This is a genomic window from Streptomyces sp. MS191, from assembly GCF_008042125.1.
Classification (GTDB): Bacteria; Actinomycetota; Actinomycetes; order Streptomycetales; family Streptomycetaceae; genus Streptomyces.
Window position 1 is genome coordinate 1 of sequence record NZ_RDBI01000031.1, and the last position, 50019, is coordinate 50019.

The 50019-nt window shown below is 70.2% G+C and carries 43 protein-coding genes and 1 pseudogene; 26 read left to right on the forward strand and 18 right to left on the reverse strand.

What is annotated here, in order from left to right; translation table 11 throughout:
- From EAO71_RS03485 to EAO71_RS03495, 3 genes and pseudogenes are all read left to right on the forward strand, one after another.
- Nucleotides 1–284 (forward strand): annotated as a pseudogene (locus tag EAO71_RS03485) (LLM class flavin-dependent oxidoreductase); the annotation flags it as partial.
- A complete protein-coding gene (locus EAO71_RS03490) occupies nt 281–1003 on the forward strand; it encodes an alpha/beta hydrolase (protein WP_147976283.1) in 723 nt (240 codons plus the stop codon). The pseudogene EAO71_RS03485 and the gene EAO71_RS03490, both read left to right, overlap by 4 nt.
- A gap of 4 nt (nt 1004–1007) precedes the next feature.
- A complete protein-coding gene (locus EAO71_RS03495) occupies nt 1008–1682 on the forward strand; it encodes a winged helix-turn-helix transcriptional regulator (protein ID WP_147976284.1) in 675 nt (224 codons plus the stop codon).
- A gap of 157 nt (nt 1683–1839) precedes the next feature.
- Here the strand turns inward: EAO71_RS03495 and EAO71_RS03500 are convergent, their stop codons facing one another.
- The 4 genes from EAO71_RS03500 to EAO71_RS03515 form a co-directional block, all read right to left on the reverse strand.
- Nucleotides 1840–2139: a hypothetical protein gene (locus tag EAO71_RS03500; RefSeq protein ID WP_147976285.1), complete on the reverse strand. Its 300-nt coding sequence runs from the start codon at nt 2137–2139 to the stop codon at nt 1840–1842.
- A 222-nt stretch (nt 2140–2361) separates the two neighbouring features.
- Nucleotides 2362–3756: a DUF5685 family protein gene (locus EAO71_RS03505; protein ID WP_147976286.1), complete on the reverse strand. Its 1395-nt coding sequence runs from the start codon at nt 3754–3756 to the stop codon at nt 2362–2364.
- Nucleotides 3757–4121: 365 nt separating this feature from the next.
- The gene (locus EAO71_RS03510) at nt 4122–5621 is read right to left on the reverse strand and encodes a DHA2 family efflux MFS transporter permease subunit (protein WP_147976287.1); all 1500 of its coding nucleotides are present in this window, start codon (nt 5619–5621) and stop codon (nt 4122–4124) included.
- A 140-nt stretch (nt 5622–5761) separates the two neighbouring features.
- The gene (locus EAO71_RS03515) at nt 5762–6481 is read right to left on the reverse strand and encodes a hypothetical protein (protein ID WP_147976288.1); all 720 of its coding nucleotides are present in this window, start codon (nt 6479–6481) and stop codon (nt 5762–5764) included.
- A 254-nt stretch (nt 6482–6735) separates the two neighbouring features.
- On the opposite strand from EAO71_RS03515, the gene EAO71_RS03520 reads away from it, so the two are divergent.
- Together EAO71_RS03520 and EAO71_RS03525 are read left to right on the forward strand one after the other, a co-directional pair.
- The gene (locus EAO71_RS03520) at nt 6736–7038 is read left to right on the forward strand and encodes a WhiB family transcriptional regulator (RefSeq protein ID WP_147976289.1); all 303 of its coding nucleotides are present in this window, start codon (nt 6736–6738) and stop codon (nt 7036–7038) included.
- A gap of 156 nt (nt 7039–7194) precedes the next feature.
- Nucleotides 7195–7821, forward strand: coding sequence for a class I SAM-dependent methyltransferase (locus tag EAO71_RS03525; RefSeq protein ID WP_410093947.1), 627 nt, complete (start codon nt 7195–7197; stop codon nt 7819–7821).
- 51 nt (nt 7822–7872) lie between these two features.
- Here EAO71_RS03525 and EAO71_RS03530 read toward each other — a convergent pair whose 3' ends face one another.
- Nucleotides 7873–8985 carry a hypothetical protein gene (locus tag EAO71_RS03530; RefSeq protein ID WP_147976291.1) on the reverse strand — a complete coding sequence of 371 codons (1113 nt, stop codon included), beginning with the start codon at nt 8983–8985 and terminating at the stop codon, nt 7873–7875.
- Nucleotides 8986–9353: 368 nt separating this feature from the next.
- Between EAO71_RS03530 and EAO71_RS03535 the strand changes: the two genes are divergently transcribed.
- A complete protein-coding gene (locus tag EAO71_RS03535; protein WP_147976292.1) occupies nt 9354–10163 on the forward strand; it encodes a hypothetical protein in 810 nt (269 codons plus the stop codon).
- Between the two features lie 314 nt (nt 10164–10477).
- Here the strand turns inward: EAO71_RS03535 and EAO71_RS03545 are convergent, their stop codons facing one another.
- Nucleotides 10478–11746: an ATP-binding protein gene (locus tag EAO71_RS03545; RefSeq protein ID WP_147976294.1), complete on the reverse strand. Its 1269-nt coding sequence runs from the start codon at nt 11744–11746 to the stop codon at nt 10478–10480.
- A 284-nt stretch (nt 11747–12030) separates the two neighbouring features.
- On the opposite strand from EAO71_RS03545, the gene EAO71_RS03550 reads away from it, so the two are divergent.
- Nucleotides 12031–12633, forward strand: a complete 603-nt coding sequence (locus EAO71_RS03550; RefSeq protein WP_147976329.1) for a hypothetical protein — start codon at nt 12031–12033, stop codon at nt 12631–12633.
- A gap of 152 nt (nt 12634–12785) precedes the next feature.
- On the opposite strand, the gene EAO71_RS03555 is transcribed toward EAO71_RS03550, so the two are convergent.
- Nucleotides 12786–13295 carry an allene oxide cyclase barrel-like domain-containing protein gene (locus EAO71_RS03555; RefSeq protein WP_261991974.1) on the reverse strand — a complete coding sequence of 170 codons (510 nt, stop codon included), beginning with the start codon at nt 13293–13295 and terminating at the stop codon, nt 12786–12788.
- A gap of 602 nt (nt 13296–13897) precedes the next feature.
- Here EAO71_RS03555 and EAO71_RS03560 point away from each other — a divergent pair.
- Together EAO71_RS03560 and EAO71_RS03565 are read left to right on the forward strand one after the other, a co-directional pair.
- The gene (locus EAO71_RS03560) at nt 13898–14257 is read left to right on the forward strand and encodes a hypothetical protein (RefSeq protein WP_315986585.1); all 360 of its coding nucleotides are present in this window, start codon (nt 13898–13900) and stop codon (nt 14255–14257) included.
- 434 nt (nt 14258–14691) lie between these two features.
- Nucleotides 14692–16056, forward strand: a complete 1365-nt coding sequence (locus EAO71_RS03565; protein ID WP_147976297.1) for a glutamate decarboxylase — start codon at nt 14692–14694, stop codon at nt 16054–16056.
- A 261-nt stretch (nt 16057–16317) separates the two neighbouring features.
- On the opposite strand, the gene EAO71_RS03570 is transcribed toward EAO71_RS03565, so the two are convergent.
- The 3 genes from EAO71_RS03570 to EAO71_RS03580 are packed head-to-tail and all read right to left on the reverse strand — an operon-like array spanning nt 16318 to nt 18765.
- On the reverse strand, nt 16318–17220 hold the full coding sequence (locus tag EAO71_RS03570; RefSeq protein WP_147976298.1) for a sucrase ferredoxin: 903 nt from the start codon (nt 17218–17220) through the stop codon (nt 16318–16320).
- A gap of 10 nt (nt 17221–17230) precedes the next feature.
- Nucleotides 17231–18421 (reverse strand): cupin domain-containing protein, encoded by a 1191-nt coding sequence (locus EAO71_RS03575; protein WP_147976299.1) that lies wholly within the window; start codon nt 18419–18421, stop codon nt 17231–17233.
- A gap of 11 nt (nt 18422–18432) precedes the next feature.
- Nucleotides 18433–18765: a BatC protein gene (locus tag EAO71_RS03580; protein ID WP_147976300.1), complete on the reverse strand. Its 333-nt coding sequence runs from the start codon at nt 18763–18765 to the stop codon at nt 18433–18435.
- A 575-nt stretch (nt 18766–19340) separates the two neighbouring features.
- Between EAO71_RS03580 and EAO71_RS03585 the strand changes: the two genes are divergently transcribed.
- A complete protein-coding gene (locus tag EAO71_RS03585; protein WP_187282552.1) occupies nt 19341–20117 on the forward strand; it encodes a VOC family protein in 777 nt (258 codons plus the stop codon).
- A 337-nt stretch (nt 20118–20454) separates the two neighbouring features.
- On the opposite strand, the gene EAO71_RS03590 is transcribed toward EAO71_RS03585, so the two are convergent.
- Entirely contained in the window at nt 20455–21063 is a 609-nt protein-coding gene (locus EAO71_RS03590; RefSeq protein WP_147976301.1) for a DUF4352 domain-containing protein, read from the reverse strand.
- 736 nt (nt 21064–21799) lie between these two features.
- On the opposite strand from EAO71_RS03590, the gene EAO71_RS03595 reads away from it, so the two are divergent.
- The 3 genes from EAO71_RS03595 to EAO71_RS03605 all read left to right on the forward strand — a co-directional run bounded on the left by EAO71_RS03595 (nt 21800) and on the right by EAO71_RS03605 (nt 27377).
- On the forward strand, nt 21800–22828 hold the full coding sequence (locus EAO71_RS03595; RefSeq protein WP_147976302.1) for an AraC family transcriptional regulator: 1029 nt from the start codon (nt 21800–21802) through the stop codon (nt 22826–22828).
- A gap of 487 nt (nt 22829–23315) precedes the next feature.
- Nucleotides 23316–25703, forward strand: coding sequence for a phosphoketolase family protein (locus EAO71_RS03600; protein WP_147976303.1), 2388 nt, complete (start codon nt 23316–23318; stop codon nt 25701–25703).
- A gap of 276 nt (nt 25704–25979) precedes the next feature.
- Nucleotides 25980–27377 (forward strand): aspartate ammonia-lyase, encoded by a 1398-nt coding sequence (locus EAO71_RS03605; protein WP_147976304.1) that lies wholly within the window; start codon nt 25980–25982, stop codon nt 27375–27377.
- 106 nt (nt 27378–27483) lie between these two features.
- Here the strand turns inward: EAO71_RS03605 and EAO71_RS03610 are convergent, their stop codons facing one another.
- Nucleotides 27484–28917, reverse strand: a complete 1434-nt coding sequence (locus EAO71_RS03610; protein ID WP_261991975.1) for a pre-peptidase C-terminal domain-containing protein — start codon at nt 28915–28917, stop codon at nt 27484–27486.
- 346 nt (nt 28918–29263) lie between these two features.
- Here EAO71_RS03610 and EAO71_RS03615 point away from each other — a divergent pair, with 346 nt between their 5' ends.
- From EAO71_RS03615 to EAO71_RS03640, 6 genes are all read left to right on the forward strand, one after another.
- Nucleotides 29264–30211, forward strand: a complete 948-nt coding sequence (locus tag EAO71_RS03615; RefSeq protein ID WP_187282546.1) for an ABC transporter substrate-binding protein — start codon at nt 29264–29266, stop codon at nt 30209–30211.
- A gap of 2 nt (nt 30212–30213) precedes the next feature.
- Nucleotides 30214–31176 carry an amino acid ABC transporter permease gene (locus EAO71_RS03620; protein ID WP_147976305.1) on the forward strand — a complete coding sequence of 321 codons (963 nt, stop codon included), beginning with the start codon at nt 30214–30216 and terminating at the stop codon, nt 31174–31176.
- Nucleotides 31177–31184: 8 nt separating this feature from the next.
- Nucleotides 31185–31937, forward strand: a complete 753-nt coding sequence (locus tag EAO71_RS03625) for an amino acid ABC transporter ATP-binding protein (protein ID WP_147976333.1) — start codon at nt 31185–31187, stop codon at nt 31935–31937.
- Nucleotides 31934–33148 carry a M20 family metallopeptidase gene (locus EAO71_RS03630; RefSeq protein ID WP_147976306.1) on the forward strand — a complete coding sequence of 405 codons (1215 nt, stop codon included), beginning with the start codon at nt 31934–31936 and terminating at the stop codon, nt 33146–33148. The genes EAO71_RS03625 and EAO71_RS03630 overlap by 4 nt, the downstream gene beginning before the upstream one ends.
- A 154-nt stretch (nt 33149–33302) precedes the next feature.
- The gene (locus tag EAO71_RS03635) at nt 33303–34595 is read left to right on the forward strand and encodes a cyanophycinase (protein WP_147976307.1); all 1293 of its coding nucleotides are present in this window, start codon (nt 33303–33305) and stop codon (nt 34593–34595) included.
- A 230-nt stretch (nt 34596–34825) separates the two neighbouring features.
- Nucleotides 34826–35782 (forward strand): ABC transporter substrate-binding protein, encoded by a 957-nt coding sequence (locus EAO71_RS03640; RefSeq protein WP_147976308.1) that lies wholly within the window; start codon nt 34826–34828, stop codon nt 35780–35782.
- A 64-nt stretch (nt 35783–35846) separates the two neighbouring features.
- Here the strand turns inward: EAO71_RS03640 and EAO71_RS03645 are convergent, their stop codons facing one another.
- Nucleotides 35847–36782, reverse strand: coding sequence for a MurR/RpiR family transcriptional regulator (locus tag EAO71_RS03645; protein ID WP_261991976.1), 936 nt, complete (start codon nt 36780–36782; stop codon nt 35847–35849).
- A 351-nt stretch (nt 36783–37133) separates the two neighbouring features.
- On the opposite strand from EAO71_RS03645, the gene EAO71_RS03650 reads away from it, so the two are divergent.
- Nucleotides 37134–38051, forward strand: coding sequence for an NADP-dependent oxidoreductase (locus EAO71_RS03650; protein WP_147976335.1), 918 nt, complete (start codon nt 37134–37136; stop codon nt 38049–38051).
- A 33-nt stretch (nt 38052–38084) separates the two neighbouring features.
- On the opposite strand, the gene EAO71_RS03655 is transcribed toward EAO71_RS03650, so the two are convergent.
- The 3 genes from EAO71_RS03655 to EAO71_RS03665 form a co-directional block, all read right to left on the reverse strand.
- Entirely contained in the window at nt 38085–38903 is an 819-nt protein-coding gene (locus EAO71_RS03655) for a maleylpyruvate isomerase N-terminal domain-containing protein (protein ID WP_261991977.1), read from the reverse strand.
- 152 nt (nt 38904–39055) lie between these two features.
- Nucleotides 39056–39697: a hypothetical protein gene (locus EAO71_RS03660; RefSeq protein WP_147976309.1), complete on the reverse strand. Its 642-nt coding sequence runs from the start codon at nt 39695–39697 to the stop codon at nt 39056–39058.
- Nucleotides 39694–40434: a tyrosine-protein phosphatase gene (locus EAO71_RS03665; protein ID WP_147976310.1), complete on the reverse strand. Its 741-nt coding sequence runs from the start codon at nt 40432–40434 to the stop codon at nt 39694–39696. Before EAO71_RS03665 ends, EAO71_RS03660 begins: the two co-directional genes overlap by 4 nt.
- Nucleotides 40435–40574: 140 nt before the next feature.
- Between EAO71_RS03665 and EAO71_RS03670 the strand changes: the two genes are divergently transcribed.
- The 4 genes from EAO71_RS03670 (at nt 40575) to EAO71_RS38505 (ending at nt 45962) form a co-directional block, all read left to right on the forward strand.
- A complete protein-coding gene (locus EAO71_RS03670; RefSeq protein WP_187282547.1) occupies nt 40575–42635 on the forward strand; it encodes a galactose-binding domain-containing protein in 2061 nt (686 codons plus the stop codon).
- A 194-nt stretch (nt 42636–42829) separates the two neighbouring features.
- The gene (locus tag EAO71_RS03675) at nt 42830–43462 is read left to right on the forward strand and encodes a TetR/AcrR family transcriptional regulator (RefSeq protein WP_147976311.1); all 633 of its coding nucleotides are present in this window, start codon (nt 42830–42832) and stop codon (nt 43460–43462) included.
- Nucleotides 43463–43587: 125 nt separating this feature from the next.
- Nucleotides 43588–43998 (forward strand): cupin domain-containing protein, encoded by a 411-nt coding sequence (locus EAO71_RS03680; protein WP_147976312.1) that lies wholly within the window; start codon nt 43588–43590, stop codon nt 43996–43998.
- Nucleotides 43999–44339: 341 nt separating this feature from the next.
- On the forward strand, nt 44340–45962 hold the full coding sequence (locus EAO71_RS38505; protein ID WP_187282548.1) for a hypothetical protein: 1623 nt from the start codon (nt 44340–44342) through the stop codon (nt 45960–45962).
- A gap of 148 nt (nt 45963–46110) precedes the next feature.
- Here EAO71_RS38505 and EAO71_RS03690 read toward each other — a convergent pair whose 3' ends face one another.
- Nucleotides 46111–46371, reverse strand: a complete 261-nt coding sequence (locus EAO71_RS03690; RefSeq protein ID WP_187282549.1) for a LapA family protein — start codon at nt 46369–46371, stop codon at nt 46111–46113.
- Nucleotides 46372–46534: 163 nt separating this feature from the next.
- Here EAO71_RS03690 and EAO71_RS03695 point away from each other — a divergent pair, with 163 nt between their 5' ends.
- Together EAO71_RS03695 and EAO71_RS03700 are read left to right on the forward strand one after the other, a co-directional pair.
- Nucleotides 46535–47746 (forward strand): alginate lyase family protein, encoded by a 1212-nt coding sequence (locus tag EAO71_RS03695; protein WP_147976313.1) that lies wholly within the window; start codon nt 46535–46537, stop codon nt 47744–47746.
- A 152-nt stretch (nt 47747–47898) separates the two neighbouring features.
- Nucleotides 47899–48765: a hypothetical protein gene (locus EAO71_RS03700; RefSeq protein WP_147976314.1), complete on the forward strand. Its 867-nt coding sequence runs from the start codon at nt 47899–47901 to the stop codon at nt 48763–48765.
- Here EAO71_RS03700 and EAO71_RS03705 read toward each other — a convergent pair.
- Nucleotides 48740–50005 carry an arginine deiminase gene (locus EAO71_RS03705; protein WP_147976315.1) on the reverse strand — a complete coding sequence of 422 codons (1266 nt, stop codon included), beginning with the start codon at nt 50003–50005 and terminating at the stop codon, nt 48740–48742. The genes EAO71_RS03700 and EAO71_RS03705 overlap by 26 nt on opposite strands.
- Between the last annotated feature and the right edge of the window lie 14 nt (nt 50006–50019).

Here is a 50019-nt window from a genome sequence, read left to right on the forward strand (position 1 = left end):
TTCCCGCCCTGTACATGACGCTCTGTCTGGACCAGGACCAGGAAAGGGCTCACCACCGCATGCGGAGCAGCGTCGAGCGCTACTACGACGCCCCGCTCGAACGCGTCGCCGCCGTGCAGTGCCTCTTCGCCGGCACCGTCCGCCAGGCCGCCGACCACCTCGCCGGCTATGTGCAGGCCGGCGCCCGGCACCTGGTGATCCGCCTGGCGACCGACGACCACGAGGCCGGCTTGGAGGAGCTCGCCGACCAACTGCTGCCCCTGCTGCGCCGGGAGACCCGATGACCACCACCTACGTACTCGTCCACGGCGCCTGGCACGGCCCCTGGGCCTGGGACCGCGTCGTCCCCCTGCTGCACGCCGCCGGGGCCCGCACCACCACCCCGGACCTCGGCACGCCGGGCGACCGCGGGCTGCACGATCACGCCCGGACCGTCGGCGCCGCCCTCGACGCGGTCCCGGACGACGACGAACTCGTCCTGGTCGGCCACAGCTACGCGGGCCTGGTCGTCCGGGAAGCAGCGGACGCGGCGCGCCGGACCGTCGACCACATCGTGCTCGTGGACGGCTGGGCAGGACCCGACGGAGCCGGTCTGTTCGCTCTGGCCCCCCAGGCCTTCGCCGACGCGATGCGCGCCGCCGCCGCGGCATCGCCCGACGGACACCTGGTGCCGGCGCCACCCCCGGCCGCCTACGGCATCGTCGAACCCGACGACGCGGCCTGGCTGGCCGCACGACTCGTCCCTCAGCCTCTGCGTACGTTCACCGAGGCCAGCCGGCTGACCGGGCGCGTCGACGCGATACCCGGCACGGCCGTCCACTGCCGCCCCTCGACCTTTCCGTTCGACCGCTTCGGCGCGGCCCTCGGCTACCGGACCCGCGCGCTCGACGGCCCGCACGACATCATGCTGACCGATCCGGAGCCGCTCGCCCGGCTGCTGCTGGACGTCCGCGGACCCGGAAAGCCGGCGATTCAGAAACAAGAAGCGCGAAGTCTAGAATGAGGACGTGGAGCAGCGAACGTACAACCAGTACTGCGCGACCGCGCGCACCCTCGACCTCGTCGGCGAACGCTGGACCCTGCTGCTGATCCGCGAACTGCTCACCGGGCCCAAACGCTACGGCGACCTCCAGACCAGCCTGCGCGGCCTCGGCACCGGATTGCTCGCGGCCCGGCTCAAGCACCTCGAACGCGAGGGTCTCGTCCACAAGATCACGCTCCCGCCGCCCGCCCGCACTCCTGCCTACGCCCTCACCGAGGCCGGACAGGAACTCGGCCCCGCCGTCCTGTCCCTGGCCCGCTGGGGCATGAAGTGGGCCATGGGCGAACGGCGGGAGACCGAGACCTTCCACCCCGGCTGGGCGGTCCTCGGCCTCCGTGCCTGCTTCGAGGCGAAGGCCGCGGCCGGACTCCGCGCCGTCTACGAGTTCCGGGTCGGCGACGAGGTCTTCCACGCCCGGATCGACGACGGGACGATCGAGGCGCTGCACGGCCCCGCCCAGCACCCGGACGCGACGGTCGCCATGAGCGAAGAGGTGTTCCTCGGGGTGACTGCCCAGGGGCAGACCCTCGCCGAGGCGATCGCGGCAGGGGCCGCCACGGCGAGCGGCGACACCGAGGCCCTGCGCCGACTGAACGGACTCTTCCGGCTCCCCTCTCCCCGCTCCCGTTCGGCGGGTTGAGCCGGCCGCCGTGTTCGGCGACCTCATCCAGGGCGCAACGGGCGTCGCTCTCGGCGTGCCTGCCGGCCGCGACAGCGGCCCGCGGGCAGGCCAGGACGACGTCAAGGGCGACGTCCGCGGTGCGCAGCATGCGGAGGTAAAAACGGTTGAGTGGGCGTCACTTGCTGCTGCGCCAGTTGTCGGACAGGTGACCCCAGTCGGCGCGGACCTGGCGGAAGCCGATCGAGCCGAGGAGGTCGTATGCCTCGCGACCGTCCAATCGCGCCTTCGCGCCGGTCACTTTCTCGATCAGGTCGGGGCCGTAGTAGAGGCCGGTGCCGATCATGACGAAGAGTTCGCGTTGCGTGAGGTCCTGGGCGTGGGTCGGGGGTATCTCCGAGGCGGCTGTGATGACGGCCTGGCGGTCGATGGTGTACTCGGTGCCGCCGATGCTGCGGGTGAAACTCTCAGCGCGCATGGGACCCCTCCCAGGTCAACATCCAGCACGTGTCCGGCGATCGTACCCGGAGGCGGGGTGCGGGAGTGGAGCTGTCCAGGGAAGGGCCCCGTCCCTGGACGCAGGTCCCACCAGGAGCCCTGGTGGGCCCGCGTTCCAGGCGCCCCGGGCCGGTGTGGAGAAGCTCCAGCGCCGGTTCCCCTCGGGGCTCGCATGGTTCGTTCGTCGTTCGTCGTTCGTCGTTCAGTCGCAACAGTCGCAGCAGCACTTGCACGGGTTGCAGCAGCCCCCGCCACAGCCGTCACCAGAGCCCCCGCCGGAACCACCAGAGCCGCCGAACCCGTGGCCTCCGCCCGAACCCCCCGAGGAGCCGGACGAGTTGCCGCCACCATGCCCGCCGAACCAGCCGTCACCCCCGGAACCGTCCCTGCCGGAACCGCCCCTGCCGGAGGCATCCCGGCTCGAGCCGCCGCCGCTGTTGCCGTCGCCGAACTGCCAGGGCTCCCCGTCACCCGGATCCGCGTCGTCGTCGCAGCGGCAGCAGTTGTAGCACAGCCTGCAGTCGCCACACAGCCGACGCTGCTCGCGACACCGCCGGCACTCTCCCTCCGGCGGCCTCCCGGATGCCGTCGGCGCACCCTCTGGGGCCGCACCCGCGAGCACGCCGACACCGCAAGCCGTGCCGGTGCCGGTCTCCGAGGGCTCCTGGGTCGCCGTACGGCGCCCCAGCCAAGGCAGCATGCGCAGGCTCGGCGTCCGGCGGTCGTGCTGATGGTGGCGATGCCGGGGGTCGAAGACGCGATCGACAGCGCGCTCCAACTCGCCACCCAGGAGAGCCTGTACCAGGCGCCCGTCGACGAACACGGCATCGGACAGGGAGAGCCGGATTCCGTGAACGGCGTCGTCGCAGAGTCTGCGCACCTCCGCGCGGTCCGCGCCGGTCGCGGCGATCGGGTTCCACGCGCCCGACACCTCGTCCGCGTCCAGGTCCTCCACCGCATCCAGCAGATGCGCCAGTCGGCCGAACAGACGACCCGCTTCGGCAAGCGGTTCCGCGTTGTCCGGTCGGTCCGTGAGCACGGCGGTGTAGGCGAAGGCGGCGGCGGTTGCCGTTTCCGTGGGTTCCGTGACCGTCAGCAGCGAGCCACCTCGGCCGGTCGACCGCTCGATCCCGGGCTGGCGCTCGACCGCGCCGAGCAGCACCGAGGTGTCGAAGCCCAGCCGTTCGCCGCCTGCGGCACCCGCGCGGTCCCAGCCGTCGGCGATACGGCGTGCTGCCATCGCCACCGGGCGGCGTCCCAACAGGCCGTCGCGGTCGGCCACGTGGTCACGTATCTTCGCGGCGGCGAGCACCAGCGACACCGTCGCCGCCAGCCGTGCGCCCTCGCCCTGCGCCACGTCCGCCGACCGCATTCCGCGCAGCGGGCACGGGCCGGCCCCTCGCCGCCAGTCGCCGGTTCGCTCCGACTGCGCTTCGGTCAGTACCGAGACGATCAGACCGTCATAGTTGGTGGCCACCCGGGCGAACTGCCCGTACTCTCCGCGCAACGCCAGGCACAGCCCACACAAGTGCGCCATCCACTCGGTACGCAAGCCCTCGCCCAGCCGATGACGGCACGGCCTGATGATTCCGAACACCGCGAATCTCCCCCGTAGAACAGCTTCCCGGACGCATCCGGTCGGACGTCTCAGCTACGGAAGACCGCTCACCTGGCAGGACCTCGCGTGACGTCAACCGCATGCGCCACCAACGCGCGGTCGTCATCCTAGATGGCCCTGCCGAGAGGCGCCCACAGAGGTGGGAAGCGGCCCTGGACCTGCGACGACCGCGGACGACGAGCACCGGTCCGGCTCAAGCCCCGGCATGGCCGCGCCGAGGGCGAAGTACGCCCGTCACCGGCCGGGGATCACCTGGTCGGTGACGGGCGTAGCGCTCGGATCCGCGGACTCGGATCGGGGTCACCGTCGGCACCCCGGCCGCACGGCGTTCCCCCGGACACGACCTAGGCGGGCTCAGCGGCGGTCTTGGTCGTCGTGGTGCCGTCTTCGTCCTTGGCCTCCGGCGCATCAGGCTGTTGCGGAACGGGCGGGGTGCGGACCAGCAGTGCGACCAGCACCGCCAGCCCACCGAGCGCGGCGCCGATGCCGAATCCCCATTGGATGCCCGTGGCCAGGGCGTCCGTGGGGTCGGCGCCATCGGCTGCTGCGGTGGCGGCGCGTCCCGACATGACACTGATGACGAGGGCGGTGCCGGCGGCGGCCGCGACCTGCTGGAGCGAGCCCAGGATGGCGGATCCGTGCGGGTACAGGTGCGGCGGAAGTACGGACAGGCCGGAGGTGAAGACGGGAGTGAAGACGAACGCCATGCCGGCGCTCAGCGCCACGTGAAGGGCGAGCACCAGCCACGGCGAGGTCTGTTCGCCCGTGAAGGCGAACAGCGTGAGGCAGAGCGCGGTGAGTGCGGCTCCGGGGACGACCAGCCGTGGTGCGCCGAGCCGGTCGTAGAGCTTTCCGACCTGTGGTCCGAGCAGGCCCATGGTCAGGCCGCCGGGGATGAGGAGCAGCCCGGTCTGCAGTGAGGTCAGGCCGCACACCTCCTGCAGGTAGATCGGCAGCAGGATGAACGCGCCCATGAGTGCCATGAAGGACAGGCACATCAGGCCGAGTGCCACGGAGAAGTGGCGAAACGTCAGGGCCCTCAGGTCCAGCAGCGGTGCGGACGAGCGCTGCAGTGCCAGCTGCCGCCAGGTGAACAGGCCGACCAGCACGGCACCGACCAGGGTCGTGGCCTCCGGGGGCACGACCGCGGTGGCTTCGTCCCCGGCGCCGAGACCGCTCAGGCCGTAGACCAGGGCGCCGAAGCCCGCAGCCGCCAGAGGGACGGACGGCCAGTCGATCGGGACGGCCTGCGGTTCGCCGATGTTGACGAGTTGGCGCCGACCGACGATCGCCATGGCTCCGGCGATGGGCAGTACGGCCAGGAACAGCAGGCGCCACGTTCCCAGCTGCAGCAGGACGCCGGAGGCCGCGGGGCCGAGGGCGGGTGCGACGGAGATGACGAGGGTGATGTTGCCCATGACACGGCCGCGGTCGTGCGGAGGCACGAGGGTCATCAGCGTCGTCATGAGCAGCGGCATCATGACGGCGGTGCCACTGGCCTGGATGACGCGGGCGATCAGGAGCACGGGGAAGGCGGGTGCGGCCGCTGCCAGCGCCGTGCCGGCGATGAACAGCGTCATGGCCAGGCCGAAGGCGGTCCGGGTCGTCACACGCTGGAGGAACCACCCGGTCACCGGGATGACGACGGCCATGGTGAGCATGAAGGCCGTGGACAGCCACCCCGCGGCCGCCGCGGTGACCTCGAACTCGCGCATGAGCCGCGGGATCGCGTTGACCATGATCGTCTCGTTGAGGAGAACGACGAACGTGGACAGCACGAGAATCCGCAACACGGCGGTGACACGGTCGGGCGGGAGCGTGGGTGTGGCGTGTGGTGCGAGCATGGCGCCTTCCGTCAGGTGAGTGTTCTCCGCACGTACAGGTCACACCGACAGACCGCAGCGCCGGGAAGAACTCATCGGTGTTCCCCGATCCTGTCGGCGCCGCCGCCGCGCACTCAAGCGATTTTTCCGACCCGGCTCCCTCAGGCCCCGGCCGGGACCACCTCGGCGGAACCGGAGTCCTTCGCCTCGGTGGCGGGAACAGCTGCGGGCCACGTGTAGAGGACCAGGCCCTGGCGGTTGTCCTTCTCCAGCTTTCCTTGCGCCACCAGCTTGGTCAGTGCGTTGCGCACGACCTGCTCCGATGTCGCACGCTCGGGGTGCGACGTCTCCAGTTCGGCGCGGATCTCGCTGACCTTCTTCGGCTCACCGGGCTGCTGCTGGAGGAGATCGGTGAGGAGTTCGCCGAGTGTGGGGTGTTGCGAGTTGACGGACTTCCTGGCCGCAGCCTTGGCGGGTTCCGTCTTTTTCGCGGGCGCGGTCTTCCTCACCGCCGTCTTCTTCGCCGGAGCGGACCTGGCCTGCGCCTTGCTCGCGGTGCGCTTCGATGCGGTGCCCTTCTTCGCCGGGGCGGCGCCGCTCGCGGTCTTCTCCGCCCGCGGCTGCGGCACGGCCGCCTCGTCCCGCCCTCCCGGAGTCGGGGCGACGGTGGTCGCCGGCTGGTCGGCGGCCGGCGATGACGCCTCGACGTTCTCCGCCACCGGCATGGAATCAAGGGTGCCGGCCAGCCACTTCTCCTCCTGGCGCAGCTGGTTCAGGCGCGCGGTGAGGGTGGCCTGCTCGGCTTGGTTGGCTGCCAGATCGGCGGCAAGCTGCTCGGCGTACTTGGTCTGGATCGGGGGATGGACCTGCTCGTCGGCCACAGCGGCCACGCTCCTTGTGCGGGATGGGTGTTGGGGCCGGATGCTACTTGCTGCACCTGTGCGGGTGTCGCCTTGTCGGGACACATCACCCTCACGAGCAACGTCGCCCCGTAGCGTCGCCCGGGAGCACGTGCGCTCAGCCGGGGGAACGGTCCTGGGCCACCGAGCGGTTGACGTCGTTCAGGTGGCGCCCCTGGAACGGCATAGGCTCATGACCCGGGAGCGGCACGGCCCCCGACGGGGAGGACGGAACGTTGGAGAAGGACGACCATTGGTCCGATGAGGCGAACTGCCGGACAGCCGACCCGGAAGGCTTGTTCGGCCCGAGCTCGGACCAGAAGCGCGCAAAGAGTGTGTGCACCGACTGCCGCGTGCGTCTCGCCTGCTTGGCGGAAGCGCTCGACAACCGGATCGAGTTCGGCGTCTGGGGCGGCATGACGGAACGCGAACGCCGGACACTCCTGCGCCGCAGGCCGCACGTCGGCTCCTGGCTCCACGTCCTCCGGAAGGCGGACCCCCTTCAGGATCGACCGCGCGCGAGGTCGGAGTACAGGTGACGAGCGCGCCCCTGACCGGGGCTGCCACGCCCTGACCGCGTCCGCGTCTTGGCGACGTTCCGGCCCGGCTGCCACGCCCTGACCGCGCTCCGGTGCGGGGACCGGCCGGGGCCGGAGAGCGTGCGAACGCGCGCGACTGCTAGCTTCCCTCCCGTGATGGGGCACCAGGAGGAGACCAGAGCGGCCTACGACGGGGTCGTGGAGCTGTACGCGTCGATGTTCGCCGATCGGTTGGAGACACAGCCGTTCGCGCGCAACATGATCGCCACCTTCGCCGAGCTGGTGCGCGGCACGGGGAACCGACGGGCAGCCGACGTCGGATGCGGACCTGGACACCTGACGGCCATGCTGCACGACCTGGGGCTGGACGCCTTCGGGCTCGACCTCTCCCCGGGCATGGTCGACCATGCCCGGCGTGCCCATCCGACGCTCCGGTTCGACGAGGCACGGATGGAGGCCCTGCCACTCGAGGACGGCACCCTCGGCGGCGTCCTGGCCCACTATTCGATGATCCATACCCCGCCCGGGGAATTGCCCGCGCTGCTCGCCGAGCAGGTACGGGTTCTGGCGCCAGGAGGTCTGCTCCTGGTCTCGTTCTTCGGAACCGAGGGGCCCGAGCCCATCCGCTTCGACCACAAGGTGGCGCCGGCCTACAGCTGGCCCGCGGACCGGCTCGCGGAGATGCTGGCCGCGGCCGGACTGGACATCGTCGCCCGGCTGCTCCACGATCCGGCCTCCGAACGAGGCTTCCTCGACGCCCACTTGCTCGCTCGCGTCCCCTAGGGGTGTCTTGTCGATCTTGCCGGGCTCCCGGCGTGATCGACAAGACGCCCCCTAGCGACCTATTCCGTAAGCCTGCGGTGTCGGGGAGGGACGGGTACGGGACAACTTCGCGGCCGTGCCGCGAGCCACTTCGAAGGCCATCGCCGGATTCCCGTCCTCGCGCCAGGGATGGGCGCCGCACCACGGTCCGATCAGGCGGAACTGCTCCAGGGCGGGCCCGTACATCATCGAACGGAGCAGGTAGTGCGCCAGCAGGTGGCGCAGGACCGGCAGGCGTTCGTCGTCGGGCGTGACCTGGTCGAAGGAGGTGGCCACCTGCTTCAGCAGGTTCCTTCTCATGGGCGTGACGGGCAGCGCGGCCGGCGTGGGCCGGTCGGTGAGCTCGTTCAGCGCGTGCAGGTAGATTCCGGCGAGCGGGCTGCCGGGCGGGGCCTTGCGAACCGCCTGGCCGGCGAACCGCAACATCCGCCGGTCGCTGCCGAACCACTTGGCGCACCAGTACTGGAGGGCCTGCCAGTGCCCCTCGTAGTGGTGGGGTGCGCGGGCGACGAGCCCTGCCCAGAGCGGCTTGAACTGCCCGCGGCTGTACTGGGCTCCGCGCGCTGCCGTGACCATCACGACCCAGGGGCCAGGGTTCGCGGGGTCCAGAGCGGCGGCCTCCCGGGCCTCCTCGATCGCGGCCGGGAGCATGGCGCGGAAGCGGTTCATGTCCGAGGTCATGACCTCGTGGGCGAAGCCGCTGCCTCTGATCTCCCAGGCGCGGTGCACCATCATGCTCGCGTGGAGGGTGGCCGCGTCGCAGTTCCCGGGCTCCGCGACGCGCCAGGCGTCGAGCCAGGCGTCGTCCTCCCGGGCGACCTGCTGCAGGAGCTCCAGCCGGGCCCAACGCTCGTCCCAGTCCTCGCCTGCGGCCAGGACATACCGCTCGGCGGGCTTCCAGTCTCCCGCCCATGCGGCTTCGGCCACGGCCTGTCGCTCCTCCGCCCGGTGGGCCGGCGGTGGCGGGCCGGGGCGCCGCGAGTCGAGCTGCTCACGGGGCGGAAGGCCGTAGGCGGACGCCACGAAATCCTCGCGGACCCAGCCGGCGGTACGGCGGGGGGTGACGAAGAGGCGGTAGAGCACGATGAGGAACACGCCGAATACGGCGGCCAAGAAGACGGTCACGACGGGGAATCATTCCCGAGGTGATCACTCTCCGCAATAGTCCAGGCCAATGAAACATCGAGGTCAGAGCCGGGCGCCGGTTCGCAACCCCGAGTCGGCTCGGGACCGGTGACCCTCGGCGAGCGAACCCGGAGCGCGATGTCAGGACCGGAGGCCGGGAAGGGGGCAGCGAACGGTGCGAGGTCGCGTGCACGGCGGTGACCGCGACGGTCCCGCCGGGGCGGGATGCGCGGTGGCGACCTCACCGTTCCCCAGGGGTACGCCACTTCAAGGTTCCGATGGTCGTGCGAGTACACGGCCACCCGGGCAGCGCAGCGATCATCCCCACGCCGTACAGTCTCGCTGTTCAAAGGGGAGGGAACCCAGCAGTGAAGCACCACACCACCGGTCGCCGCGCCGCCGCGACCGCGCTTCTGATCACCACCGCCATGATCACCGGCACCGCCTGCGGTCCGAGCACCACCGACACCGGTGCGCAGCCGACCCGGAGCGGCAGTCCGAGCCCGACGAAGCCCAAGGACGCCTTCGACGGCCTGAGCGGCGAGCAGATCAGTGACAAGGCCAGGACCGCGCTCGGAAACGCGAGGTCGCTGCGCTTCACCGGCAGCGGCCCGGACGGCCAGGGCCACATCTACACCATGGACATCTCCATGGACCGGACCGGATCCTGCCGGGGCAAGATCACCCAGCCGGACGGGAGTGCCCTGAAGCTCATCAAGAAGACCAGCTCGGTCTACCTCAACGGCGACGAGAAGTTCTGGCGGGCCTCATTGGCCTCGTCGAAGAAGGCGACTGCCCGCCAGGTCGACACGATCGTCGAGGCCATCAAGGGGCGCTGGATCAAGGTCGACAAGAAGACGGCCAAGGCGATGACCCGYCAGRACTTCTGCGAACTCTCCACGCTGGTCGAGAAGATCGAAGGCGACTCGGGCGCCATGGAGCGCGGGGCTGACATCGAGCGGGCCGGCAGGCCGGTCGCCGTCGTCTACAGCCGTGAGGGCACCGAGGTCACCACGGTCCACGTGGCGAAGACCGGCGAGCCCTACCCCGTCGAGATCAGCACGACCGGCGGCGGCGAACTTCCCTCCTCCATCGTGCTCAGCGAGTTCGACGAGCCCGTGGACGCCAGCCCGCCGGCGGCCGACCAGCTCCTCGACATGAACAAGCTCCGCCGCTGAGCCGACCGACGGCCGGACCGGCAGCCGGTCGGATACGGGCAGCGATGACCCACGCGGGCCGTTCCGACGCACGGCCCGCGTGGGAGCCACGGGCGACCGCGGGAGATCCGTGGCGATCTCGGGGTGCGGCGGGTCCGTACGTCGTCGTCGCCGGCTGCCGCCTGCACCTACCCGGCGGGCGGAGGACTGATCACCGTCGACCCGGAACCCGGCGGCACCTCCGCGAAGGTCGCCCTCGAGGGCGAGGGAGTACGGAGCATGGAGGCAGCGGAGGAGGGTTGGTCACGGGCCCGGCCCGGTCCTCGAACCGCGTCCTAGATCCGGGCGAACGCCTCGGTCTGGTGAGCGAACTCCTGAGCCATGGCCGCGCTGACCGTGGGCATGGTCTCGCCGATCGTGCGCAGGTAGTCCTCGGTGGTGGGTCGGGCCCGGGTACCGGTGTCGAAGGTGAGCTCGAACTGGGCCTGGGAAACGGTGCGCGCCACATGCGCGATGTCGGCAGGGGTGAACCCCTCGCTGGCGGACGCCAGCACCGCGCTGTCGGCCTCCGCGGCCGCTCGGGTCAGATAGCTCTCCCACAGGGCGGTCCTCGCGCGGTCGTCGGGCGGGCCGATCGGCAGCACGTAGTCGAAACGGCCGTGCCGCAGGAACGCGGTGTCGAGGGTGGTCACGTCGTTGGTGGCGCAGACGAGCAGCCGTCCGTCCTGGCCCCGGAAACGGACGATCGCCTTGAGTAGTTCGTTGACGACACCGACCGCGGTCGCGTCCGCGCCGCTCCGGGTCCCCGCGATCTCCTCGACCTCATCGATGAAGACGAGGACGTGGTCGAGCCGGGCGATCTCGTCGAAGCGACGGTTCAGCCCGCTCGCCAGCCCGTACTCGGCAGCCAGCCGGGCGGGGAACAATTCGAGGAACGGCCATCGCAGACGGCTGGCTATCGCGTGCGCGAACGTGCTCTTCCCCGTCCCCGGCGGCCCGAACAGCATCACCGCCCGTGGCAGCTCGACCCCGTGCTGGGCGGCCATTTCGGGATGGGCCAGTGGCAGGACCAGGCGCCGCTCGATGAGCTCCTTCTCCCTCTGCATGCCCGCGACCTTCTGCCACAGGTCACCGGGTGGCAGCTCCGCTCCGAGCGACGAGAGCATGCTGACCGCCTGAGGAGTCACCCGACCGCGCTTCTCGAAGAAGACCAGGCCCGCACGGGCGCCGAAGCCGCAGTTGTGCAAGGCGGTGGCACCGGTCTCGCCGTCGGGCAGGACCGCGTGGACCGTCCGGACGCCACCGGCGAACAGCCGGTGCTCCAGAGCCGTGATCAGATCACTGCCGAGCCCCTGGTGCCGCCAGGCAGGCGACATGCTGATGCGCAGGATCCACGCCCGCTCACCGTCCACCCTGCTCACCGCGGCGCCGACCACCACATCGTCCGCGGTGGCCACCACCGCCGGGTGGAGGGCCTGGAGGGCCGCCACGGCGTCCGAGAGCGGAAAGAGGGGTGGCTCTTCGGCCGTGCCGCTCTCCGCGTCGACTCGGATCACCGCTTCGAGATCGTCCTGGGTGTAGTCCCTGACATGCCAACCCGTCATGGTCAGCTCCGCGTGTTCGGCCGTACTCCCATCATCGGCCGACATGCGCGGGACGCGCACGTCGGGCGACCAGCATGGTCCGCGAAACCTCCGCGGGCCGGCGCACCGGGGATTCCGGGTCGTGGAGCCGGCCGGGCACGGAAGTCCGTGTGGCCGGTTCGATCGCGGGGGCCCGCCTTCGACGAAGCCTTCGTCGTCTCGGCTTCCGTCACGGCTTCCGTCACGGCGGTGTCGCGACGGTTTCGGATCTCGACGAGATGTCGTCGTCATTCCAGAATCGGGGCATGGACGTTCCCAAGCTGCTGGAAGCCGCCTCCCTGCTGGTCCCCGAAGCCGTCGCCACCGAGAACGACATCACGGTGAACGACGTCTGGGAGTACCTCGCCCACGACGAGTGGGAAGTCGCTCTCGACCTGTTGGAGCAGCTTGGTGAGGTCCAACCGCTTCCCCTCACGTTCTGGCAGACCCTCGCCACCGCCGCCGAGCAGATGCGCCTCGACCGGAGCGCGGCCTGGTGTCACTGGCGCTGCTTCGAAACCCGCAACGGCATCATCCGAGTCGACCTCACCCTGGTACCGGCCCACGAGGGACGCCGGCAGACACCCTTCTCCGGCGCCGGCGTCCTACGACCGATGTGGAACATCGGGGGGAGAACCCGGACAGGCGAACCCGACCTCTGCACAGCCGCCCTTTGGGTGGAGTTCGCGCCCTTCATGGAGCCCGGAGAACAGGCCACGGTGCGTCTCGCCCCGCTCTCTCCGCCGAAGTGGCAGCAGCTTCAGCCCGGCCAAGTGATCACCATGCACGAAGACCGGACTGTCGCTGGAACTGCCGTCGTCCTGGACATCCAGGGCCCATCAGTCCCGCCCGTCCCTCTGCGGTCGTAGTGGGTGGTCTCGCCCCCGAACTGCCGTCAGTCTTCCTGGCATTCCTGGACCAGTCGATCAGCATCTGCCCTCCGAGCCGGTCGACAGGTGCTGTCCCTGGAGGGGTTTCGGGCTCGCCCCGGTCAGGCCTCACCAGGCGGCGGCCGGGTCGGTCAGCCCTTGAGGTTGATCGTGAAGCGCCTCGTGCCCGTAGCGATCGTGTCGGCGTGGACCGAGCCACGAGCCCGGGCGTATTCCCCGGTGCCGCCGGTGATCCCGTTGTCGAACGAAGGGGGAGGGCCCGGCTTGAGGTGACCGAAGACCATCCCCTGCACGGAGAGCTGGCCGCCCGGGAGGGTGTACGTCACGGCGCACACCTCCGCTCCACCGTCGGTGACCCGGGTGGTGGTGCAGGTGCCGGCGGTCTCGCCGACCTGCTTGCCGGCCTCGTCGAAGAGGAGCGAGCGGACGACGGTCCGATCGCCCTGGGCGGGGGCGCCGCCGGGGTTGACCGGGAAGCGTGACTGCTCCGCGAGCCGACCGATGAGTGTGATGACCCGGTCTTTGCCCTTGGCGGGGGAGGGATCGCTGCCCGTCGCGGACGCGGCAGCAACAGGGGCGCAGGCGAGAAGGGTGACCAGCGCAGTTGCCGTGCCGAGACAGGCTGCTCTGATGGGGCGCATCGTGTGGCTCCTGAGGTGGATGCTCATGGATGGTTCGGTGCCGCATTCATAACCTCAGCTCTGCCGCACCCGGCGCGACCGTCGGAAGATCCGTCCAATCGGACGAGCCCGGGACGAGAGACGGCCCGACCTCGATCTTCGGTGGCATCGGTGCGCCCCGCCACGCTCGCTGGGGGTCCCTGAGGGCTGCCCCGCAATCCCTGGCGGGGGCACGACGCCGGCCAGGGCGCTCAGTGAAGAAGTCGCACGATCCATCACCCGGCTCGAGAGCTTCTGAGCGGCGCGGACTTCGTCGCATGCCCGTGACGCCACGGATCCTCATCCGAGGACGTCTTCGCAGCCGCCTGCGGAGCTCCCCCGGGTGGTGATGTCGATGTCGCCCGTACCGGTGTTCCATTGCCGCGCTCGAGCAGTAGAGTCGTCGTGATCACTACAAGGGGGGCCTCATGCTGATCCGGCGTGTCCGGCGTACGGCGATAGTCACTGCGGTAACCGCGGCCTGTCTGCTGTCCTGTTCGGCTGGTCCGGACGATTCCTCTGGGGGCGCTGAGACCCGGGGTACCTCCCGCTCCTCATCCACCGCTGTACCGCAGGACGCCGTGGTGCGGGAGACGCCCTCCGTCACGCCGGCCATCGAGCCCTCTCCAGGGCCGGAACTGGTCCGTGACGCCTTCGCCGGGCTCCAGGCCACACTCAACGACAGCTGCACACCCGGCTCGGGAGACTGCGCATACGTCCTGGGCAGGGTCCACGAAGAAGTGATGGGCCTCGATGCCGCGATGAAGGCGGACCCGAAGGGGCCTGGTCACTTCCCCGAGCCCATCGCGTGGATCGGCAGCCTCCGCACGACGCTCGACGGCGACGTCTCCGCGAAGAACCTGGACAGGCATCGCACCGAGCTGATCGGCGTTCGCGACCGGATCAATGTGTGGATGCAGGATCACCCCGACGACTACCGCTGAGCGCACATTCAGAAGTCGCGCTCAGCGGTCCCTGAGGTCGGTCCGTAAATGATCTTCCCGTTTTCGAAGGTGCGCGACTCCGAGGTCTTCATTGACGCGACTGCTGACCCCGGCACCGGTCGGTAGGCCGGCGTTGTGGCAGGTCGCGGATCACCGGCAGGTGATCGACGGGATACTGCTCCGGGTGCGGAGCGGCATGCAGCGGCGTGGCCCGCCTGAACGGTTCGGCCGGCGAGGTCGACTGGGATGTCTCGGGCGGTTCCACCATGGTGCGGGCGCGGCGGCATGCGGCGGGGCCCGTCTCAACCGGTCTGTCGTACGTCGGTTGCATTTCTGCCGTACGCCGACCGCCGCGTGTACGCATGGCAGAGGCCGTCGTTCTGCTTCGCGTGTCTCTTCGCCGAGGCGGCCACCGGCGCTGTTTCAATCACTCTATGACCAAGCGTGATGATGCGGCTCTTTTCGGTAACCGATTCCTGACCGCCCCCGCTCCTTCCCAGACCTTCCCCGAGGAGGGAATGGCGGCGACGGACGCGATGAGGCTGCTGGCCGTGGACCTCGCCATGGAGGGGGACCCGCAGCGCAACCTCGCGACGTTCGTCACCACGTGGATGGAGCCAGAAGCACAACGGATCATTGCCGAGAATCTCCACCGCAACTTCATCGACCACGCGGAGTACCCGATCTCCGCGGAGATCGAGCAGCGGTGCGTGCGCATGCTCGCCGACCTCTTCAACGCGCCGGGCAAGACCACCGGATGCCGGACCCAGGGCTCGTCCGAGGCGATCATGCTCGGGGCGTTGTCGCTCAAGTGGAAATGGCGGGCGCGCCGGCAGGCCGCCCATCTGTCCGTCGACCGACCCAACCTGGTCTTCGGCGGGGACGTCCACGTCGTATGGGAGAAGTTCTGCCGCTACTTCGACGTCGAGCCGCGGATCGTGCCGCTGGCCGAGAACAAGTACACGATCGGCCCGGAAGACGTGGAGCCTCACCTCGACGAGAACACGATCGGCGTCGTCGCCGTCCTCGGTACCACGTTCACCGGCCACAAGGACGACGTCGTCGGGATCGACAAGCTCCTGCGGGACATCCGCAAGGAGCGAGACCTCGACATCCCCATCCACGTCGACGGAGCCAGCGGCGCCTTCGTGTGGCCCTTCCTCTACCCGGACTCGAAATGGGACTTCCGGCTGGAGCAGGTCCGTTCGATCAACGTCTCGGGACACAAGTACGGCCTGGTCTACCCCGGCATCGGCTGGCTGATCTTCCGTGAAGAGTCCGACCTGCCCAAGGATCTCGTGTTCTACGAGAACTACCTGGGCAAGACCGACGCGACGTTCACACTGAACTTCTCCACCGGCGCGTCGATGGTGCTCGCGCAGTACTACAACTTCGTCCGCCTCGGTCGCCAGGGCTACACGTACATCATGAAGATGATGCAGGAGAACGCCCACGTGCTGGCGGAGAACCTGCGTAGCAGCGGCCGCTTCGAAGTGATCGGGAGGGATCTCGAGCAGTTGCCGCTGGTCGCCTTCCGCCTCGCCGGCAAGCACGCGTACGACGAGTCCGACGTCGCCTGGCAACTCGCCGCGGAGCGGGGCTGGATGGTGCCCGCATACACGCTCCCGCCCAACGCGGAGGGCGTGAAGATCATGCGTGCCCTGGTCAAGGAGACCCTGAGCCGCGAGCACATCGATCGCCTGAGTGAGGACATCGCCGACGCGTGTCGGACCTTGGACGACAAGGGCGCCACGCACGGGGTCGAGCGCGCACAGGTCAAGCGCGGCACCGGTTACTGAAAGAGCGATGCTCCGGGCAAGCCTGGCCGCCGACCGGGAAACCTGCTGCGCCGTGCGGGATCGCATCCGCAGAGCTCTCCCCGGTCGGGCGGTCGTGGGTCAGTTCCAGCGGACCAGCGTTTTCAGCTGGTCGTCGGAGCCTTCCATCGGCGGCTGCGGAGCGGCGACCTCGTCGTTCCCGCTGGGTACCGCCTCCGCGTCCGTACACCTCGTCTGCCCGACCTCACCCGCCTCAGGGCCGCCGCAGCGGTGGCTCGATGCTCATCGTGACCCGACGTGAAGCGACGCGACGTCGTAGTACACCGCCGAGCTGGCGGACAGGCCTCGGCAGGTCAGCTGATGTGGCGCGGCGCGACGGGCGTGGACCTCGACCTCGAACACCGACAATCCGACAGGCCGGCCGGCGATGCGCATGCGCCATCGGTCGTCCTGCCGCACCGTCTCCTCGACGACGTAGTCGTGCCGGCCGGACGGCCCCGCGTGGTGGAGCACTGCGGACAGAGCGGCCTGCTGGGGTGGAACGAGATCGGTGTATCCGCGTAGGTGGTCGACGTGGATACGGTCCGCCAGATGCTCCTCGAGCATCACCATCGCCGTCGGGGCGTCGAGATTCCCGTAATAGACGCCGTCGGGTGCGACGAGGACGTTGGCGGCGTAGCGGTCGCCTCCGACGTGCGTGCACTCCCAGACCAGGTCCGGCCACCGGTCGGTCAGTGCCCCTGCCACCGGACGGCCGCGGATGGCGCAGCAGGTGTCGTGCACACCATGGGCGCAGACCAGGAGGAGGGGAGGACGGCCCCGTTCTCCGGGCGCGCCCAGGGCTCCTATGATCCCGGCCAGGTCCTGGTCGCTCTGCCAGGTGCCCCATGTCTGACGGTGGGCGCCGCCCCTGTCGTGGTGGAGGACCGCCCACCGTGGCGGAACGTCGGGCCGGCGGCGTCCGGGGCGTCGGATGAGCAGGATCCGGGCGCGCGCTGCCCGGGCGGCCGAGTACACCCGCGCCTTGACATCGGGTTCGAGGTCGAGGCCCTCGTACCCGTTGGCCGGCCACCCGGACCGGTACTCGATGAGGATCCAGACCAAGCCGTAGGGCGCCGTGCCGGCGAGCGCGTCGCCGCGCAGGCGGGCCGCCTCGGCGCAGAAGAAGCGTGCCGGAGCCTTCATGCTGGGCGCTTCATGGCTCGGCAGCCACCAGTACACCCGCACGCAGGAGCCGTTCGACGAACGGCAGCCCGAGGTCGCCCGCCTTGTGGACGTCCTCGTCGAGGACCTGGTGCGCCGACGGGAGGTCCTCAGTAGGGAGGTCGAGCCAGCCCACGCGCGTGGTCAGGCGCACGCCTTCCAGCCGGGCTGCCAGCGCATGGCGAAGGCGCACCGGCGTATCAGGGGCGAGGTTGTCCACCGCCGCGAGCTGTGCCAGCGGTCCCATCGGTGCGGGGCGGGACTGGGAGCGTCGGGTGCGGTGGAAGGCGGGCGTTGGATCGGAGTCGGCCAAGGCGGCTACGAGGCGCTTCCGCACGAGGGTCAGGTCGTCTCCCGGCCCGCTGGTGCCCAGGGGGAGGGAGCCGCGCATCTCCGGGTCCGCACGCAACAGGGCAAGGGCAGACTGTGCGAGCTGTTCGGCCAGCGCGTACCGCGTCCAGTTGTGGATGCCGAGCGTCAGATGGATCGACACCGAGCCCTGTGCTTCGGCGGCGTGCAGCCAGCCCCGTGGCAGGTACAGGACGTCCCCCGGTTCGAGGCCGGTGTCGATGCACGGCACTTCCCGGGCGGCGTCGACGACCGCCGCGCGGTGAAGCGTCCAGGGCTGGTCGGACAACGGATCAGGGTGCACGGGCTCGCGGACCGTCCAGCGCTTACTGCCGGCGATCTGAAGGACGAAGACGTCGTGGACGTCGTAGTGGTCGTCGAACCCGCGGCTCTGCGGTGGGGTGACATAGGCATTGGCCTGAACGGGGTGGCCCAGCTCGGTACCGAGCCGCGAAGCGAACTCCGTGATCGGTTCCCAGGTTCGTTGCAACGCTTGGAGGACCAGGGTGCTGCCGGCGGCGAAGCTGCGCCACAGAGCGGTGTCGTCGATCTGGTCCGCGATCGTCGCCCCGACCCCGCCGGGAGACGTGAAGGAGGACTCAGGCAGGGGGGAGCCGTTGTCGACGACTCGCAGAAACGGCGTGCGCAGCCCGCGCCGGGAGATCAGCTCATCCACGGCGGATGCCGAGAGCAGGTCCGAGAAGTCACTGGCTCCGCGCGTCAGCAGCGGGGCACGCCCCCAGACGTCGCGGGCGAAATCCTCGCGGCTGAGGCTGACCAGACGTGCCTCGAGTACCCCGCCGCCGGTGTCGGGCCCGCTGTCCCGAAGCGTCATGGGGACGGAACTCAAACGCCACTGCCGGTCTCGTCGGCTCCTCCGTCCGCGCCGCCGTCGTGGACGTCGGGTGTGCCGGTTGCGCCGCCGTCGGCGGGGCCTTCGGCTCCTCCGTCCGCGCCGCCGTCGTGGACGTCGGGTGTGCCGGTTGCGCCGCCGTCGGCGGGGCCTTCGGCTCCTCCGTCCGCGCCGCCGTCGTGGACGTCGGGTGTGCCGGTCGCACCGCCGTCGGCGGGGCCTTCGGCTCCTCCGTCCGCGCCGCCGTCGTGGACGTCGCGTTCACCGGTCGCGCCGCCGTCCGCGGGCCCCTCCTGCTGGGTGGAGTCCTGCTCGGGATGGGTCATGTCTCCTCCTCCTGGAGAGCCGGACGAGCAGATGTTGGTCATGCGAGGCACCCCCGAACCCTCCTTACACGCTCGCTCACACGCATGTCGGCGGCAACCGGAGCGTGGCAGCGGCCGTCCGGACGGGATCCGGGACACGCAAGGTCCACGGCAAGCGGGAAATCGGGAGCACGGTGTGCGAGTTTTCCGCCCCGGCGATGCATCGCTCACCCCGGGGACGTCAGGGCCTCTTCACGAGGGCATCGCGGGTCATGTGTGAGCGGCCGGGTAGATCGCCGGCAGCGGCCTACTCGTGGAGGAGGTGTGTCCCTCCCCATCCGGTCGCGCCTCCACAGGTGGGGCGATGGCTTGCGCGGATCTGGCCGTCATGCCGCTGCCCGCGCTCCGGCTGCCTCATCAGAGGCGCGCAGCCCCTCTGGAGTGGCTGGCCGGAGCGGACCGAAGCGCCTGGCAAGCTGACCTGGCGCCGACCGCACGGCCGGCGCGTCGCACCCCACTGGTGCCCCGGGCGGCCCGCGAACGGTCGAGGGGCTCAGCACAGAGCGAGGTTCGTGGTGGCGGTTTTCAGTGACGCGATGTTCGGTGCTCCCTGCTGGGTCACCCTGCTGACCCAGGATCTCGGAGCGGCGCAGGACTTCTATGGCGCGGTGCTGGGATGGGACTTCCGGCCCGACACACGCCGCGAGAACTTCTGCGTGGCGCTTCAGGACGGCGCGCCGGTCGGCGGCCTGGGGGTGTTGACCGGTCACGCCGCGGCGGTCGCGTGGACGCCGTACTTCGCCGTGACCGACGCGAACGCGGCAGCCGACCGGATCCGTGAGCGCAGCGCGACTGTCGCAGTGGGTCCCCTGTCCTTCGGCGGTGGCAGGGCCGCGCTGGCCGCGGACAGGGACGGCGCGACGTTCGGGATCTGGGAAGGCAGGGTGCGGCCGGGCTGGAGGATCGGTACACGCAAGGCACCGGCCCGGCTCGAGTTGCGGACCAAGGACGCCTTCGAAGCAGCCATTTTCTACGGCCAGGTTCTGGAATGGGGGACCGGGCGACCCGGGTCGTGCGAAGTGACCTATGAGGGATCGGAGGTCGCCTTGCACCACGACCACGACATCGTCGCTCGCATCAGTGGAGGCGCGGCGCGGACGGATCCGGATCCGCTGGGGCGCCCGCGATGGCATGTTCACTTCTCCGTCGCCGATCTCGACGCAGCGATCGCGCAGGCCGAGTCCCGCTCCGGTCGCCTCGTCTCCCCGGTGGTCAGCACAGCCGCCGAACGGCGTGCGTCCCTGCGCGACTCCGGGGGCGGACTCTTCACCCTCACGGCACCGCGCACCGCCGGCGAGACACCAGCGCCATGACGGGTCCGTCGTCGCGGGCCGTACGAGGCGGCGCGGCCTTCGAAGAGCGTGCGGTCTTGCCGAGGTCGGCGACAAGACGCCGGACAGCCTGCCGCTGCGCAGGGTGAGCTGAGTTGCAAGGTGCGCGTCCTCGCCGCGTTGTGCGGCCGAACGCGACGAGAACGTGGTCCGCGGGAACGTGGTGGGAACCGACGTCGCTGAAGAATCGGTCGGCCCGAGGCCGCCGCCCGTGCGGACGGCGGCGGCGGCTTTCATCCCTGACAGCAATGCCGCTTGGTTGGCGGCCTCACCATGCCGGTCGGCCGCTGTCCTGAGGCAGAGCTGGACCGGCAGTCGGTCAGGAGACGTTGCCGCGTACGGAGTCGCCGATGAGTCCATCGGTGTAGGTCACGTACTTCGGGGTGAACGTGCCCTTGCCGGTCACGGTGCCGGAGACGTTCTCACCGGGACTGAGCTTGACCGTGGCGATCTGCTTCTCGTCGACGCCGAGCTCGGCGGTGTGCTTGGTGCCGGCCGTGTCGGTGATCGTCAGGTACAGCGGGTTCACGTCGATGGCCTTGTCACCGTCGTTCTTGATCGTGACAAGGACACTGGTGTAGTCGGTGCTGTCGGCGAGGATGCTTTTCGCGAACCGGGTCTTCTTCGCGGTGACGGTGACGGGTCCCGTCTCCTTCGTGTCCTTCGCCGCGTCCCTCTTCGGCGCGGGCTTCCGCGCGGCGGGCGCACTGCTCTTCGCGGCAGGCGTGCCCGGGTTCTCGCTGTCACCGCTGTCACCGCTGTCACCGCCGTTGCCGAGGGCGCCGATGACGATGAACAGGGCGACGATGCCGAGGCAGCCGAAGCCGGCGATCTTGCCCTTGGAACGCTTCTTGAGCGGAGGGGATTGCGGCCCGGTCTGCTGGGTGGGTTCATCACCGGGCTGCTGGTGCGGGTACTGCTGGCTCATGGTCTCCCCGAGGCATGAAAGATGACATTTGGGTACTCCTGTGCAGACGACGCGCACCGAGGTCGGCGGATTCGCCTGAGCGCGCGGCGCTACGCCTGCCCTCCGCCGCCTCACCTGGAGGCCGCTGAGGCTCTCTCTTCGACGGTCTCGCCCCGCAGCATCCGCAGCACCCACAGCGGTGAGCCGAGGCCGCGGCGTGTTGCGGACGTTGTCGCACATGCCCAGCGCCGTGGCGTCACGGGTACCTCTCTTGCTGTGGGTGCCGGATGGCAACGGAACGTGAAGGGACAGGTGCCGCAGCGTGTCAGAGGGGTGATGGCCCGGCAATCCTGGCTCCGGAAGCCTCGTGATCATTCGGAGACGTCTCGCGTAGGGGAGGGGGCAGCCGCTGGACCAGCGTCTTCCTTGATCCAACTCCAGTCGGGGAAAGCGGGATTACGGGTCGCCCGGAGCCGATGCGGGGCCGGACGCCCGTAGTGATTCACTCGGTTCCTCGGTGGAGCGGCGTTCGTCCCCCGACCACGTGAGCCGCGGCATCCCGAGCGTGTCCCGATCCGGCAAGAACGTGTCCCGCGACGTCAAGAGCATTTGGGGCATCCCGTGCATGGAGTCGACGGGAAGCGATGCAGTCCGCCCGCCCGGGACCCGATGGTGCGCACACATGGTTTCCCGGCCTGCGCGGTGCGTGATGCCGAGAAGGGTGGCCGAGGGAATGCTTTGATGAGGTGAGGGCACCATGGAACCTTTCATGCGCAGTGCGGCACTGACCGGATATGAGGACCTCTGCAGCTCTCTGGGCGTCTCCGCCGAGTCACTCATGGCACGCGTAGGCCTCGAGCCCGGCACCCTGGCGAACCAGGATCGATGGATTCCCGCGAGCGCCGTCGCCCGCCTGCTGGAGATCTCCGCCGAGGCAACCGACCGATCTGCCTTTGCGCTGGAGATGTCCGGTCTGCGCCGCCTTTCGACGCTCGGCCCCATCAGCCTGGTCATCCGGGAGCAGCCGGATCTTCGTAGCGCCATCAAGGTCTTGCTCCGTCATCAGAGCCTCTACAACGAGGCCCTGAACTGCTCGCTGAGCGAGGAGGGCGGCCTGGCCACGATCGTTGTGAACCTGCGTCTGCCGGAAACAGTTCCGGCACGGCAGGCCGTCGAACTGGCTGTGGGCGCCTACCACCGCATTCTCCGTGACTCCCTGGGCAGTGGCTGGCGGCCTCTCACCGTGTGCTTCGCCCATCCGGTGCCAGGCGGTCGGGAAGACCACAGGAGCGTGCTCGGCCCGCAGGTCGAATTCGACCGGCCGTTCAACGGCATCGTCCTGTACGCCGACGACCTGGACACACTGAATCCCGAAGCAGACCCGCAACTCCTCGCCTACGCCCGCCAGTACCTCGACCTGGTCATGGATCAACCGGCGCAGACGACACCGGAGGATCGGGTGCGCGCACTGATCGAGGCATCCTTGCCCACCGGTCGGTGCTCCATCGAGCACGTCGCGCGCAGCCTCCACGTCGACCGCCGTACGTTGCACCGCCGGCTGGCGGCCTCAGGTCTGTCGTTCTCCGCCTTGCTCGACGCGACGCGCGTCAGGCTGGCGACACGCCTGGTGGCTCACCGGGCTCGCTCCCTCTCGGAGGTGGCGGGCCTGCTGGGCTTCTCGTCGCCGAGCGCATTCTCGAGGTGGTTCCGCGAACACTTCGGATGCAGTGCGAGCGAGTGGCGGAAACGCGCGCAGGACGCGCGCGACGAGCAGCAACAACCCTAGAAGTCCTCCCGCGGCGCCGCCCTCCACAGCGGTGGAGGCGGTCGAGTCACCGGCGCGCGTGCTGGTCGTATCGCCCGCTTCTCGAGCTCCACGGCATCGATCCACGTCCTCTGCCCGGGCTGCCTCCGCCCGTGCGGTGTAGCGCCGGACCGGGTGGTACTCGGCCCCACCTGTTCGGGGGGCGCGCAGGTGGGGCCGAGAGACGAGCCCGCCCTTGCCGTTCGAGCTGCCGGAGTCATTCACCCAGGGGCCGTGGCGCCTGCCAAGGCGCCACACGGCGAACCGCCGACGAAGCCACCCGCCCGTCCAGCGGGAGCCGCCCCCCGCCGGCGGACCCACGGTCATTCCGCACGACGCTCGTCACCCCCGCGCAGGACGGGGCCGGCGGAGGGATTGCCTGATCGGGCCTGTCGTACGGGCCGTCCGGTGGGGCAGGGTGATGAGGTACGGCCCGTACCGCGAACGTCGATCCGGAAGGACCCCCGGGATGTCCGCCGACCCGCAGCACGTGTCCCCCGCGCTCACCGACGACGAGCTGAGGCGGCTGGACGCCCACTGGCGCGCCGCCAACTATCTGGCCGTCGGACAGATCTATCTCACCGCCAACCCGCTGCTGACCGAGCCGCTCAGGCCGGAACACATCAAGCCGCGGCTCCTGGGCCACTGGGGAACCTCACCCGGCCTGAACCTGGTCCACACCCACCTGAACCGCGTCGTCAAGGCCCGCGACCTGGACGCGCTGTGTGTCTGGGGGCCGGGCCACGGCGGTCCGGCCGTGCTGGCCAACGCATGGCTCGAGGGGTCCTACAGCGAGATCTACCCGGACGTCAGCCGCGACGCGGACGGCATGGCGCGGCTGTTCCGGCAGTTCTCGTTCCCCGGCGGGGTGCCCAGCCACGTCGCCCCCGAGACGCCCGGCTCGATCCACGAGGGCGGCGAACTGGGATACGCGCTCTCCCACGCGTACGGCGCCGCCTTCGACAACCCCGGGCTGGTGGTCGCCTGCGTGATCGGGGACGGTGAGGCGGAGACCGGTCCGCTGGCCGCGTCCTGGCACTCCAACAAGTTCCTCGACCCCGTCCATGACGGCGCCGTGCTGCCGGTGCTCCACCTCAACGGCTACAAGATCGCCAACCCGACGGTCCTCGCCCGGCTCCCCGAGGGGGAACTCGACGCACTCCTCAAGGGCTACGGGCATGACCCCGTCCACGTCACCGGCGACGATCCCGCCGCCGTGCACCGGGCCATGGCCGAGGCCATGGACACCGCCCTCGACCGCGTCGCCGCCCTCCAGCGTGCCGCGCGCGAGGGCGGCGCCACCGCCCGCCCCCGCTGGCCGGTGATCGTCCTGCGCACGCCGAAGGGCTGGACCGGACCGGCCGAGGTCGACGGCCTGCCCGTGGAGGGCACCTGGCGCGCCCATCAGGTTCCGCTGGCCGGCGTCCGCGACAACCCGGACCACCTGCGGCAGCTGGAGGGATGGCTGCGCTCCTACCGCCCCGGGGAGCTCTTCGACGAGCACGGTCACCCCCGCCCCGACGTTCTCGCCTGTGTCCCGGACGGCAGCCGTCGGCTCGGTTCCAACCCGCGCGCCAACGGCGGGCTGCTGCTGCGCGAACTGCCGCTGCCTCCGCTGGAGAAGTACGCCGTGCCCGTCGACGAGCCCGGGGCGACGCGCCACGAACCCACCGGCGTCCTGGGCGAGTTCCTGGAAGAGGTCATGCGAGCCACCGCGGACCGACGCGACTTCCGTCTCGTCGGCCCCGACGAGACGGCCTCCAACCGCCTGCAAGCGGTGTACGGCGCCAGCGGCAAGGCATGGCAGGCCGATCTCCTGGGCGTCGACGAACACCTCGACCGCCACGGCCGCGTGATGGAGATCCTTTCCGAACACACCTGCCAGGGCTGGCTGGAGGGGTACCTCCTCACCGGCCGCCACGGCCTCTTCTCCTGCTACGAGGCGTTCGCCCACATCGTCGACTCCATGGTCAACCAGCACATCAAGTGGCTCCGCACCACCCGCGCCCTGCACTGGCGCGTGCCCATCGCCTCCCTCAACTACCTGCTGACCTCACACGTGTGGCGCCAGGACCACAACGGCTTCTCGCACCAGGACCCCGGCTTCGTCGACCACGTCCTGAACAAGAGCCCGGAGGCCGTCCGGGTCTACCTGCCGCCGGACGCCAACACCCTGCTGTCGGTGGCCGACCACGCCCTGCGCAGCCGCGACTACGTGAACGTGATCGTGGCGGGCAAGCAACCCTGCTTCGACTGGCTGACGATGGAGCAGGCTCGGGCCCACTGCGCCCGCGGAGCCGGGATGTGGGAATGGGCGGGCACCGAAGCGGCGACCGGCCGGGAACCGGACGTCGTGCTCGCGTGCGCCGGTGACGTGCCCACCCAGGAGATCCTCGCGGCCGCGCAACTCCTGCGCCGACACGTGCCCGACCTCAGTGTCCGGGTCGTCAACGTCGTGGACATCGCACGCCTCATGCCGAGCGAGGCGCACCCGCACGGCATGGGCGACTTCGAGTTCGACGGCCTGTTCACCGCCGACAAGCCCGTCGTCTTCGCCTACCACGGATACCCGTGGCTGATCCACCGTCTGGCCTACCGACGCAACGGACACCCGAACCTCCACGTCCGCGGCTACCAGGAGATCGGCACCACGACCACGCCGTTCGACATGGTCGTCCGCAACGACCTCGACAGGTACCGCCTGGTCATGGACGTCATCGACCGCGTCCCCGGGCTCGGGGGCCGCGCCGCTGCTCTGCGCCAGGACATGGAGGACGTCCGACTGCGCCACCACGACTGGATCCGGGTCCACGGCACCGACCTGCCGGAGGTCACCGACTGGGCATGGGCCGGCTGAGCGTCCGAGACGCGCAACTGCCGTGCAGGCGGGGCAGCGTGGAGGCACCGGCCGGCCTGTGCTCCAGCAGTCCGGCATCGGGCGGTGCGTGATCTCACGGGCTCGGGACGTCGAACCGGGCGATCACATGACGGGCGAGTGGCAGGGGGTGCGCTGATCGTCTCCGGCCGAAAGTAACACGCGTTTCAGATGAAGCCTTGCCGTGTCGATATGTAGTGTCTGATACTTGGCGGGTGCCGCGAGGATCAGGCACTGCTCTCGACGAAAGGGGCGAGCATGAGTTCGCAGCGCACGGAACGCGACTTGATGGGCGAGAGGTTCGTCCCGGACGATGTCTATTACGGGATCCACACCCTGCGGGCGCTGGAGAACTTCTCCCTGAGCGGCATCCCGCTGTCCGCCCACCCGGAGCTGGTGACGGCGCTGGCGACGGTCAAGGAAGCGGCAGCCCTCGCGCATCGGGACCTCGGAACCATCCCCGAGGACCGAGCGGGCGCCATCATCGCGGCGTGCCGGGAGATTCGCGGCGGCGCGCTGCACGGCCAGTTCGTCGTCGACGTCCTTCAGGGGGGCGCCGGTACCTCGTCGAACATGAACGCCAACGAGGTGATCGCCAACCGTGCTCTCGAGCACCTCGGACGCCCTCGTGGCGCGTACGCGTATCTGCATCCCCATGACGACGTCAACCGCGCGCAGAGCACGAACGACGCCTATCCCACAGCGGTCCGACTCGCGTTGCGCGACGCCGCGGGCCATCTGCTCGACGGCATGAGCATTCTTGCTCGTGCCCTGACGGAGCGGGGCGGGGCGTTCGCCAAGACGGTCAAACTGGGCCGGACGCAGCTGCAGGACGCGGTGCCCATGACGCTGGGGCAGGAGTTCGATGTCTTCGCGCTCACCGTGCGGGACGATGCCCTACTCGTCAGGCAGGCGGTGGACGCCCTCGGTGAGATCAATCTCGGGGGGACGGCGATCGGCACCGGACTGAACTGCGACCCGGGCTTCGCGGAAGCCGCCCTGACGCATCTGGCCGCCCTCACCGGTGTGCCGCTGCGACAGGCCCGCAATCCCATCGAGAGCACCCAGGGAGTCGGCGGATTCATCCAGCTCTCCGGCGCACTGCGCCAGTTCGCCCTCCGCCTGTCGAAGATCTGCAACGACCTGCGGTTGCTGGGCTCAGGGCCCCGAGCGGGGCTCGGGGAGATAAGGCTGCCGACGCTGCAGGCGGGGTCGAGCATCATGCCGGGCAAGGTCAACCCGGTCGTCCCCGAAGCCGTCAACCAGGTCTGCTTCGACGTCGTCGGCGCCGACGCCGCCGTCGCCATGGCCGGGCAGGCCGGTCAGCTCCAGTTGAACGCCTTCGAGCCGCTGATCGCGCATCTCCTGCTCAACTCCCTCAATCGGCTGGACGCCGCGTGCCGGACGCTCGCCGAACGGTGCGTCGTGGGTATCGAGGCCCATGAGGGACGATTGCGCGCACAGGTGGAGGGTTCGGCCGTGCTGGCGACCGCGCTGAACCCGTCGCTCGGATACCAGCAGGCGACGGAGCTGGCGGGTCGGTCGCTCGCGACGGGTCGAACCGTCCGGGAGCTGGCTGCCGAGAGCGGTCTGCTGACGGATGAGGAGCTCGACGAGTTGCTCGATCCGGACCGGCTGGCCCACCCGCATCGCTGACGGAGGACCCGGGACCTCGGAGCCGAGGAGGCCCCGAGGTCCACAGGGTCGGCCCGCCGGTTCCAGCGGCTGCCGGGCCGGCGTCGGGTCGTGAGCGGGCGGGCGATCAGCTCCTGGTCACGGAGCAGCTGTAGGTGGAGCTGCCGGAGCCGCTGTAGGCCTCCGTTTCCACGTAGTAGGTGCCGGTTCCGGAAGCGGTCCGGGTGAAGGCGAGGGACTCGTCGGCGCCCGCGCCGTTGTTCACCGAGCGCTCCAGGGTGCTGCCCGCGGAGTCGAGCCAGTAGAGGTCGGCGTCGTACCCGGCGGGGATGGCGCACTGGACGGACGCGGTCTGTCCTGAGGCGAGCGTGACCTTGAAGTAGTCACGATCGGTGGTCGACTTCATGGAGCCCGTGAGGGTGGCGGGGGAGGCCAGGGTGGTGGCGTCGTCGGCGGTGTCGCGCGTGTCGTTGGGCTCGGTCTCGGCGAGGGTGGTGGCCCCCGCGCCACCGCAGTTCGTCACGGGCGTGCCGCTGTAGAGGTTGGCGTCGGCGACTCCGTTGGTGACGCTGCGCAGGTAGTAGCCGCAGGTGGGGCGGTTCTTGAAGTCGAACGTCGTGCCGGGGGCCAGGCGCCAGATCTTGAAGCCGGAGTAGGTGAGCGGCTTGCGGTCGACTGCCTGTTCGGGCTGGTGGTCGCCGAGGATCACGTAGGCGTCCTTGCCGTACTCGGTGGCCACGCCGTTGCGGTCGATGAAGAGGGAGCCGCCCCCCTCCTCCACGCCGACGGCCCACGCGGCGCCGCCGGTGGTGAGGCCGTCCTTGAGGGCGCGGGCGACGAAGGCCATGCTCCGGCCCATGCGGTCCCGGGTCACGAAGTGGGAGTCGTTGATGACGCCGCCGTAGTTGGCCCACTGGAACATGCCGGTGGTGAAACTGACGTAGCGGTCGTAGGGGTTGGCGAGCGCCTCGCTGCTGGTCACGCTGCCGTTGCAGGCGTCATAGACGAGGGGGCTGTTGATGTGGTGGCCGGCGCTGCCGCCACCCGATCCGCCGCCCTTGGCCACGACGGACTCGACGGAGGCTTCCAGCGCGGTGCCCTTCCAGGCCGCGTAACGACACTGGTCGCCGCCTGCGAAGTACACGAACTCCGCGTTGCGTACGTCGGTGTTGACCTGGCTGTTGTTGCCGTCGCTGGCGCTGGTGAGCGTCCAGGTGGTGCAGGAGTTGACGCCGGTCAGGCCCATGACGGTGTCGCACTCGGGTGTGGGGCTTCCGGACGTGGGGGCCGAGCCGGCGAGGACGACGACGTCGATGGTGCCGGTGCCGCCGCGGATCTCGTCGATGGCCCTGTTCATCGAGGCCGGTACGACGGCGCCGGCGCCGTTCATGGTGAAGGCCGGTCCGTTCCACGAGCTTCGGCTGACGTCTGTGGTCGCGCCGAGGCGGATCCGGTTGGCCGCGGCGTTCGCGGGCTGCTCGGCGGTGAAGGTCAGGGTCAGGGCGAGCAGTGACAGGGCGGCCGCCGCTGGTGCGGTTCTGCGGGCGATGCGTGAGGCCATGGAGGCTCCCGGTGGGTTCGTGGTGGAGGTGTCGGCTACGGCGTGATCGCGAGGGTCGGAGCGGCATGAGGTCAACCCGACGCGAGTTCCGGAGTTGGTAGCGGAACATACAAGCCAACGCGGTTGCGCGGAAGATGTATTGCTCATTTCGGCGCTTCGTGTGTGGGGCGTCTTGAAAAATGCAGGTCAGCGAGGTGTGCATCGTGAGTGGTGTGGCCAGGGAGGGGCGTTACATGAAAGTAACGTGAGGTACATCTAGTCAATCGATCCAATGATCTGTAACTTGCGTTGTGTAAGTCCGGCGGCTCGAAACCGTCGGCCGAGACCCCCGAGAGGTTCGACCCCGATGAACGCTCGTGTTACCCGCGTTGCGGCCGCCGCCGCCGCGACGACCATGGCTCTTGCCGCCCTCTCCGCATGCGGGGACACCGACACCGCCGCCCCCGCGGCGGCCGGCAAGGTCTCCATCGCCGGCATGGAGATCAAGAAGGACCAGGCCCTGCACGACCTGCTGCCGGACGAGATCAAGAAGTCGGGCGAGGTGCGCGTCGCGACGGACGTCCCCTACCCGCCCTTCGAGATGTTCGTGAAGGAGGGCGAGAGCGCGCTGACCGGCCTCGACTACGACCTGGGCCAGGCCGTCGGCGGCAAGCTCGGCGTGACCTTCGCCTTCACCCCCCAGAAGTTCGACGGCATCGTCCCCGCCCTTCAGGCAGGCAAGTTCGATGTCGCCATGTCGGCCATCACCGACAACAAGGAGCGCCAGCAGGTCGTCGACTTCGTCGACTACTCCCAGTCCGGCTCCGGCGTCCTCGTCGCCGACGGCAACCCGGCCGGGATCAGCACACTGGACGACCTGTGCGGTCAGAAGGTCGCCGTCCAGGCCGCCACCAACCAGCTCGACCTCCTCAAGAAGCACCAGGCGAACTGCGCGAAGGCCGCCAAGGGCAAGATCGAGATCCAGACGTTCCCCAAGGATTCCGACGCCCAGCTCGCCCTTCGGTCCGGCAAGGTGGTCGCCCAGGTCCTCACCAAGCCGGCCGCCGGCTGGGTGGCCAAGACCGCCGACCAGGGCAAGGCCTTCGACCTCGTCGAGGACCCCGCGGCGCCCGGCGGCTACAACGCCTCGCCGAACGGCATCGCCGTCAGCAAGCAGCTGCCCGGACTCGCCGACGCCATCCAGAAGGCCCTGCAGTCCCTCATCGACGACGGCACGGTGAACGCCATCTACAGCAAGTACGGCGTCGCCTCGATCGCCGTCCAGGAAGCCACCAAGAACGCGGCGGTCGACTAGAGATGATCGACACAAGCAGGCCGCCTGCCGCCACCCTCCCCGACGGGCACGACGCTCAGGACCTGGAAGTCGTCCCGGTCCGCAACTACGGTCGCTGGATCGCCGCCACCGCCGCACTGCTGGCCCTCGTCGGCCTGGTCGGCTCCCTGGCGAAGAACCACAACCTGCACTGGGACGTCGTCGGCCACTACCTCTTCGCCGACCTGATCTTCGACGGTCTGGCCACCACCCTGTGGCTCACCGCCGCGGCCATGGCCCTCGGTCTGGGCCTCGGCACCCTGGTCGCCGTCATGCGCCTGTCCAGCAGCCCGGTGCTGTACGGCCTCGCCACCGCGTTCGTCTGGGTCTTCCGCGGCACGCCCCTCCTCGTCCAGATCATCTTCTGGGGCTACGCCGCGGCGCTCTACAAGTACGTGAAGGTCGGCATCCCCTTCACCGACGTCACGTTCTTCCAGGCCGAGACGAACGCGCTGCTGACCCCGGCGATCGCAGCCCTCCTCGCGCTCGGCCTCAACGAAGCCGCCTACGCCTCGGAGATCGTCCGCGCCGGCATCCAGTCCGTCGACACCGGACAGGCGGAAGCGGCTCATTCCCTCGGCATGCGCCCCGCCCTCACCATGCGGCGGATCGTGCTGCCCCAGGCCATGCGCGTCATCATCCCGCCGATGGGCAACGAGACCATCAACATGCTCAAGATGACCGCCCTCGTCTCGGTCATCTCCGCCCACGACCTGATGTCGAACATCCAGGACGTGTACGCCCAGAACTACCAGGTCATCCCCATGCTGGTCGTCGCCAGCCTGTGGTACCTCGCGCTGGTCACCCTCCTGAGCATCCCCCAGGCGTGGCTGGAACGCCGCTACGGACGCGGTACCACGCACGCCGGCCACACGTCGGCACTGCAACGCATGCTCGGCGGAGCCACCGGGCTGATCGCAAGGAAGAACAAGGAGGCGGGCCGATGAGCGCCCCCATGGTGCGTGCCGAGGGCGTACGCAAGCACTTCGGGAAGCTCGAGGTGCTCCAGGGAATCGACCTCACGGTGGGACGCGGACAGGTGTGCTGCCTCCTGGGTCCCTCGGGATCGGGCAAGTCGACCTTCCTGCGCTGCATCAACCACCTGGAGAAGGTCGACGGCGGCAGGCTGACGGTCGACGGTGAACTCGTCGGCTACCGCCAGCACGGCAGCAGGCTTCACGAACTGCGCGAGCGGGAGGTCGCCGAACGCCGCCGCGACATCGGCATGGTCTTCCAGCGGTTCAACCTCTTCCCGCACATGACCGCGCTGGAGAACGTCACCGAAGCCCCCGTCAAGGTCGGCGGGGTCTCCAAGGCGGAGGCACGCGAGGACGCACACCGCCTGCTCGACCAGGTCGGCCTCGGTGACCGGGCCGGCCACTACCCCGCTCAGCTCTCCGGAGGACAGCAGCAGCGCGTCGCCATCGCCCGCGCCCTGGCCATGAAGCCCAAGCTGATGCTCTTCGACGAGCCCACCTCCGCCCTCGACCCCGAACTCGTCGGCGACGTCCTCGACGTCATGCGCCGGCTCGCCTCGGACGGCATGACCATGGTGGTCGTCACCCACGAGATCGGCTTCGCCCGAGAGGTCGGCGACACGGCGGTCTTCATGGACCAAGGAGTCGTCGTGGAGGCGGGCGACCCCCGACAGGTGCTCGTGGAGCCCGAGCAGGAGCGCACCCGCGCGTTTCTGTCCAAGGTCCTGTGAGCGCCCCTGTCTGCCGGCCCGCGCTCGCCACGGAGTTGCTGGCTCTGGCCCACGCCCGTCACAGCAGTTATCTGACGGACCTCGAAGAACTCGTCTCGATCGACTCCGGCTCCTACAGCGCCGAAGGCGTCAACAAGGTCGCCGACTGGGTCCAGTGGCGACTCGCCCGCATCGGCTTCAGCGTCGAGCGCGTACCTGCCCCGGCCGACGGCCTCCACCCGGCAGGAGACGTCGTCATCGGGCGCAAGCGCGGCCGGCTCCGCCGGAACGAAGGCGGCCGCAAGATCCTTCTTGCCGGCCACATGGACACCGTCTTCGAGGACGGGACCGCGGCCGCCCGCCCCTTCGAGATGCGCGGACACCTCGCCTTCGGTCCCGGTGTCAGCGACGACAAGGGAGGGCTCCTGGCGGGACTCACCGCCCTGGAGATCCTCGACGCCCACGGCAGCGACGACTACGACGAACTGGTCTTCCTCGCCGCGCCCGACGAGGAGATCGGCTCACCCGCCGGCCGAGCCGTCATCGAGGAGACCGCCCGCGGCATGCACTACGGCCTCGGCCTCGAATGCGCCCGGGAGAACGGCGACCTGGTCGTGGCCCGCAAGGGTGTCGCCGACTTCCGCCTCACCATCGCGGGCAGAGCCGCCCACGCGGGCATCGAGCCGGAACGCGGAGCCAACGCCGCACTCGCCGCGGCCCACCTCATCGTCGACCTGCAGGCACTCAACGCGGCCTGGGACGACGTCACCGTCAACGTCGGTGTCGTACGCGCCGGAACCCGCCCCAACATCGTCTGCCCCGAGGCCGAACTCCACATCGAGGTCCGCGCCGCCACGACGGCCGACATCCAGCGCGTCACGCAGGCGATTCGTGAAGCGGCGACCCGGACCGTGGTCCCGGGCACCCACGTCACCGTCGAGCAGCTCGACCTCTGCCCGCCCATGGAGGACACCCCGGCCTCACGGCGGGTCTTCGACCTGGCCCGGCAAGCAGCCTCCGCCTACGGCATCACCCTGGGAGCCGCGGCGACCGGGGGAGTCGGAGACGCCAACCTCATCGCCGGCACGGGTGTGCCGACCCTCGACGGCCTCGGACCGGTCGGAGGCGGGGACCACACCCCCGACGAGTGGCTCGACACCTCCAGCGTTCCCGGACGCGTCGCCCTGCTCGCCACGCTCGTCGCGACGCTCGGCAGCGCCGGCTCCTGCTGAGCGGCCGGGCGCCCCCTTGAACCAGCCCATCCGGCCGGACCCGATCCGATCGCCCCGGCGTGCCGCCCGGAGACCCGGACCGAGCCTCTCCACAGCGCCCACCGGCAACGGATCCGTCACCGGCCTTGCGCACCACCCATCCACCGGAGGAATCATGCGCGCAACAACCCGCCCCGCCCGCCGCGTCGTCCTCGCCGGCAGCGCCGCACTGGCACTCGCACTCCTGACGGCGAACCCCGCAGCCCATGCCGCACCGAGCCACGCGTACCGGCACCCCGGATCGCTCGTCCTGGTCGGGGGCGGCCTCAAGGACGACAACGCCCAGGTCTACGGCGAGATCATCAAGCGCGCCGGCGGCTCCGCGGCCCGCATCGGCGTCATCACCGCCGCCTCCGTCCCCGAAAGCCAGGACCCGGACGCCGACGACCCCGACCTGTGCAGCAACTCCGCCTGCAACGGGAGGTACTACAGCGCGCTCTTCGAGCGGTACGGCGCCGCCGACGCCCAGTGGATCCCCATCGACCTCGACCACACGGCCAACGCCGACGACGACCGCATCGTCGATCAGATCAACAGCATGACCGGCTTCTTCTTCGGCGGGGGAGACCAGTACCGGTACATCACCACCCTGCTCCACGGCGACCGGCACAAGGACTCCAAGGCCCTGGCCGCCATCCGCGCCAAGCTCGCCCACGGAGCCGTCGTCGCCGGCTCGTCCGCGGGAGCGCAGATCGCCTCCGGCCGCGACATGGTCAGCGGAGGCGACTCCTACGAAGCCCTCCGCGACGGCAGCGGACCCGGATACTTCGACGACCCCACGCGCCTCGGGTACATCCCGAAGGGCGGATTCGGCTTCCTCCGCTCCGGACTCATCGACACCCACACCGGCGCGTACGGCCGGGAAGGACGCGCCCTTCGGCTGGCCGCCGACACGGGCCACGACCGGGTCTACGCACTCGAGGAGAACACCGCCCTCGTCGTCGACAACCCCGGAACCCACGACGAACGCATCACCGTCCTCGGCACCAACGGCGTGGCCGTCCTCGACCTGCGCCACGCCCACGCGCACACCGGGGAGGACGGCTGGTCCCTCCGCGGGGCCCGCTACACCTACCTCACCGACGGGGACCACTACACCGCCCGCGCCTGGCGACCGGAGCCGGCACCCGACAAGGAGCCGCTCACGCCGCACGACAGCACGCCGGTGCCCGCCAACGGGGACGTCTTCTACTCCGTCGCCAACCCCGACGGGAAGCCCTACGCGCTCCGCACGACCGCCCGCGCGCTCGCCGCCCGCAGCCGGACGTCGGCGACGGCCACCACGTACGAGAACGGGCCCCGCTTCACCGTCACCCTCACCAAGCCCCGGGGCTTCACCGCCTGGTCCGGCGCTGCTGACGAGCCCCTGACCCTCGTCGGCCTCCGGATCGACATCGCACCCGAGTGACCGGCCCGCGACACCGCTGAACGAGACGCCGGCCCGCGAAGCCCGCGGGCCGGCACCCCGGCCGGCAGCCGGTACGACGGGTGACACGCCGGCACGCATCCAAGCGACGACACCTCGACGGGGCCAGGAGACGGCGCGTCGCATCAGCCTCGTACGGCGCGCCCCCCGCGACGCCCCGTCCCACGCGTCCCGCACGCTCCACCACACAGCAGTCACGTCTGGAGTCCGTCATGCCCGCACAGCGCAGAACCGCAGTCCTCGCCCTCACGCTGTCCACGTTCCTCCTCAGCGCTTGCGGTACGGACAGTGCCACCGAGCCGTCCGGCAAGGCCGCCGCCCCCGCGGGGCCCGTCACCGTCCTGCCCGGCCTCACCGTCGAGCCCGACGCCGCGCTGCACGCCCGACTGCCCGAACCGATCCGTTCCACCGGCACGGTCAGGGTCGCGACCGACGTCCCCTACCCGCCGTTCGAGATGTACGAGAGCGAGGGCAGTAGGAAGATCACCGGCCTGGACGTCGATCTGGGACAGGCCATCGGAGCGCGCCTGGGCGTCCGCTTCGACTTCCGGTCCCAGAAGTTCGACGGCCTCCTGCCGGCGATCGAGGCGGGCAAGTTCGACGCCGTCATGTCGGCGATGACCGACAAGAAGTCCCGGCAGCGCTCCGTCGACTTCGTCGACTACCTCAACGCCGGCCCCGGCTGGCTCGTGAAGAAGGGCAACCCCGAGAAGATCACCGTGGTCACCGACGTGTGCGGAAAGCCGGTCGGCGTCCAGACGGGAACCAACCACCAGAAGCTGCTGCAGCAGCGGCAGGAACTGTGCAAGGCGAAGGGCCTTCCGCCCATCGAGATCATGGCCTTCGCCAAGGACTCCGAAGCGCAGCTCGCCCTGCGGAGCGGAAAGGTCGTCGCCGACTACCTCGACGAGGTCACGGCCGGCTACGTGGCCGCCACGGCCGACAAGGGAGCCACCTTCTCCACCGTCACCGGGCGGGCCGCCGTGGGCGAGTACAGCGCTTCCCCCATGGGCATCGGAGTGTCCAAGGACAGCCCCGGACTCAAGGAAGCCATCCGGGACGCCCTTCAGTCACTCATGGACGACGGCACCTACCTGAAGATCCTGGAGAAGTACGAGGTGCCCGGAATCTCCATCCCGAAGGCCACCGTCAACGGCGCACTCGACTGACGTCGCGGTCGGTGGCGGTGGCCCGACCCACCCGCCACCTCCGAGAGCGGTCCCAGCACCACCGTCACAGCAAGCCGAGGCGCCTCGCGGCCGCCTCGGCTTCCTGCATCCGAAGGTGCGCATCCGGGCCGAGCCGGTCCAGGACGCCTGCGATGAGGGATTCGACAAGCGCGAGCGTCGGGGTCAGGCTGTCGTACGGGGAGTCGGAGGCCACCTGGCTGGTGAGCACCACGTCGGCGTAGGCCGTGGCCGGCGACAGCCAGGGGTCCGTGAAGACGATGACCTTCCCACCGCGCTCCCGTGCGAGCTCGGCGATGATGGTCTTGTCCTCTTCGTAGCGCCGGTAGTCGAAGACGACCGTCACGTCGCGCCGGGCCAACTGCGCGAGCGTCGCGGCCCTCTCGACGTCCTTGTCGGGAAGGAGCGCGACCTGATGGCGCAACTGCGTCAGGTGCAGGCCGAGGTACTCGCCCAGAAGGCGGGTGAACCGCCCGCCGACCAGGTAGATACGGCGCCGGTTGTCCGAGAGGAGCTCCACGGCCTTGTCGAAGTCGTGTGAGGAGACCTCCTTGAAGGTCTTCGACACCGCATGCTGCAGGGTCTCCAGGTTCCCGACACCCGGTAGCACGGCGTCGTCGGAGCCGGCAGGCGGGGGAGCGGACTGCTGCTGCGCGGACTGCGAGCTCTCGTAGAGCGTGAGGGGCGACGCCGTGCGTGCGTCGAGCTCGGCTCGCAGGGCCGCTTGAAGGTCGGGGAAGCTCTTGTAACCGAGCCTGGCAGCGCATCGCAGCACGGTGGGTGCCGACACAGAGGCCCGCTCGGCGATGATCGCGACAGTCTCGAAGACCGCGGCCGGGTACCCCGCGAGAAGCACGCGGGCCACCTTGCGCTCAGCCGGGCTCAGGTCCCCGAGCCTCTCCCGGATCTCGTCGGCGACAGTGCCGCTCATCGTGCGCCCTTTCCTGTCATCGCTGCGGTGCGTCCTGGTGCCTGTCTGCACCGGGGTTCGCGGGTCCTTCTCGAAGCTGCTCGAAGCCGATCGTGAAAATATCCGACAGCCGCAGCCGTTGTAGGCCCCAATGTATCGTCTGTTACACCCTGCATGGCTACCCCTCCCACGTGGTTCGGGCGGGCGGCCGATGCTCAGGGCCGTCCGGTCCACTTCAGCGGCGGGGTCCCCTGACCGAGCCCGACGCAGCGAACGCCTCGACGAGCCGTGGGCACGCGCGGCGGAGGTGTTGTCGGCGAAGCCGCGTGAGCGAGTCCCTCGGCCTGTCCGGGTCGCTCCGTGCTCAGATGGAGCGGCGCAACGAGCGGCACAGGAAAGGTTGCAGGGATGTCCGAAGACACCATGAGGGCGATGGCGTACGAAACCTACGGCGGCACGGAGGTGCTCCGCGAGACCCGCTTGCCGCTGCCGAAGGTCGCTCCCGGGGAGGTGCTCGTCAAGGTCCGGTGTGCCGCGGTCAACCCGGTCGACTGGAAGATCATGGCGGGCGGGCTCGACAGCCTGATGGACGTCGTCTTCCCCGTGGTCCCCGGTTGGGACGTCAGCGGCACGATCGAGCGAGTCGGCATCGACGTGCCCGAGTTCACCGTCGGCGACGAGGTGATGGCCTACGCCCGCAAGGACTACGTGCACGGCGGCACCTTCGCGGAATACGTCAGCGTGCCCGTACGCGCCCTCGCCGCCAAGCCCGCCTCGCTGACCTGGGCTCAGGCCGCCGGACTGCCGCTGGCCGGCCTGACCGCCCACCGGCTCCTGACACGTCTGGGAACGGTCGCCGACGACACCGTCCTCGTACACGGCGCGGCCGGCGGTGTCGGGTCCTTCGGCGTCCAGCTCGCCCGGGCGCTCGGCGCGCGGGTCATCGGCACCGCTTCCCCACGCAACCACGACCGTCTGCGCGGGCTCGGCTGCGAGCCCGTAGCGTACGGAGACGGGCTGACCGAACGCGTCCGTGCCCTCGCTCCGGACGGTGWCACCGTCGTCGCCGACTTCGTGGGCGGGGTCCTCGAGACCACCCTGGCCGTGTTGGCCGAGGGCGGGCGCCACGCTTCCATCGCCGACCACGCCGTGCTCGGTGCGGGCGGTCAGTGGATCTGGGTCCGGCCGGTCGGCGAGGACCTCGCGGCCCTGGGCCGGCTCGCGGACTCGGGCAGGCTCACGGTCGATGTCGCCGCTTCGTTCCCGCTCTCCGAACTCGGAGCGGCCTTCGCCCTCAGCCAGGAAGGCCACACCGCGGGGAAGATCGTCATCGACCTCTGAATCCGGCCGACGGCCCGGGCGTAGGCGCGGACGTCAGCCCAGGGCGAGCCAGCGGATGCCGAGTCGTTCGACCTGTGCGGCCTCCGCTTCGTTCAGTGGCTCCCGGCCGGTGGCCTTGCGGAGGAAGCGGGGCCGGCTCCACTCCAGCTCGCCGGCCGCCGTGGTGTGCTCCGCGCCCAGCAGCAGGTCCGTCACGGTGTCACCGGCCGCGGGGGTGAGCCAGGCTTCGCGTCCGAGTGCGTCGGCCAGGTCGAGGCCGTGGACGGCGACCTCCACGACACGGGTGAGGAGGAACTCCGACAGGAGCATGGCGTCGCCATGGCGTGTCCGCACGGTCCGGCCGCTTGGCTGGACCCGGCACAGCCGYTCGACCCGCCGCCACGTCGCGGCGAAGTCCTCGGCGACGGCGGCGCAGTCGGCCGGCACGGCCGCACGGTCCTGGGCCAGGGCGATCCGCTTGCCGTTGGTCCGGGGTGAGAAGCGGTCGTCCGGACGGTAGTACTCCACCGCGGAGATCTCCGCCTCGCCGGGTGCGGGCGCGCCCAGCATGGCCGGCAGCCAGTCGATCACCACGCACACGTGGCCGAGCAGGTCGCGCACGGTCCAGGGAGTGCAGCGTGTCGGGAGGTTCCACCCGGCCTCGGAGAGTCCGGCCGCGGCGGCGGTGAGTGCCGCGCATTCCAGCCGGAAGGCTTCGAGTACCTGGTCGTGGTCCGTTCCGCGCCGCACCCCGTCCGTCGACCGGGAACCGAACCGTTGACGGTCGCCCCCGCCATCCGGCCCGCTGAACTGCCTCTCGTGCAGATCGAGATCGTCGGCGGTGACAGGGTGACGGGTGATCTCATCCGACACGGAACAGCTCCAGAACCTCTTGGCCGAACGGGTCGGATCCCCGTGGCGGCCTGACGGACGACGACTTCTCGCTTCGTATCACTCAGATCATCAACACGCCTGCCGAAGCGGTCCCGGTTGCAGACTGCCGGAGAAGATCGCCCGGACAGGACCTAGGGTCGCCAGCTCTTGAGAGCCCTGGCCGCTGTGCCGTTGTTGCCCAGTTGGTAGATGCTGACGCCGCTCGCCGAGAAGGTGAGCGGGTCGARCGGCTGGGCTTCGAGCGTGCCGAGGTCGTCGAGGGTGGCCAGGCCGACCGTGACGTGGGCGAGGTAGTTCTCGCCGCTGTGCTCGGGGACGTAGTTCTCGATGTAGGTGAGGGTGGGCGCGTTGATGCTCGGTTCGGCGTCGGTGCGGACGTAGGCGTCCTCGGTGCCACCGCTCCCGCAGTAGGGGAGCAGGGCGTCGATGAGGCGCGCCTGGAAGTCGAGGACCTCGGGGCCGGGCTTGATGAGGATCGCTACAAGCCCGACCGGTGGCTCCACCGCGATGTGGGCGAGGCGCTGTGCGGTCAGCTTCAGGGTCGACAGGTCGACTGAGGCGAGCACGTCGTCGATCGCCGCGTACACCTGGTCGAGGTCGGCGGTCCGGACGTAGCGCTGCAGTGTGGTGATGTGAGGCTGGTGGTGCTCGTCGAGGGCGAATCCTGTGGGTGGGGGGACGCTGGTGAGCATGCGGGTGTTGACCCGTTTGGCCAGCGCGATCATGCTCTCGTCCGGTGTGAGCAGGACGTCGACTGCCGTGAGGTCGTTCATGCGGTCTCCACGAGGGACGAGCGCAGCCGGTCGATGGTCGCCGTGTCCAGTCGGAGGCCGTCGGAGAAGTACCCGTCGATGGTCCCGTATCTGTTGGTCATCTCGTCCCGGGCGGCGTCGAGGTACTCCGTGCGGACACCGAGCACCGGCTGCAGGAGCTCGGGGTCACCACCGATCGAGGCGAACTGGTCGATCGTCGGCTGCAGTGAGGGCAGCAGCTCCTCGTTGGTGAGCAGGTAGTCGGCGAGGACGTCGTCGTCATCGACGCCCAGCAGCATGAGGAGCGAAGCCGCCGCCCAGCCCGTCCGGTCCTTTCCCGTGGTGCAGTGGAACAGCGCCGGCCGGTGTTCCTGCTGCGCGATGGCGGTGAAGAACCGCCGGAACCCCGCCATCGCACTGGGCAGGTACAAGAACTCGCGGTAGCTGTCCTCGAAGATCTTGACCGCTTTGCCCCCGCCGAGCATCTCCGCTGCGGCCTTCGGATCGCTCAGGATCTGCGGCAGCTGGGCCGGCCCGGCGCCGGAGTGATCGGAGAGGACGTCGACGATGACGTACTCGACACCGTCCGGGACCACGTTCGCCTGTGCCGCGCGCTCGCCCTCGGTCCGCAGGTCGTAGACCGAGCGGATGCCGAGGGCGGCGAAGGAGGTCGCGTCGTCGTCCTGGAGCCCGGAGAATTCCGCTGACCGGTACACCTGCCCGCGGACCACCCTCCCCCCGGACGTCCTCCCGACGATCCGTCAGATCATCCATCAGGTCATCCGTCCCGGACTCTTGACTCTGCTTCCGTCAGTCGGGATTCTCGACCAACCCTCGCGCGGAACATGACAACTCTCAGAGCCGCGCCGTCCGCCGACCGGAGACGTGAGTGATGTCCATGACGCGACCCACGCACAGCAGGCGCAAACCCCTGGCGGTGCTGTCACTGCTGCTGGCCATGATGGCCGTCCTGCTCGCTCCCACACCCGGCTCCGCCGCCGACGGCGCCTGGTGGAACCCCGTCGCCCGGCCCGCGCCCGACTCGGAGATCGACGTCGTGGGCGAGCCGTTCAAGGGCACCAACGCCCAGGGCGAGGTGCGCGGTTTCGTCGACGCGCACAACCACATCATGTCCAACGAGGCCTTCGGCGGCCGCCTCATCTGCGGCAAGGCATTCTCCGAGGGAGGCGTCGCCGACGCGCTCAAGGACTGTCCGGAGCACTACCCCGACGGCTCGCTGGCGGTCTTCGACTTCATCACCAAGGGCGGGGACGGCAAGCACGACCCGAACGGCTGGCCCACCTTCAAGGACTGGCCGGCCCACGACTCGCTGACCCACCAGCAGAACTACTACGCCTGGGTGGAGCGCGCCTGGCGCGGCGGCCAGCGGGTCCTCGTCAACGACCTCGTCACCAACGGCGTCATCTGCTCGGTCTACTTCTTCAAGGACCGCAGCTGCGACGAGATGACCTCGCTGCGCCTGCAGGCCCGCAAGATGTACGAGATGCAGGACTACATCGACAAGATGTACGGCGGCGCCGGTAAGGGCTGGTTCCGCATCGTCCTCGACTCGGCCCAGGCCCGCGACGTGATCAAGCAGGGCAAGCTGGCGGTCGTCCTCGGCGTCGAGACCTCCGAGCCGTTCGGCTGCAAGCAGATCCTGGACATCGCGCAGTGCGACCGCGCGGACATCGACCGCGGTCTGGACGAGCTGCATCGGCTCGGGGTCCGCAGCATGTTCCTCTGCCACAAGTTCGACAACGCCCTGTGCGGGGTGCGGTTCGACCAGGGCGCGCTCGGCACCGCGATCAACGTCGGACAGTTCCTGTCCACCGGCACCTTCTGGCAGACCGAGACGTGCAAGGGCCCGCAGCACGACAACCCGATCGGACTCGCCGCCGCCCCGAAGGCGGAGGCCGAGCTGCCGGCGGGTGTGGCGGTGCCGTCGTACGCGTCCGGCGCCCAGTGCAACACCCGGGGCCTGACGGACCTGGGCGAGTACGCCGTCCGCGGCATGATGAAACGCAAGATGATGCTCGAGATCGACCACATGAGCGTCAAGGGCGCGGGCCGGGCCCTGGACATCCTGGAGTCCGAGTCGTACCCCGGCGTCATCTCCTCGCACAGCTGGATGGACCTCAACTGGACCGAGCGGGTCTACGCGCTGGGCGGCTTCATCGCCCAGTACATGAGCGGCTCAGAGGCCTTCAGCGCGGAGGCGAAGCGGACCGACGCGCTGCGGGACAAGTACCACGTGGGCTACGGCTACGGCACCGACATGAACGGCGTCGGAGGCTGGCCGGGGCCGCGCGGGGCCGACACGCCCAACCCGGTGCGCTACCCGTTCCGCAGCACCGACGGCGGCTCCGTCATCGACCGCCAGACCACCGGGCAGCGGACGTGGGACCTGAACACGGACGGCGCCTCGCACTACGGACTGGTCCCCGACTGGATCGAGGACGTCCGACTGGTCGGCGGCCAGGGCGTGGTGGACGACATGTTCCGCGGCGCCGAGTCCTACCTCGACACCTGGGGCGCCTCGGAGGAGCACCGGGCCGGCGTGAACCTGGCCGCCCACGCACCGGCCTCGGCCTCCACCAGCGAGTGGTGGAACCCCTTCGTGTCGTACGTGCCCGGCCGGGCCGTGGACGGCGACCGGGGCACCCGTTGGGCGAGCGAGTGGAACGACGCGCAGTGGCTGCGCCTCGACCTCGGATCGCCGCAGCTGGTCAAGCGGGTGACGCTGGACTGGGAGTCCGCGTACGGCAGGTCGTACCGCATCGACCTCTCGGACGACGGCAGCACCTGGCGGACGGCCTGGTCCACGTCGACCGGCGACGGGGGCCTCGACACGGCCCAGTTCGCGGGGACCACGGCCAGGTACGTCCGGATCAGCGGGGTGCAGCGCGGGACCGGCTGGGGCTACTCGCTCCACGAGGTCGGCGTCTACAGCAGCTGACGGCGCCGCCCCACGGATCGTGCGTGGGGCGGGCACGCCCACCGGGGCGGACCGGGCGATCACGGCCGCGCCCGGTGGGCGGACCCCGCGAGGACGGCCCGGGAATCGCCGGGGCGTGCGCAGACAGCCCGTGACCGGGCGGACCGGGAGACCGGTCCGCCCGGTCACGGCCGTACCACCGAGAGGGACTTCGCATGACCCGCATGCCGCTCGTCGAACGGCGCCGGCAGCTCACCGAGGCGGCGATCCGGGCCATGGCCCGCGACGGCGTCCCGCGGACGACGACCCGGTCCATCGCCGCCGAGGCGGGCGTGTCCCTCAGCGTCTTCCACTACTGCTTCGACTCCAAGCAGGCGCTCCTGGAGTCGGTGATCACGGCGATCACCGACCACTACGTGGGGGTGGTCAAGCAGGCACTGCGGCCCCGCGACACCGTGCGGGAGACCATCCGGGCCGGCTTCGGCGCGTACTGGGACCACGTCCGCGCGCAGCCCGAGGAGCACATGCTCACCTACGAGCTCACCCAGTACGCGCTGCGCACCCCGGGCTTCGAGCCGCTGGCACGCCGCCAGCACGAGCGCTACGGCGAGATCTACCTCGAACTGATCGAGCAGCTCGGCGCCGCGATGTGCCTCGAACTCGCCGTCCCCGCCCCGGTGCTGGCCCGCTACCTGGCCGCCGCGACCGACGGCCTGACCCTGAACTTCCTGGTCCTGGGGGACGACGAGCCGGCCTTCGCGGCGATCCTCGACATGATCAGCGACCAGGTCGCCGCCCTCGCCGAGGACACGGGCCGGCGGGAGGCGGCACCGGTCGAGCGGCCCTGACCGGTGCGTACCGGACAAGTGCGGCCCCCCGCGTGCTACGTTCCTGCTCCACCCGTCGCCAGGCTCCGGCAGAGCCGCGGACGGCGTGGGGCACGAGCCGTACGGCGGAGGAACGGTGGCACCCGATGGTCTCGGCAGCGAACGACGGACCCGAGGGGCCCGGCCGCCCGAGTAGCGCACCCGTGGCGCACGTCCTCTGCGACACGGCGGCCCTGGCGACGATCGCCCCGGGACGTTCGGGTGCCGTGTGGCGCCTCGCCGAATCCGGCCGTCAGCTGGACGCCAACGTCGTGAGCGTCCCGCCCGGGGGGCGCGTGGAGACCCACGTCGAGCCGGAACTCGACGTCCTCCTCCTCGTGATGGCCGGCGACGGCACCCTCCTGCGCCCCGACGGGCCGCTCCCGCTCGGCGAGGGAAGCCTGGTCTGGCTGCCCCACGGAGCCATCCGCGGCCTGGCCGCCGGTGCGCGGGGGCTCGCCTACCTGACCGTGCACACCCGCCGACCCGGTATGCGGATCGGCGGCGTCCGGGGCTGATCCCCGCACCGCGCACGCGTCGCACCCGTCGGCGGCGCCCGCGCCACGGCGCACTCTCCCGGTCCGGTGCGCCCGCCCGCCCTCTCGCGGAGCGCGTGCCGGGCGCACTCCCGCCGGCCGTCGTCGGCCGGGGGCCACGACCCCGCGTGTGGGATTGGTGACGTTCGTTCACATGTTCTTAGGCGGCATGGATTCCGCTTGTTAGCGTGAGGCCCCGCGCACACCCGACGCATCGTCAGGGTGTGTCTGACCAGCATGTTTCTCCCGCGAGAGGCCTTTACATGACAAATCCGTCCCACCGAATACGCCACCTTGCCGGAGCGGTTCTGGTCGGTGCCCTGGTGTCCGGGCTCCTCCCCGCCGCCGGTGCCTCCGCCGCGCCCGACCGGGCGCCGCGTGCGGCCGTGGCCGTGGACGATCCGGTCGAGGGCATGCCCGAGGACGGCTTCGAGGACGAACCCGAGGGTGAGCAGGACGACTTCGCGTCCGTCTCCGCCTTGGCCTCGGCCCGCACGGCGGCCCCGGCGGGTGTGCAGGCGCTCGCCGCCCCGCTGCCCGGCCGGGCCGGCGACTTCCAGCTGGAGACGGGTTCCTCGCTCGCCGGCCTGGTGGACCAGCTGGAGGGCGCCCTTCCGGAGCAGGGTCTGACCGACCTGATGGAGGAGGCCAACCGGGAGTCCGGGTGGGAGGGCGACTGCGGGACGGCGGGCATCTACGGTCCCGACCTCGCCGTGAACCACCGGGTGTGCTGGAAGAGCGACGACGCCACCTCCACCGAGTGGATCCCGCAGGCCATCACCGGTGTCTCGGACGCCCAGGAGGACGAGGACTGGGGCACGTCCAACGCCGAACCGATCGCCGTCGCCGCGTACGACAAAGAGAATCCCGGTCGCAGCGACTACACCGCCGGACGCGACAACTGCGTCCAGGACAGCGCCTCGGACGCCTGCAACGAGAAGGGCATCCGGGTCAGCTTCTTCAACCAGGCCACCCGGATGTACCGCCATGTGCTGCTGGTCTGGCCCTACCTCAACTCCAAGGACCACATCTCCTTCGACGCGCTCCACGCGCGTGAGGGCACGTGCACCACTTCCGTCACCAACACCTGCAGGGCCCAGACCGGCATCCACGCGGGCGGCATGGTCTGGTACGGCAACTACCTCTACGTCGCCGACACCTCCAACGGTCTCCGGGTCTTCGACCTGCGCAAGATCATGGACCTGAACCCGGACAACGACGCCGACGTCAACGACCCGACGCTCGACGGCCTCGTCAGCGACGTCGTCGACAAGAAGCGGATCGGCCGGCAGAGCAACGTCTGGTACGGCTACGGCTACCGCTACGTCATGCCGCAGGTCGCCTCGCTGCGGTTCACCGCCGCCAAGCCCACCGGCGACACCAGCAAGAACCAGTGCTACGCCACGGCCCGTCCGAAGGCGTCGTACGTCTCGCTCGACCGCACGGACACGGACCACCTGGTCCTCGGCGAGTACTGCAACACCAACAACGGCGGTTCCAGCCCGGGCCGGGTCGGCACCTACCCGATGGCCTCGGTCGCGGCCGCCGTCGAGGCCGCGGCCGGTACGAAGGCGAACGCGGACGCGGCCTACGGCCTGCCGACCGGCGTGACCTTCGGGGGCGAGCCCCTCTGGCACAAGATCCAGGGCGTCACGCGATACGAGGGCAAGTGGTACTTCCACCGCAGCAACGGGTACGACAACGGCCGGCTGCTCCAGGCGGCGGTCGGCACGGTCGACGGCACCTCGCAGCTGGTCGGCAACGCGAAGGTGCTGCAGAGCGCGTTCGGCCCGGAGGACCTGTACCTCGCGCACGGCCGCGGCGACGGCTTCCCGCCGCAGCTGTGGTCACTGAGCGAGCACGCGCCGAGCGCGTCGTGCGGTGCCTGCAAGCGCGAGCTGTACAGCTACAACATGAGTGAGGTGATCGGCGACTTCGCCCCGTAGCGTCGCCGCCGCACCGGAGCCGCACGTGCGCAGCCCGCGCCGTGCGGCTCCCGCGCGTCCGCCGTCCGCCGTCCGGCGCGTTCGCGGGAGAGCCGACCGCGCTCCCCGGTCGGGTGGCCGGGTGCGGAAGTGCGGTGCGTACGGCGTCTCAGCGTGACCGCGTGGCGCGCCGGCGGGCGATGAAGAGACCGAAGACCATGCCCACCAGCAGCGTGACCGTCAGGACGGCCCAGAGCGGCAGCGTCACCGTCGGGATCCAGAGTTTGATGGTCACGGAGCCCGTGTTGGCCGCGATGAACCAGATGGCCAGCGCGGCGAGGACCAGGAAACCGATGGTACGCAGGCGCATGTCGCGGCCCTTGACGGTCAGGGTCGGCGGTCCATGCGACGCGGATGCCTTCTGTGCCATACCGCTCATTATCGGATGGATCCGGCATTTAATCGAACGGTCGACGTCGCGCCACGGGTGCGCCGAGCTCCGATGCCGCACCCATTGACGCCTCTGGTCCAGACCTCTACCTTCTCGGTCAAGCTCCTGGCCGTCGTTCATGTATATGACTGGAGGTCGCTGCATGTCCCGCAGGAGGTTGTCGGACCGTCGGACGTCCCCCCTCGTACTCGCCTTACTGGTGCTTCCCCTGCTCGTCACTCTGCTCGGTGCCCCCGCCTCCGGTCGGGCCGCCGCCGCGCCGGCCGCGTTCGCCCATCCCGGAGTCCTCGTCTCCCGCGGACAGTTGGACTTCACCCGCGAGAAGGTGCAGGCGGGCGCCCAGCCGTGGAAGGGCGCCTTCGACCGGATGATGGCGAGCAGGTACGCCTCGCTGTCCCGCACCGCCAAGCCGCGCGCGGTCGTCGAGTGCGGCTCCTACTCCAACCCCGACCACGGGTGCACCGACGAGCGTGAGGACGCCCTCGCCGCGTACACGCTGTCCCTGGCCTGGTACGTCACCCGGGACAGCCGCTACGCCCGGAAGGCCGTCGAGATCATGGACGCCTGGTCGGCGGTGATCAGGGACCACACCAACTCGAACGCGCCGCTCCAGACGGGCTGGGCCGGCTCGTCCTGGCCCCGGGCGGCCGAGATCATCCGCTACACCTACCCCGACGGCTGGCCCCGGGCCCGGATCGACCGCTTCGCCGGCATGCTGCGGACCGTGTACCTCCCCGAGGTCGCGGGCGGCTCCCGCTCCAACGGGAACTGGGAGCTCAGCATGACGGAGGCCGCCATCGGCATCGCCGTCTTCCTGGAGGACCGGGCCGCCTACGACCGTGCGGTCGCCCTGTTCCGCGGCCGGGTCCCCGCGTACATCTATCTGACCGGCGACGGCAGCCTCCCGAAGACGGCGCCGGGCAGCGGACTGGACACCCGCGACGAGATCGTCCGCTACTGGCAGGGGCAGACCACCTTCGTCGACGGACTGACACAGGAGACCTGCCGCGATCTGACCCACACGGGATACGGGCTCTCCGCCATCTCGCACATCGCCGAGACCAGCCGCATCCAGGGCCAGGACCTCTACCCCGAGATCGCGGACCGGCTGCGGCACGCACTCGGGCTCCAGGCGACGTACGAGCGCGGCGCGCCCGTCCCCGGCACGCTGTGCGGCGGCACCCTGAAGGACCATCTCGGACCGGTGACCGAGGTGGGCTTCAACGCACTCAACGGCCGCATGGGATACGCGATGACGAACACCCGGGCGCTGACCGAGGCCAACCGGCCGGCCGGCAGCAACAACCTGTTCGTCGCCTGGGAGACCCTCACCCACGCCGGCAACCCCCGCTGAACGGAGGCCGGGGCGGTACCGGGGCGCGCCCGCCCGGTACCGCCCCGGCCGGCGTGAGGGACGGAAATCCGTTCGGACCGTCGCGGGGGAGCGTTCTACGCTCGACGGGAGCCGGCCGGAGGGCCGGGCCGCGGGGGAGCGGGGGAGTCGTCGTGCGATGGCGCTGGGGCAGGAAGAGGACGCCTGCGACGATCGAGGAGGCACCGCCGGACACCGGACCGCCGGACAGCGGGCCGCCGGTGGACGACGACTTCAGTCCGCACCGCTGGGAGATCGAGGTGTGGCACGAGTGGCTCCGGGTCTCGCCGACCGGAGCCGAGCTCCGGGCCTGGTGGACGGACGAGCGCACCGACCGGACCGGCCCCGACGACGAGGAGCGGCACCGGGAACGCCTGGCCGAGATCCTCACCCGGGCGGCCCCGCGCGACTGCGCGGCCCTCGGCCTCGGCTGCAGCCGCCGCGTCGACCGGCCCTGCCGCGATCCGCGGCTCTGCCGGCAGGACCCGCCGGCCGGCTCCCGGCTCCGTTCGGGTCCCGTCCCCGGCGCGTGCAGCTCGTTCATCGACTGCTGGTCCCCGCTGGGGCTCCGCGTGAAGTTCTCCGGGAACGACCGGCACCGGGCCGTGCACCTGCGGCTCGGCCCGCCCGTCGACCCGGTGGGCGTCTGGGTCGACGGAGTACGGATCGCGCCCGACCTCTGGCTCGACGAGTCCGGCTACTGGCTGGACGACCGGTTCTACGTCGTGGAGGCGAGCGGTCCCGACGACCACCCGGAGCAGCTGATCCCCTCCATGGGGCATCTGGGCTGCTCGATCATGACGGTGGTCGTCCACGACGTCGAGCGGGCCACGACCCAGGTGCTGGTGCCCGAGGCGGGCGAGAACTGGACGTGGCCCGTGCTCCGCGTGACCGACGGGACCTTCCGTGTGTACGCCGACGAGGCGGCTCTGGAGGCCGACACCCCCGATCGGATCCTGCCCGCCGCTCCGCCGGTCAGAAGTCGACCGCGTCACGGATGAGGGGGCAGGTCATGCAGTGGCCGCCGCCGCGGCCCCGACCCAGCTCGGCCCCGACGATGGTGACGACCTCGACGCCCGCCTTGCGCAGCAGCGTGTTCGTCTGGGTGTTGCGGTCGTAGGTGAAGACGACGCCCGGCTCCAGGGCGACGGCGTTGTTGCCGCTGTCCCATTGCTGGCGCTCGGAGGCGTAGACGTCGCCGCCCGTCTCGATCACCCGCAGCTCCGGCAGGCCGAGCGCCTTCGCGACCACGTCGACGAACGGGGTCGTGCCCTCGTCGGTGATCTCGACACCGGGCGCCCGGTCGGCGGGGCGAAGCGAGAAGGTGTGGACGGCGTCCATGATCCGCGGGTACAGGGTGACGATGTCGCGGTCGGCGAAGGTGAAGACGGTGTCCAGGTGCATGGCCGACCGCAGTTTCGGCATGCCGGCCACGACGACGTGCCGGGCGGCCCCGTTCGCGAACAGCGAGGCCGCGACCTGGGTGATGGCCTGGCGGGAGGTGCGCTCGCTCATGCCCATGAGGACCACCCCGTTTCCGACGGGCATGATGTCGCCGCCCTCGAACGTGGCCTGGCCCCAGTCCTGCTCCGGGTCGCCCCACCACACGGTGCTGTCCCGGTAGTCGGGGTGGAAGAGGTAGACGGCCTTCATCAGCAGGGTCTCGCCGTGCCGGGCGGGCCAGTACAGCGGGTTGAGCGTCACGCCGCCGTACAGCCAGCAGGTGGTGTCCCGGGTGTAGAGGGTGTTCGGGAGCGGGGGCATCAGGTACTCGCGCGCGCCGGTGGCCTCGCGGGCCAGGGAGACGTAACCGGAGCGGTGGTCCTCGGGCAGGTCCGCCGTCGACAGGCCGCCGACGAGGTACTCGGCGAGCGCGCGCGGAGCGAGCGACTCCAGGAAGGCCCGGGTGTCGTCGATCAGCCCCAGCCCCACCTCGTTGGCGATGATCTTGCGGTCGAGCAGCCACGCCCGCGCCTCGGGGATCGCCATCGTCTCGGTGAGCAGGTTGTGCAGCTCGACGACCTCGACACCCCGCTGGGTCAGCTTGTTGACGAAGTCGGCGTGGTCGCGCTGGGCGTTCTCCACCCACATCACGTCGTCGAAGAGCAGGTCGTCGGAGTTCGTCGGGGTCAGCCGCCGGTGGGCGAGCCCCGGCGCACAGACGAGGACCTTCCGCAGCCGTCCGACCTCGGAGTGGACGCCGAGGGCCGGCCGGGAGTCGGTGGTGTCGTGGCTCGTCATGGGGGACCTTGCCG

Coding starts and splice junctions, on each gene's coding strand:
- EAO71_RS03490 (WP_147976283.1), top strand. CDS start 281: ATGACCACCACCTACGTACTCGTCCACGGCGCCTGGCACGGCCCCTGG.
- EAO71_RS03500 (WP_147976285.1), bottom strand. CDS start 2,139: ATGCGCGCTGAGAGTTTCACCCGCAGCATCGGCGGCACCGAGTACACC.
- EAO71_RS03510 (WP_147976287.1), bottom strand. CDS start 5,621: ATGCTCGCACCACACGCCACACCCACGCTCCCGCCCGACCGTGTCACC.
- EAO71_RS03525 (WP_410093947.1), top strand. CDS start 7,195: ATGGGGCACCAGGAGGAGACCAGAGCGGCCTACGACGGGGTCGTGGAG.
- EAO71_RS03545 (WP_147976294.1), bottom strand. CDS start 11,746: ATGACGGGTTGGCATGTCAGGGACTACACCCAGGACGATCTCGAAGCG.
- EAO71_RS03550 (WP_147976329.1), top strand. CDS start 12,031: ATGGACGTTCCCAAGCTGCTGGAAGCCGCCTCCCTGCTGGTCCCCGAA.
- EAO71_RS03555 (WP_261991974.1), bottom strand. CDS start 13,295: ATGCGCCCCATCAGAGCAGCCTGTCTCGGCACGGCAACTGCGCTGGTC.
- EAO71_RS03565 (WP_147976297.1), top strand. CDS start 14,692: ATGACCAAGCGTGATGATGCGGCTCTTTTCGGTAACCGATTCCTGACC.
- EAO71_RS03570 (WP_147976298.1), bottom strand. CDS start 17,220: ATGAAGGCTCCGGCACGCTTCTTCTGCGCCGAGGCGGCCCGCCTGCGC.
- EAO71_RS03575 (WP_147976299.1), bottom strand. CDS start 18,421: ATGACGCTTCGGGACAGCGGGCCCGACACCGGCGGCGGGGTACTCGAG.
- EAO71_RS03580 (WP_147976300.1), bottom strand. CDS start 18,765: ATGACCCATCCCGAGCAGGACTCCACCCAGCAGGAGGGGCCCGCGGAC.
- EAO71_RS03585 (WP_187282552.1), top strand. CDS start 19,341: ATGTTCGGTGCTCCCTGCTGGGTCACCCTGCTGACCCAGGATCTCGGA.
- EAO71_RS03590 (WP_147976301.1), bottom strand. CDS start 21,063: ATGAGCCAGCAGTACCCGCACCAGCAGCCCGGTGATGAACCCACCCAG.
- EAO71_RS03595 (WP_147976302.1), top strand. CDS start 21,800: ATGGAACCTTTCATGCGCAGTGCGGCACTGACCGGATATGAGGACCTC.
- EAO71_RS03600 (WP_147976303.1), top strand. CDS start 23,316: ATGTCCGCCGACCCGCAGCACGTGTCCCCCGCGCTCACCGACGACGAG.
- EAO71_RS03605 (WP_147976304.1), top strand. CDS start 25,980: ATGAGTTCGCAGCGCACGGAACGCGACTTGATGGGCGAGAGGTTCGTC.
- EAO71_RS03610 (WP_261991975.1), bottom strand. CDS start 28,917: ATGGCCTCACGCATCGCCCGCAGAACCGCACCAGCGGCGGCCGCCCTG.
- EAO71_RS03615 (WP_187282546.1), top strand. CDS start 29,264: ATGAACGCTCGTGTTACCCGCGTTGCGGCCGCCGCCGCCGCGACGACC.
- EAO71_RS03620 (WP_147976305.1), top strand. CDS start 30,214: ATGATCGACACAAGCAGGCCGCCTGCCGCCACCCTCCCCGACGGGCAC.
- EAO71_RS03625 (WP_147976333.1), top strand. CDS start 31,185: ATGGTGCGTGCCGAGGGCGTACGCAAGCACTTCGGGAAGCTCGAGGTG.
- EAO71_RS03635 (WP_147976307.1), top strand. CDS start 33,303: ATGCGCGCAACAACCCGCCCCGCCCGCCGCGTCGTCCTCGCCGGCAGC.
- EAO71_RS03640 (WP_147976308.1), top strand. CDS start 34,826: ATGCCCGCACAGCGCAGAACCGCAGTCCTCGCCCTCACGCTGTCCACG.
- EAO71_RS03670 (WP_187282547.1), top strand. CDS start 40,575: ATGACGCGACCCACGCACAGCAGGCGCAAACCCCTGGCGGTGCTGTCA.
- EAO71_RS03675 (WP_147976311.1), top strand. CDS start 42,830: ATGACCCGCATGCCGCTCGTCGAACGGCGCCGGCAGCTCACCGAGGCG.
- EAO71_RS03680 (WP_147976312.1), top strand. CDS start 43,588: ATGGTCTCGGCAGCGAACGACGGACCCGAGGGGCCCGGCCGCCCGAGT.
- EAO71_RS03690 (WP_187282549.1), bottom strand. CDS start 46,371: ATGGCACAGAAGGCATCCGCGTCGCATGGACCGCCGACCCTGACCGTC.
- EAO71_RS03695 (WP_147976313.1), top strand. CDS start 46,535: ATGTCCCGCAGGAGGTTGTCGGACCGTCGGACGTCCCCCCTCGTACTC.
- EAO71_RS03705 (WP_147976315.1), bottom strand. CDS start 50,005: ATGACGAGCCACGACACCACCGACTCCCGGCCGGCCCTCGGCGTCCAC.